53 protein-coding genes, 3 pseudogenes and 1 riboswitch (2 of these 57 only partly in view) are annotated in these 57,190 nt (G+C 51.1%); of the genes and pseudogenes, 31 read left to right on the top strand and 25 right to left on the bottom strand.

Annotated elements, in window-relative coordinates; all coding sequences use genetic code 11:
• Nucleotides 1-1,923: the 3' portion of a methyl-accepting chemotaxis protein gene (locus tag O4H47_RS04640; RefSeq protein ID WP_269392768.1), read on the top strand. Its footprint begins 591 nt before the window's first position; 1,923 of the gene's 2,514 nt are visible here — the last part of the coding sequence; the start codon falls outside the window, past its left edge; the stop codon is at nt 1,921-1,923.
• Between the two features lie 70 nt (nt 1,924-1,993).
• Here the strand turns inward: O4H47_RS04640 and O4H47_RS04635 are convergent, their stop codons facing one another.
• Nucleotides 1,994-2,983, bottom strand: a complete 990-nt coding sequence (locus O4H47_RS04635) for a DUF4424 family protein (RefSeq protein WP_269392767.1) — start codon at nt 2,981-2,983, stop codon at nt 1,994-1,996.
• A gap of 271 nt (nt 2,984-3,254) precedes the next feature.
• Here O4H47_RS04635 and O4H47_RS04630 point away from each other — a divergent pair, with 271 nt between their 5' ends.
• From O4H47_RS04630 to O4H47_RS04615, 4 genes are all read left to right on the top strand, one after another.
• Nucleotides 3,255-3,620, top strand: coding sequence for a YbaN family protein (locus O4H47_RS04630; RefSeq protein WP_269392766.1), 366 nt, complete (start codon nt 3,255-3,257; stop codon nt 3,618-3,620).
• Nucleotides 3,621-3,705: 85 nt separating this feature from the next.
• Entirely contained in the window at nt 3,706-5,877 is a 2,172-nt protein-coding gene (locus O4H47_RS04625; protein WP_269392765.1) for a malate synthase G, read from the top strand.
• A gap of 3 nt (nt 5,878-5,880) precedes the next feature.
• Nucleotides 5,881-6,678 carry an IclR family transcriptional regulator gene (locus O4H47_RS04620; protein ID WP_269392764.1) on the top strand — a complete coding sequence of 266 codons (798 nt, stop codon included), beginning with the start codon at nt 5,881-5,883 and terminating at the stop codon, nt 6,676-6,678.
• Nucleotides 6,679-6,845: 167 nt separating this feature from the next.
• Nucleotides 6,846-7,547, top strand: a complete 702-nt coding sequence (locus O4H47_RS04615; protein WP_269392763.1) for a L,D-transpeptidase — start codon at nt 6,846-6,848, stop codon at nt 7,545-7,547.
• An 8-nt stretch (nt 7,548-7,555) separates the two neighbouring features.
• Here O4H47_RS04615 and ppk2 read toward each other — a convergent pair whose 3' ends face one another.
• Nucleotides 7,556-8,416: a polyphosphate kinase 2 gene (ppk2, locus tag O4H47_RS04610; RefSeq protein WP_269392762.1), complete on the bottom strand. Its 861-nt coding sequence runs from the start codon at nt 8,414-8,416 to the stop codon at nt 7,556-7,558.
• A gap of 174 nt (nt 8,417-8,590) precedes the next feature.
• On the opposite strand from ppk2, the gene O4H47_RS04605 reads away from it, so the two are divergent.
• The 8 genes and pseudogenes from O4H47_RS04605 (at nt 8,591) to phoB (ending at nt 16,716) form a co-directional block, all read left to right on the top strand.
• Nucleotides 8,591-9,877 carry a sensor histidine kinase gene (locus tag O4H47_RS04605; RefSeq protein WP_269392761.1) on the top strand — a complete coding sequence of 429 codons (1,287 nt, stop codon included), beginning with the start codon at nt 8,591-8,593 and terminating at the stop codon, nt 9,875-9,877.
• Nucleotides 9,878-10,108: 231 nt separating this feature from the next.
• On the top strand, nt 10,109-11,110 hold the full coding sequence (locus tag O4H47_RS04600) for a PstS family phosphate ABC transporter substrate-binding protein (RefSeq protein ID WP_269392760.1): 1,002 nt from the start codon (nt 10,109-10,111) through the stop codon (nt 11,108-11,110).
• An 83-nt stretch (nt 11,111-11,193) separates the two neighbouring features.
• The gene (pstC, locus tag O4H47_RS04595; RefSeq protein WP_269392759.1) at nt 11,194-12,585 is read left to right on the top strand and encodes a phosphate ABC transporter permease subunit PstC; all 1,392 of its coding nucleotides are present in this window, start codon (nt 11,194-11,196) and stop codon (nt 12,583-12,585) included.
• A pseudogene (locus O4H47_RS04590) lies at nt 12,578-13,066 on the top strand (DUF3333 domain-containing protein); the annotation flags it as partial. The gene pstC and the pseudogene O4H47_RS04590, both read left to right, overlap by 8 nt.
• 534 nt (nt 13,067-13,600) lie before the next feature.
• Nucleotides 13,601-14,416: pseudogene (pstA, locus tag O4H47_RS04585) on the top strand (phosphate ABC transporter permease PstA); the annotation flags it as partial.
• A gap of 36 nt (nt 14,417-14,452) precedes the next feature.
• Nucleotides 14,453-15,259 (top strand): phosphate ABC transporter ATP-binding protein PstB, encoded by an 807-nt coding sequence (gene pstB, locus O4H47_RS04580; RefSeq protein ID WP_269392758.1) that lies wholly within the window; start codon nt 14,453-14,455, stop codon nt 15,257-15,259.
• 23 nt (nt 15,260-15,282) lie between these two features.
• Nucleotides 15,283-15,987, top strand: a complete 705-nt coding sequence (gene phoU / locus O4H47_RS04575) for a phosphate signaling complex protein PhoU (protein WP_269392757.1) — start codon at nt 15,283-15,285, stop codon at nt 15,985-15,987.
• Between the two features lie 27 nt (nt 15,988-16,014).
• On the top strand, nt 16,015-16,716 hold the full coding sequence (phoB, locus tag O4H47_RS04570; protein ID WP_269392756.1) for a phosphate regulon transcriptional regulator PhoB: 702 nt from the start codon (nt 16,015-16,017) through the stop codon (nt 16,714-16,716).
• A 74-nt stretch (nt 16,717-16,790) separates the two neighbouring features.
• Here phoB and O4H47_RS04565 read toward each other — a convergent pair whose 3' ends face one another.
• Both O4H47_RS04565 and O4H47_RS04560 read right to left on the bottom strand, forming a co-directional pair.
• Nucleotides 16,791-17,180: a VOC family protein gene (locus O4H47_RS04565; RefSeq protein ID WP_269392755.1), complete on the bottom strand. Its 390-nt coding sequence runs from the start codon at nt 17,178-17,180 to the stop codon at nt 16,791-16,793.
• A 167-nt stretch (nt 17,181-17,347) separates the two neighbouring features.
• A complete protein-coding gene (locus O4H47_RS04560; RefSeq protein ID WP_269392754.1) occupies nt 17,348-17,971 on the bottom strand; it encodes an FMN-dependent NADH-azoreductase in 624 nt (207 codons plus the stop codon).
• Nucleotides 17,972-18,097: 126 nt separating this feature from the next.
• On the opposite strand from O4H47_RS04560, the gene O4H47_RS04555 reads away from it, so the two are divergent.
• A complete protein-coding gene (locus O4H47_RS04555; protein ID WP_269392753.1) occupies nt 18,098-19,027 on the top strand; it encodes a LysR family transcriptional regulator in 930 nt (309 codons plus the stop codon).
• A 533-nt stretch (nt 19,028-19,560) separates the two neighbouring features.
• Here the strand turns inward: O4H47_RS04555 and O4H47_RS04550 are convergent.
• From O4H47_RS04550 to O4H47_RS04540, 3 genes are all read right to left on the bottom strand, one after another.
• Nucleotides 19,561-19,794, bottom strand: coding sequence for a hypothetical protein (locus tag O4H47_RS04550; protein WP_269392752.1), 234 nt, complete (start codon nt 19,792-19,794; stop codon nt 19,561-19,563).
• Nucleotides 19,795-19,796: 2 nt separating this feature from the next.
• The gene (locus O4H47_RS04545) at nt 19,797-20,252 is read right to left on the bottom strand and encodes a MarR family winged helix-turn-helix transcriptional regulator (protein WP_269392751.1); all 456 of its coding nucleotides are present in this window, start codon (nt 20,250-20,252) and stop codon (nt 19,797-19,799) included.
• A gap of 167 nt (nt 20,253-20,419) precedes the next feature.
• Complete coding sequence (locus O4H47_RS04540; RefSeq protein WP_269392750.1) at nt 20,420-20,983, bottom strand: GcrA family cell cycle regulator; 564 nt, start codon at nt 20,981-20,983, stop codon at nt 20,420-20,422.
• Between the two features lie 377 nt (nt 20,984-21,360).
• Here O4H47_RS04540 and O4H47_RS04535 point away from each other — a divergent pair, with 377 nt between their 5' ends.
• The 5 genes from O4H47_RS04535 to O4H47_RS04515 all read left to right on the top strand — a co-directional run bounded on the left by O4H47_RS04535 (nt 21,361) and on the right by O4H47_RS04515 (nt 29,304).
• A complete protein-coding gene (locus O4H47_RS04535) occupies nt 21,361-22,539 on the top strand; it encodes an aspartate aminotransferase family protein (RefSeq protein ID WP_269392749.1) in 1,179 nt (392 codons plus the stop codon).
• 51 nt (nt 22,540-22,590) lie between these two features.
• Nucleotides 22,591-23,520 (top strand): ornithine carbamoyltransferase, encoded by a 930-nt coding sequence (gene argF / locus O4H47_RS04530; protein ID WP_269392748.1) that lies wholly within the window; start codon nt 22,591-22,593, stop codon nt 23,518-23,520.
• Entirely contained in the window at nt 23,520-24,521 is a 1,002-nt protein-coding gene (locus O4H47_RS04525) for an Hsp33 family molecular chaperone (protein ID WP_269392747.1), read from the top strand. Before argF ends, O4H47_RS04525 begins: the two co-directional genes overlap by 1 nt.
• Nucleotides 24,522-24,632: 111 nt before the next feature.
• Nucleotides 24,633-26,147, top strand: coding sequence for an efflux RND transporter periplasmic adaptor subunit (locus O4H47_RS04520; protein WP_269392746.1), 1,515 nt, complete (start codon nt 24,633-24,635; stop codon nt 26,145-26,147).
• 1 nt (nt 26,148) lies between these two features.
• Nucleotides 26,149-29,304 (top strand): efflux RND transporter permease subunit, encoded by a 3,156-nt coding sequence (locus O4H47_RS04515; RefSeq protein WP_269392745.1) that lies wholly within the window; start codon nt 26,149-26,151, stop codon nt 29,302-29,304.
• Between the two features lie 56 nt (nt 29,305-29,360).
• Here O4H47_RS04515 and O4H47_RS04510 read toward each other — a convergent pair whose 3' ends face one another.
• Nucleotides 29,361-30,806 carry a TrkH family potassium uptake protein gene (locus O4H47_RS04510; RefSeq protein WP_269392744.1) on the bottom strand — a complete coding sequence of 482 codons (1,446 nt, stop codon included), beginning with the start codon at nt 30,804-30,806 and terminating at the stop codon, nt 29,361-29,363.
• Nucleotides 30,807-30,944: 138 nt separating this feature from the next.
• On the opposite strand from O4H47_RS04510, the gene O4H47_RS04505 reads away from it, so the two are divergent.
• A complete protein-coding gene (locus O4H47_RS04505) occupies nt 30,945-31,556 on the top strand; it encodes a CDP-alcohol phosphatidyltransferase family protein (RefSeq protein ID WP_269392743.1) in 612 nt (203 codons plus the stop codon).
• Here O4H47_RS04505 and metZ read toward each other — a convergent pair.
• Nucleotides 31,553-32,782 (bottom strand): O-succinylhomoserine sulfhydrylase, encoded by a 1,230-nt coding sequence (gene metZ / locus O4H47_RS04500; RefSeq protein ID WP_269392742.1) that lies wholly within the window; start codon nt 32,780-32,782, stop codon nt 31,553-31,555. The genes O4H47_RS04505 and metZ overlap by 4 nt on opposite strands.
• A gap of 34 nt (nt 32,783-32,816) precedes the next feature.
• Nucleotides 32,817-32,895, bottom strand: a riboswitch (SAM riboswitch).
• 79 nt (nt 32,896-32,974) lie between these two features.
• Here metZ and O4H47_RS04495 point away from each other — a divergent pair.
• On the top strand, nt 32,975-34,069 hold the full coding sequence (locus tag O4H47_RS04495) for a 2'-deoxycytidine 5'-triphosphate deaminase (RefSeq protein ID WP_269392741.1): 1,095 nt from the start codon (nt 32,975-32,977) through the stop codon (nt 34,067-34,069).
• A gap of 1 nt (nt 34,070) precedes the next feature.
• On the opposite strand, the gene O4H47_RS04490 is transcribed toward O4H47_RS04495, so the two are convergent.
• From O4H47_RS04490 to O4H47_RS04480, 3 genes are read right to left on the bottom strand one after another with little or no spacing between them, the layout of a single operon-like run.
• A complete protein-coding gene (locus O4H47_RS04490) occupies nt 34,071-34,547 on the bottom strand; it encodes a cupin domain-containing protein (protein ID WP_269392740.1) in 477 nt (158 codons plus the stop codon).
• Nucleotide 34,548: 1 nt separating this feature from the next.
• Nucleotides 34,549-34,866, bottom strand: coding sequence for a YbjQ family protein (locus O4H47_RS04485; RefSeq protein WP_269392739.1), 318 nt, complete (start codon nt 34,864-34,866; stop codon nt 34,549-34,551).
• 5 nt (nt 34,867-34,871) lie between these two features.
• Entirely contained in the window at nt 34,872-35,081 is a 210-nt protein-coding gene (locus O4H47_RS04480; protein WP_269392738.1) for a hypothetical protein, read from the bottom strand.
• A 112-nt stretch (nt 35,082-35,193) separates the two neighbouring features.
• Here O4H47_RS04480 and O4H47_RS04475 point away from each other — a divergent pair.
• A pseudogene (locus O4H47_RS04475) lies at nt 35,194-35,292 on the top strand (tRNA-binding protein); the annotation flags it as partial.
• Between the two features lie 1,173 nt (nt 35,293-36,465).
• On the opposite strand, the gene O4H47_RS04470 reads toward O4H47_RS04475, so the two are convergent.
• Both O4H47_RS04470 and O4H47_RS04465 read right to left on the bottom strand, forming a co-directional pair.
• Nucleotides 36,466-37,821, bottom strand: coding sequence for an MATE family efflux transporter (locus O4H47_RS04470; protein ID WP_269392737.1), 1,356 nt, complete (start codon nt 37,819-37,821; stop codon nt 36,466-36,468).
• Nucleotides 37,822-37,946: 125 nt separating this feature from the next.
• Nucleotides 37,947-38,252, bottom strand: a complete 306-nt coding sequence (locus O4H47_RS04465; protein WP_269392736.1) for a hypothetical protein — start codon at nt 38,250-38,252, stop codon at nt 37,947-37,949.
• Nucleotides 38,253-38,332: 80 nt separating this feature from the next.
• Here O4H47_RS04465 and O4H47_RS04460 point away from each other — a divergent pair, with 80 nt between their 5' ends.
• From O4H47_RS04460 to pdeM, 3 genes are read left to right on the top strand one after another with little or no spacing between them, the layout of a single operon-like run.
• Nucleotides 38,333-40,879 carry a ligase-associated DNA damage response DEXH box helicase gene (locus tag O4H47_RS04460; protein WP_269392735.1) on the top strand — a complete coding sequence of 849 codons (2,547 nt, stop codon included), beginning with the start codon at nt 38,333-38,335 and terminating at the stop codon, nt 40,877-40,879.
• A complete protein-coding gene (gene aac(6') / locus O4H47_RS04455; protein ID WP_269392734.1) occupies nt 40,879-41,328 on the top strand; it encodes an aminoglycoside 6'-N-acetyltransferase in 450 nt (149 codons plus the stop codon). Before O4H47_RS04460 ends, aac(6') begins: the two co-directional genes overlap by 1 nt.
• The gene (gene pdeM, locus O4H47_RS04450; protein WP_269392733.1) at nt 41,328-42,041 is read left to right on the top strand and encodes a ligase-associated DNA damage response endonuclease PdeM; all 714 of its coding nucleotides are present in this window, start codon (nt 41,328-41,330) and stop codon (nt 42,039-42,041) included. The genes aac(6') and pdeM overlap by 1 nt, the downstream gene beginning before the upstream one ends.
• Here the strand turns inward: pdeM and O4H47_RS04445 are convergent.
• The 5 genes from O4H47_RS04445 to O4H47_RS04425 form a co-directional block, all read right to left on the bottom strand.
• The gene (locus O4H47_RS04445) at nt 42,038-42,481 is read right to left on the bottom strand and encodes a GNAT family N-acetyltransferase (RefSeq protein WP_269392732.1); all 444 of its coding nucleotides are present in this window, start codon (nt 42,479-42,481) and stop codon (nt 42,038-42,040) included. The genes pdeM and O4H47_RS04445 overlap by 4 nt on opposite strands.
• Nucleotides 42,481-42,939, bottom strand: a complete 459-nt coding sequence (locus O4H47_RS04440; protein WP_269392731.1) for a DUF3429 domain-containing protein — start codon at nt 42,937-42,939, stop codon at nt 42,481-42,483. Before O4H47_RS04440 ends, O4H47_RS04445 begins: the two co-directional genes overlap by 1 nt.
• A 4-nt stretch (nt 42,940-42,943) precedes the next feature.
• Nucleotides 42,944-43,708, bottom strand: a complete 765-nt coding sequence (locus tag O4H47_RS04435) for a TIGR02186 family protein (protein WP_269392730.1) — start codon at nt 43,706-43,708, stop codon at nt 42,944-42,946.
• A complete protein-coding gene (locus O4H47_RS04430; RefSeq protein ID WP_269392729.1) occupies nt 43,705-44,634 on the bottom strand; it encodes a sulfite exporter TauE/SafE family protein in 930 nt (309 codons plus the stop codon). The genes O4H47_RS04435 and O4H47_RS04430 overlap by 4 nt, the downstream gene beginning before the upstream one ends.
• Before the next feature lie 126 nt (nt 44,635-44,760).
• Nucleotides 44,761-48,252: a peptidoglycan-binding protein gene (locus O4H47_RS04425; RefSeq protein WP_269392728.1), complete on the bottom strand. Its 3,492-nt coding sequence runs from the start codon at nt 48,250-48,252 to the stop codon at nt 44,761-44,763.
• Between the two features lie 231 nt (nt 48,253-48,483).
• On the opposite strand from O4H47_RS04425, the gene O4H47_RS04420 reads away from it, so the two are divergent.
• Both O4H47_RS04420 and O4H47_RS04415 read left to right on the top strand, forming a co-directional pair.
• Nucleotides 48,484-48,891 (top strand): MerR family transcriptional regulator, encoded by a 408-nt coding sequence (locus O4H47_RS04420; protein WP_269392727.1) that lies wholly within the window; start codon nt 48,484-48,486, stop codon nt 48,889-48,891.
• Nucleotides 48,892-48,983: 92 nt separating this feature from the next.
• Complete coding sequence (locus O4H47_RS04415; RefSeq protein ID WP_269392726.1) at nt 48,984-49,646, top strand: response regulator; 663 nt, start codon at nt 48,984-48,986, stop codon at nt 49,644-49,646.
• Here O4H47_RS04415 and O4H47_RS04410 read toward each other — a convergent pair.
• Complete coding sequence (locus O4H47_RS04410) at nt 49,643-50,329, bottom strand: ArsR/SmtB family transcription factor (RefSeq protein WP_269392725.1); 687 nt, start codon at nt 50,327-50,329, stop codon at nt 49,643-49,645. The genes O4H47_RS04415 and O4H47_RS04410 overlap by 4 nt on opposite strands.
• Before the next feature lie 73 nt (nt 50,330-50,402).
• On the opposite strand from O4H47_RS04410, the gene O4H47_RS04405 reads away from it, so the two are divergent.
• Both O4H47_RS04405 and O4H47_RS04400 read left to right on the top strand, forming a co-directional pair.
• Complete coding sequence (locus tag O4H47_RS04405; RefSeq protein WP_269392724.1) at nt 50,403-50,729, top strand: NIPSNAP family protein; 327 nt, start codon at nt 50,403-50,405, stop codon at nt 50,727-50,729.
• On the top strand, nt 50,726-51,070 hold the full coding sequence (locus tag O4H47_RS04400; protein ID WP_269392723.1) for an antibiotic biosynthesis monooxygenase family protein: 345 nt from the start codon (nt 50,726-50,728) through the stop codon (nt 51,068-51,070). Before O4H47_RS04405 ends, O4H47_RS04400 begins: the two co-directional genes overlap by 4 nt.
• A 1-nt stretch (nt 51,071) precedes the next feature.
• On the opposite strand, the gene O4H47_RS04395 is transcribed toward O4H47_RS04400, so the two are convergent.
• Nucleotides 51,072-52,661, bottom strand: a complete 1,590-nt coding sequence (locus O4H47_RS04395) for a PAS-domain containing protein (protein WP_269392722.1) — start codon at nt 52,659-52,661, stop codon at nt 51,072-51,074.
• 504 nt (nt 52,662-53,165) lie between these two features.
• Here O4H47_RS04395 and O4H47_RS04390 point away from each other — a divergent pair.
• The gene (locus O4H47_RS04390) at nt 53,166-53,804 is read left to right on the top strand and encodes a response regulator transcription factor (RefSeq protein ID WP_269392721.1); all 639 of its coding nucleotides are present in this window, start codon (nt 53,166-53,168) and stop codon (nt 53,802-53,804) included.
• A 167-nt stretch (nt 53,805-53,971) separates the two neighbouring features.
• Entirely contained in the window at nt 53,972-54,376 is a 405-nt protein-coding gene (locus tag O4H47_RS04385) for an ACT domain-containing protein (protein ID WP_269392720.1), read from the top strand.
• Here the strand turns inward: O4H47_RS04385 and hemA are convergent.
• The 4 genes from hemA to O4H47_RS04365 all read right to left on the bottom strand — a co-directional run.
• Nucleotides 54,373-55,653, bottom strand: a complete 1,281-nt coding sequence (gene hemA / locus O4H47_RS04380) for a 5-aminolevulinate synthase (protein ID WP_269392719.1) — start codon at nt 55,651-55,653, stop codon at nt 54,373-54,375. The genes O4H47_RS04385 and hemA overlap by 4 nt on opposite strands.
• A 251-nt stretch (nt 55,654-55,904) precedes the next feature.
• A complete protein-coding gene (locus O4H47_RS04375) occupies nt 55,905-56,114 on the bottom strand; it encodes a helix-turn-helix domain-containing protein (RefSeq protein ID WP_269392718.1) in 210 nt (69 codons plus the stop codon).
• Nucleotides 56,115-56,125: 11 nt separating this feature from the next.
• Entirely contained in the window at nt 56,126-56,662 is a 537-nt protein-coding gene (locus tag O4H47_RS04370) for a hypothetical protein (protein WP_269392717.1), read from the bottom strand.
• A 76-nt stretch (nt 56,663-56,738) separates the two neighbouring features.
• Nucleotides 56,739-57,190, bottom strand: partial view of a pyridoxal phosphate-dependent decarboxylase family protein gene (locus O4H47_RS04365; protein ID WP_269392716.1) — the 3' portion only. It continues 1,015 nt past the right edge of the window; only the last 452 of its 1,467 coding nucleotides appear in the window; its start codon lies beyond the right edge, outside the window — the gene reads right to left on this strand; it ends in the stop codon at nt 56,739-56,741.

Below are 57,190 nucleotides of genomic sequence, written 5' to 3'. Positions count from 1 at the left end.
GTCGCCTTTAGTGACTTTGCGCCCTATGCTGCATATAGCGACGAAGCGGCTAGCTTTATTGGCGCCAAGGTTGTTGATGCCAAAGGCAACATAGCAGGTGTGCTTGCGTTTGGTGTGCCAATTGACACGATCGCGAACTTTGTTGGGTTCAAAAAAGGGCTCGGCGAGACAGGTGAAACCTTGTTGGTCGGCGCAGACGGCATGTTGCGCGTCGATTCCAGCTTCACCGAAGAGCCAGATCAGTTCGTGACGAGTTTTGAGGCAGATGCGATTAAAACGGCAATTGAAGGTGAACCGGCTCAAGGGATCTCCAGTGTTTATCGCGATCAGAAAATGCACATTGAAGCTGTGCCTGTCCAATTTGCAGATGTGAAATGGGCAATGGTTGCAGTGGAAAGCTTTGCAGCGCTTCACAAACCAGTGGATGATATGCGCAACATGATGCTGATGGTTGGTGGCGGCACTATGCTGTTGGCTATGTTGGTTGGTCTGTTCTTCTCTCGCTCCATCACGGGCAATATCTCCAATCTAACCAACACCATGCGCGACTTGGCGGACGGTGATTTGGATGTTGAAGTGCGTGGCTCTGACCGTGGCGATGAGCTTGGTGAAATGGCACGTGCGGTAGAAATTTTCCGTGAAAATGGCATCAAAGTTCTTCAAATGACCGAAGAAGAAAAAGAAGCCACACAACGTCGGGGTGTCGAGCGCCGCAATATGATGGAAGAGCTGCAAAATGCCTTTGGCGCAGTTGTCGATGCAGCAGTGGACGGCGATTTCTCTCAACGTGTGCAAGCAGAATTTCCGGATGAAGAACTTAATCGCCTAGCAAGCGGCGTCAACAATTTGGTTGAAACTGTTGATCGTGGTGTTAGTGAAACTGGCCAAGTTTTGGCAGCTCTTGCAAACACGGATCTGACAAAGCGGATGGAAGGCAATTACAAAGGTGCCTTCAAAAAGCTACAAGACGATACAAACCGAGTTGGTGAGCAACTTACGGATGTGGTTGGCAAGTTGCGCACCACATCGCGTGGCCTAAAAACGGCAACAGGAGAAATCCTCTCAGGCGCAAACGATTTGTCTGAGCGCACAACGCGTCAGGCCGCGTCGATTGAAGAGACTTCAGCCTCGACCGAACAGCTTGCAGAAACAGTTCGCGACAATACAGAACGGGCGCAAAAAGCGCAGGTTTCAGCCAATGAAGCGCGCACGGTAGCCGAGCGTGGTGGCCAAGTGATGAGCGAAGCAAACGAAGCCATGCAACGTATCACAGCCTCTTCGGCTAAGATTTCAGACATCATTGGTATGATCGACGACATCGCATTCCAAACCAATTTGTTGGCACTTAACGCTTCTGTTGAAGCGGCACGCGCCGGCGAAGCGGGTAAAGGCTTTGCGGTTGTGGCGGTTGAAGTGCGACGGTTGGCACAATCTGCTGCAGAAGCATCTTCTGAAGTTAAAGTGTTGATCGAGCAATCAGGATCAGAAGTTGATAGTGGCACAAAATTGGTTGCCCAAGCTTCGCAAAACCTTGATGGCATTGTGGATTCGGTTCGCGGCGTTACCGCATTGATGGATGAGATCGCGCGTGAGAGCAAAGAACAATCGAGTTCAATCAATGACATTTCCATGTCGATTGCCGAAATGGACGAGATGACACAACGCAACGCGGCTCTGGTGGAAGAAACAAACGCCGCCATTGAACAGACTGAAATCCAGGCCAACGAACTCGATCGCATTGTTGATGTTTTTGTTACTGACAATGCAGCAAGACGTTCTGCACCGCCAGCGCAAAGCGCGCCGGTGGAGCAGCCCGCGCGCGGTATCAAAGCATTGCAAGACAAAGTGGCATCTGTGGCAAGGTCTTATATTTCAAATGGCAATGCCGCTGTGGATACTGATGCAGAGTGGAAAGAATTCTAGGCTCGCAATCTGTAACCTGTTTAGTAAAAAAGGCGGCCTTTAAGCCGCCTTTTTTGTTTATAGCCAAATGCTATTCCATCCATCCCTGTGTAACAGCCATTGAGATGTCTTGGTTCGGCACAAAATCTTTTGCTTCAAATTGAAAAAGGGTCGGCGCAATCTTTTTCAGATCGCCGTCCCAACATAAGGTGACGATGTTGCGTGGATCAGACTTGTCGATGGTCAGCCGAAAATGTGCGATAGGTCCAGCCCAATTGTTTCCGGTTTTTAAAATGTAGCCCACTTCACTAATCAGCGGCGTTTGAGTTTGCGCGGCAATTCTCTCAAGAGCTCCCCATTCGCCTTCGCTTGCGCAATATTCCTTCTGAAAGCTTTCTTTAAAACTCCAACCGTCATAGGTCACGTCACCCAAAAAGAACTGGCCACCAGCGATGGGCGTATATTTGTGATCCACCAAGACCTGTTTGCCCGGTTCAAACTGATGCTGCCAAACATAATAGATTTGTGTCGTCCACGCGCGCCGATCATATCCCTTTTCATCTTTGATCAATAAGCCTTCGGCGCGCATATCCTCAGTCAGAGTGATGATTTTTACGTCGTCGAAATTATTGTCAAATTCAAAACTCCAAAAATCGTCAAACGGGGCAAGCGGCAAGCCTTTTGTGCGGAAGAAATCCGTTACGTTGCGGCCATCGTTTGATTTGATCACAACGATTTCGCGCGGTTCTATCAGTTTGCCATCTACCTTTGTCTCAAAGTCGATGAATTTTGTTCGGTCGGAAAACTCGGGATAGGTGTCATAAACGTCCTCGGCCCTTATTGGCGGCAAGGGGAAGGCAACCGTTAGGTCTTGCGTGTCGTTTGTAATGTTCTCATAGACATAGTGCACCTTCACCAAGTCCTTGCTTATGTAAAGGTCTTCACTGTTCATGCGCACACTGTCAGTCTTTTCCAACACAATGCCGCCAGCGGAAATCTTGGCAGAGCTATCGTTTGCAACTGCAACAGGCGCTGCCGTGACGCAGAATAGAGCAGCCCAAAATGCGAAATATCGTCTCATTGCTTCCTCCATTGTTGCCGTACCGTGTCAGAAAAAGGGGAGGCGCGGAATGATGGAGGTCAAAAAGAGGGGCGTCCGGCCTATTGGCCGGACGCATTCTCAAGCCCACGAAAGGAAAGGGGGAGTGGGCCCGATCTCAGATGTCATTAAGGCAGGTGACATCGTGCTATTAACATGATTTTTATAATCATATTAAAATTGATTTGCAAGAGGCAATTGAAATTTGTGTGCAAATGCCCCATTTGTGCCCCCCGAACTGAAAGTTGGTGCGATGAAATCTTTGAAAAGAACCCTGTGGCTAGCTGTTGGATTGCTCAGTACGGTCCTGGGTTTTATCGGCGCCTTCTTGCCCCTTTTACCCACAACTCCATTTATGTTGCTGGCCGTGTTTTGCTTTGCACGCAGTTCTGAACGCCTGCATGATTGGTTGGTCAATCATCCCCAATTTGGTGGTCCCATTCGAGATTGGAACCAACGCGGCGTCATTGCGCCCCGGGTGAAATGGATCGCCGTTGGGTCAATGTTAGCCGTATTGGGCATTAGCTTTGCATTTGGTGTGCCAACACACGTCATCATCATCCAGGTGGTAACCCTTGGCGCGGTGGCGACATTCCTTTTGACCAGACCATCGCACTAATTCCATATTATGGAATGGCATTCCATTTTCTTGACAAGGCAAGATTTTTCGCTATTCTCCTGACCAAGCAAATAGGAGAATACCGATGGCCGAAACCTACACCCCGTTCTCAGATATAAGAGTTGCAAAGCCCCTTGTGGATTTGGTCGAAAACCAAATGCTAGATGGTTTGCCACTTACGTCAGAACAAGTTTGGGCCTCATTCTCAAAAATCTTAAACACCCTAGCACCGCGCAACAAAGCGCTATTGGCATTCCGCGAGGAACTGCAGAAAAAAATAGATGCGTGGCACAAAGAAAGTGCAGGCAAACCCATCGACCAGAACGAATATCAGGCTTTTCTGAAAGATATTGGCTATCTGGTGCCGGAGGGGGATGACTTTAAAATCAACACCCAAAATGTTGATTCAGAAATCGCTACGGTGGCTGGCCCCCAATTGGTGGTGCCGGTTATGAACGCGCGATTTGCGCTGAACGCGGCCAACGCACGCTGGGGCAGCCTTTACGACGCCTATTATGGCACAAATGCGATCGCTCAAGAAGGCGACCTCGCGCCGGGAAAATCTTACAATGCCAAACGCGGAGATGCGGTAATTGCCGCAGCCGCTGCCTTTTTGGACCAAGCCGCACCGCTTGCTGGGGCAAACCATGCCGACGTCGTGAAGTATGAAGTTGTAGACAATCAACTCGCCGCCAAAACAACATCCGATCAAACGGTGGGTCTAAAAGATCCGCACCAATTCATCGGCACACGTACCAACAATAATGCACTTGGCATTTTGCTGAAAAACAACGGCCTTCACCTTGAAATCATCATTGATCCCGCTGATCCAATCGGTAGCCAAAGCCGTGCTGGTGTAAAAGATGTGAACGTTGAATCCGCGCTGACCGCTATTCAAGATTGCGAAGATTCAGTCGCTGCTGTGGATGCAGAAGATAAAGCCGAGGTTTATGCAAACTGGCTTGGGCTGATGAAAGGCGATCTTACCGCCAAATTCAGCAAGGGCGGCAAAACCATGACCCGGGCGCTAAACCCCGACCTTATGTTTACCGCCACCGCTGGCGACAATATCACTTTGCCCGGTCGCAGCCTTTTGTTGGTGCGTAATGTTGGTCATCTGATGACAATTGATGCGGTTTTGGACAAAGATGGCAATGAAGTGCCTGAAGGTATGCTCGACGCTTTGATGACGGTTTTGTGTGCCATGCACGACCTCAAAAAGACACAGGGCCAACGCAATTCACGCAGCGGATCGATATATATCGTAAAGCCGAAAATGCACGGTCCTGAAGAAGTGCAATTGGCCAATGACCTATTCAATATGGTCGAAGACGAATTGGGGCTGGCCCGCAACACCGTCAAAATTGGCGTGATGGATGAAGAACGTCGCACAACGGTCAATCTGAAAGAATGTATTCGTGCCGTCAAAGACCGGATCGTTTTCATCAACACGGGGTTTTTAGACCGCACAGGCGATGAAATTCACACCTCCATGCAAGCCGGACCCGTTTTGCCAAAAGCAACCATCAAAGCGCAGCCATGGCTAAGCGCCTATGAAAATTGGAACGTGGATAATGGTCTAGAAACTGGTTTTTCCGGCAAAGCCCAAATCGGTAAAGGCATGTGGGCCATGCCAGATGAAATGGCAAAAATGATTGAGACCAAGATCGAACACCTTGAGGCCGGAGCAAATTGCGCATGGGTACCTTCACCTACGGCGGCGACCTTGCACGCCATGCATTATCATCAGTTCAATGTCTTTGATCGCCAAACCGAATTATCGGCACGTCCCAAGGCGGATTTGACCGACATTTTGACACCGCCGCTCTTGGCCGGCAAAAACCTGTCAACCGACGAGGTAACGGCAGAAGTCGAAAACAATGCCCAGGGCATTCTTGGCTACGTAGTGCGCTGGATCGATAGCGGAGTGGGTTGTTCAAAAGTGCCCGATATCCATGATGTTGGCCTTATGGAAGATCGCGCCACCTTGCGGATATCTTCACAACATATTGCCAATTGGCTTGAACATGGCTTGGTTTCTAAAGACCAAGTAATGGCTGCGATGAAAAAGATGGCCGCCATTGTCGACCAGCAAAACGCGGGCGATCCAGGCTATCGACCCATGGCAGATGACTTTGACGGCTCGATTGCCTTCGCTGCCGCTTGTGATTTGGTGTTTGAAGGTGTTAATCAGCCCAGCGGTTACACGGAGCCGATTTTGCATCAGCGTCGTAAACAAGCAAAAGCCGCCGCCTAAACAATGGCTGAGCCCACAAAAACCGACCAAGCCAAAGGCAGTGTGCAGTCTCTAAACCGCGCGCTGGGCTTGTTGCAGATTTTGGCTGAACATCCAGATGGCCTGTCGCTGGCGGAGATTGCACCGCTGGCGCAGCTTGCACCTTCAACCGCGCACCGTTTGCTATCGAGCCTCCAAGCGCTTGATTTCGTCAACTTTGAACAAGATAATAGCCGCTGGTTTGTAGGATTGGCGGCCTTCCGGGCAGGGGCTGGCTATTTGCGCCGCCGCGACCATATTGCGACCGCCCGCCAAATCATGCGCCAATTGGTTGAACAAACCGGTGAAACGTCAAACCTTGCTGTCCTAAAAAACAGCACGCTGACGTTTGTGGCACAAATTGAATGCAATGAAGCCATGCGTATGGCGGTGCCGTTGGGCGCGCGTGGGCCATTGCACGCCAGCGCAGTCGGCAAAGCCATTCTCGCCTATACCAACACCCAAGAACGCGAACTCGCCCTTAAGGCATTGACGTTTGAACCCCTCACGCAGAAAACCCATGCCACCAAAGCAGCGCTGGTCGCCGATTTAGAAATGGTTCGCTCCCGCGGTTATGCCATTGATGATGAAGAGCAATCCGTGGGCTTACGCTGCATCGGCGCGCCCATATTCGATGAATTTGGGGAACCCATTTTTGCGGTATCGATTTCTGGCCCAGCAGTGCGCGTCACCGGTGCTAGGGTTGAAGAGCTGGCAGCCTTTGTTGTTCAAGCGGCTAGTGTGATAACGGATCAAATCGGCGGTATTCAACCCAAAAGCTGACGGGGAGTGCCAAATAGGTTTCACGAAAAATTGTTGAACTGCACGCTTAAAAATGAGCACTGTTGCCAAAACGCTGTATGAAATGCGCCGATTTTGAGTTATGGGATGAACAACTTGATTAATCGACTTGGGAGCACCTGTTTCCGGTCCAAAAGATTTTGTGTGCTATGATTAAACCATTCAATCGCCGACAATTCTTAATGCTGGGTGCCAGCGCTGCCGCTGCCCCATTGCTTGCCGCATGTGGCACAGCTGGGACCGCGCAACTGCGCGCGGCCAGTTTCCGTGAACAAGCAAGAGCCGATTTGATGCGCTATGCCGCTATCGAAGACGGAGAGTTTACAATCCCCGCAATTCCGGGAAACCGCATTGACCGCCAGTTTTGGCGTCAGGTTGTAGACGACCCATTTGGCGAGCTGCCTGGCACATTGGTGGTGGATACACCAAATCGATTTTTGTACCTCACATTGCAGGACAAGCAGGCATTGCGTGTTGGCATTGGTGTGGGCAAACAAGGTTTCACATGGTCAGGCCGTGCCACCATTCAGATGAAGCGTCGTTGGCCAACCTGGACACCGCCACGCGAGATGATTGAGCGTGTACCCGAACTTGAAAAATGGGCAAAGGGTCAACCACCAGGGCTGGAAAATCCACTAGGCGCTCGTGCATTGTATATCTACCAAGGCGGCCGCGACACACTTTACCGTGTCCACGGCTCACCAGAATGGTGGACAATTGGCACCGCTGCCTCTTCAGGTTGTATCCGGTTGACCAACCACGATATCGTTGACTTGTTTGAACGGGTGCCAAATGGCTCTCCGATCTTGGTCATTCCAGATAACCGCTTTTCACTAGATACGCTCGCCTAGGCAAGCGCCTATTCGTCGGTGCGGTGATGTTTTAAAAATGTTGCCGCACTTTGTACGATATCGGGGTCGATATCGAACACCAGCTTATCGTTGCGACCCTTATATTCGATTGTTGAGAGCACCTTTTGAATAATCGCAATGCGCGCGCGCCGTTTGTCATTTGCGCGTATGATTGTCCATGGGGCGTGATTGCTGTCGGTTCGATCAAGCATACGGTCCCGCGCTTCGCTATATTCTCCCCACATTCCCAAAGCTTTGCGATCTATCGGGCTTAGTTTCCATTGCTTAAGCGGGTCATGCCGCCGCGCGTGGAAACGTTTCCATTGCATTTTTTGGCCAATGTTCAGCCAAAACTTGAAGAAATAAATGCCCTCATCAACAATCATGCGCTCAAACTGCGGTGTTTCGGTTAGAAACTTTTCGGTTTGTTCTGGCGTGCAAAAGCCCATAACCGGCTCAACAACAGCGCGATTGTACCATGATCTATCAAATAGGACTTGTTCGCCGCTGGTGGGCAAATGTTTGGCGTATCTTTGAAAATACCACTGGCCCTGTTCTCTTTCGGTGGGCTTAGACAAGGCGATGGTGCGGTTTTGCCGCGGGTTGAGATAGTTCAAATATCGACGGATTGAGCCGCCTTTTCCGGCCGCATCGCGCCCCTCAAACAGTGCCGCCACACGACCACCATGCGCGCTCAAGTGGCTTTGAAGCTTCACCAGCTCGATCTGCAACGCTAAGAGCGTTTCTTCATATTCTTTGGTCTTGAGCTTTTTCTTGTAAGGATAATTGCCGCTTTCAAACGCGCCAGCTTCAATTTCTGCTGAGAGTTGGGGATTATCCAGATCAAATGGGATAGAACTGTCGGCCATAAATTTAGCGCTTTCATTTCGGATTGCTAGATCAAGAAAGTGAATAGTGCTATAGCTTTGAAAACAAAGTCAAACACCTGTCGCATCAATTTCATACAGTTCCGTTATCGATTGTTGTTTCAGGTGCAATATATCTGTTCATTCACAATGTTATGGATTGCGGATTTAAAGGTCATGAGGTCAACGACTATCGAAAACCCTAGCGAAATTCAGCGGTGGCGAGATCGGTTTTATGCTGCGCGCTGGGTGCTGATCACCTGCGTATTGGTATTTGGAAGCCTCTATTTAACCGGCAAGCTTGCATTTGCCGATGCATTGCTGGCTTTTCTCCTGATTTTTCTCGCAGCGATTGTAGTGCCCCGCCGTGCACGCCTTATGCGCGCAGATTTGCCAAGCAAAGACAAATCAACTGTTTGGCCTGACACCTCCTTAAAGCGTTTTGCCCAAGCTTTGCCAGATCCATGCTTGATTGTGGATCGTCGGGCGATCCTTCGTTATCGAAATAGTGCTGCCACAAGCGAGTTTCCTGCCTCATCGGTGGGGGATCCGCTGGCCTTTTCTCTGCGCAACCCGATTTTGCTCAATACAATTGATCAGGCAATAAAGACCGATAGTCGGGTCACGGGGGAGTTCCACGAAACAGTGCCTTCCGCAAACTGGTATCAAGTGTCGGTGACGCCGTTAGAGCCGAAAAATGCAAAGGTTGGCCCCACCAAGCGTTCCGAATTGTTGGTTGTAACCATTGTCAGCCAAACCGCTCAACGTAAGCATGATCAAATGCGCGCAGATTTTGTCGCCAACGCCAGTCATGAATTGCGTACCCCGTTGACCTCATTGATTGGTTTTTTGGACACTTTGCGCGGCCCAGCAGCCAATGATGCCGCAGCGCGCGAAAAGTTCATGTCCATTATGCATGCTCAGGCAGAGCGCATGTCACGATTGATCGACGATCTATTATCGCTCTCTCGCATTGAGCTGCGCCAACATATGCGGCCAACAACTAAGGCTGATATGGGCGCGATCGCAAAAGAAGCAATTGAACATCTGCACCCTCAAGCCGGTGAAGAAAAAGTGGAAATCAACTTCATCAATGAACTTGATGACGCAACAATTACGGGTGACCGCAACGAGTTAATGCAAGTCATGACCAATCTGATCGAGAATGCGATCAAATATGGTGCGGCAGGCAAAAAAGTGGATGTTAAGCTGCGTAGCTGTTCGCAGCACACAAACCATAAAATCGTTGTCGATGTTATAGATTATGGGCAAGGCATACCCGCCGAACACGTGCCCCGTTTAACAGAGCGCTTTTATCGCGTGGACGCAGAATCTTCCCGCCGTAAAAAAGGGACGGGCCTTGGCTTGGCGATCGTCAAACATATCATCACCCGCCATCGTGGAGACCTGCATATCTTCTCAGAAGTCGGCAAAGGAACCAAGGTGAGTCTGCATCTTTCGTGACACAATCGAGATATATTGTGCATCCAATCTAACAAATAGCTAAAATTTGCCTTTTAAATCAACACGTTGAACTGTCATCTAATTGTCATTTAAGTGACATAAAACAATTGGGTCGCAGCCATATTGTGCGCCCAGTCCGGACAGCTAGTTAGGCAAACACGAAGCCTGATGAGCAACAAAGTACCGGCTAACAATTGACGTTTCGAATGTGAGCTTTGAAAGGCAGACATCATGAAATTCGCCCATTTTGCAAGCGCAGCAGCAATCCTTGTTGCTAGCTCATTGGCAGCTACCGGCGCACAAGCGCGCGACCAAATCTCAATCGTTGGTTCTTCAACCGTATTCCCATTCGCAACAGCGGTTGCTGAGCGTTTTGGTCAAACAACAGACTTCCCAACACCAGTTGTTGAATCAACCGGTTCAGGCGGTGGCTTGAAACTTTTCTGTGAAGGTGTTGGTGAAGGCACTCCAGATATAACAAACGCATCACGTCGCATCAAAAACAAAGAAATCGACAAATGTAACGACAATGGCGTAACGCCGGTTGAAGTTAAGGTTGGTTTTGATGGCATCGTGCTTTCAAATGCAAAATCTGGCCCTTCAATGACCATTTCCCGTGAACAGATCTTCATGGCTTTGGCCAAAAATGTTGTGGTTGATGGCGCAGTTGTTGCCAATCCTTACACGTCATGGTCAGAAATTGATCCTTCTCTACCAGCTGAGCCGATCGAAGTGCTTGGCCCACCACCAACATCAGGCACACGCGACGCGTTTGTTGAGCTGGTGATGGAAGAAGCTTGTCAAGAAGGCATCGAAGAAGACGCTTGTTCTGAAATTCGCGAAGACGGTGCATTCATCGATGCGGGCGAAAACGACAATCTGATCGTGCAAAAGCTTGAAGCAAACCCAGCTGCATTTGGCATCTTTGGTTTCTCATTCCTTGATCAGAACGCTGACAAAATCAAAGGCGCAAATGTTGATGGCGTTGAGCCGACATTTGACGCAATTGCAGATGGCGACTACCCAGTGTCACGCTCTTTGTACTTCTACATCAAAAAAGAGCACGTTGGTGTTGTTCCAGGCATCATGGAATATGCTGCAGAATTCACAAATGAAAACACATGGGGTGACGAAGGTTACCTGACAGAAAAAGGCCTGATCCCGCTTCCAGAAGCTGATCGTGCTAAATTTAAAGCAGACGTCGAAGGTCTCGTCGCTGCACAAAAGATGTAAATATCTTTGAAATTGACACCGCCCCACCTTCGTGCGGGGCGGTGTCTTAAGCTCTAACCGAGCAAGAGTTTTGGGGGCACGCTGTGCAAATTTGGCTCACCTTATTGGCCGTAATTGTCGCCGTTGGCGGATTGTACTACGCAGGTCGCAGCCGCGCATTTGCTGTAACAAATGGGGATGCAACAATTTTGCACTCCAACCCCGCCTTCCATGGCGGCATGGTTGTCATCAGCGGCATGTTGCCAGCGGTTTTCGTTTTACTTGGTTGGACAATCTTTTCGCGGTATTTTGCTGACGCTTCGGTTTCAGCGCTGCTCGGTGAAGAATTCAATGCTTTAAGCGAATTGGAACAAGGCGCGTTTTTGCGCTCGGCATTTGGTCTTTCGCAAAGCCAGCAAATCGGCGATGTCTCATCACTGCAAAACAAAGCAATTGAAGGCTACAGCGCCTTTTTTGCGTCGACCACGTTGATCCTGCAGCTTGTCTTGGCGGCTTTGATTGTTGGCGGCGGCTATTTGGCTTGGCGTCAAATTCGCACCGACTTGCGTGCGCGCCAATTCGTCGAAAGAGCGGTCTCATTTGCTTTGATCGCGGCCTCAGGCGTCGCTATCCTTACGACCCTAGGCATTGTGCTTTCGCTGATTTTCGAAAGTATCAATTTTTTCCAGAAAGTGCCGTTCTTTGAGTTTTTGTTCGGCACCCATTGGAGCCCGCAAAGCGCCTTCGAAGGTGTTGGTTCGGACACCGCACACCGTAATTCAGAGGTTTTTGGTGCCATCCCAATTTTTGCCGGTACCTTGCTCATCACCACAATTGCAATTTTGGTCGCGGCACCAGTTGGGCTGATGTCTGCAATTTATTTGTCGGACTATGCCACGCCAAACGTGCGCGCCATTGCAAAGCCAATGCTTGAAATTTTGGCGGGTATTCCAACCGTTGTTTACGGGTTTTTTGCCGCCCTTACCGTCGCTCCATTCCTGCGCAACTCAGGCGAGTCTATTGGGTTGTCAGTTTCTTCAGAAAGCGCTTTGGCCGCCGGTTTGGTCATGGGGATCATGATTATTCCGTTCGTTTCTTCCTTGTCCGACGACGTGATTAATTCTGTGCCTCAAAGCTTGCGTGATGGCTCTGCAGGTCTTGGCGCCACAAAATCTGAAACCATCCGTCGGGTGATTTTGCCCGCCGCGTTGCCCGGTATTGTGTCCGCGCTGATGTTGGCCATTTCGCGCGCCATTGGCGAAACCATGATTGTGGTTATGGCAGCAGGCCTTTCAGCCAATCTTACTGCAAATCCATTGGAAGCTGTGACCACAGTAACCGTGCAAATTGTAACGCTTTTGGTCGGTGACCAAGAATTTGATAGCGCAAAAACACTGGCGGCATTTGCATTGGGGTTGGTGTTGTTCTGCGTAACATTGATGCTAAATATTGTCGCCTTGCGCGTCATCCAGAAATATCGAGAGCAATATGACTGATTTGACAGGCGGCGATTTGCAGCAAATTTCATCTGTTCACACATCCGATGAAGCTCGCGAGCGGCTAGCAAAACGCTATCGCGCAGAGGGCAACTTCAAATGGATCGGTCGCGCGGCGATTGGTGTGTCGGTTGCTTTTTTGGTTCTGCTGCTTTCATCGGTGGTTAGCCAAGGGCTGCCAGCGTTTACATTCAATTTTGTCAGCTTGCCTTTTGAGGTCACGGCGGCAAAATTGGGCACTGACGGCAGCGACGAAGATGGGCTGAAGAAAGCCAATTACGATGGCATTATCCGCGATGCCATTCGCGCGCAGTTCCCCGATGTAACCTCGCGCGGCGGCAAACGCGCGCTTGGCAGCATTTTGTCTTCAGGGGCGCCTGTCTATCTGCGCCAGCAAATTTTGGATGATCCATCTGTTATAACCTCGGGCAAAGCGCTTGAGGTGCCGATCTCGGATTTTGCAGACCTTTATCTTAAGGGCCAGATCACATCTGGAGCAATTGTGGATGGTGCCGCAAACCTAAAGATTGAGCTGCTGGATGATGAATATCGTTTGATCGCTGATGAACCGGTTTTTGCGAAAGCCTTGGCCAAAGCAAAAGACCGTTTAGCCGTTCGAGTAGCAGCAATGCGCAATGAGCAGGCAGGTGTTTTGCGCTCGAAAGCGAAGCTCGAAGGCGAAATAACTGTTTTGGAAGAACGTATTCCAAGTGAAACCGACACGGTTGTCAAAGAGCGGCTGGAAGCCACTTTGGCGAAAACCCAAAACGACCTCGCATTGCTGCTTAAGCGTCTTACTACTTTGGAAGAAGACGCCACTGAGCTAGAAGAGCGGGTTGCCAACAAAGGTCTTGGCGAAACCCTAACCGGCGAAATGCCATCAAGCCTTTTGTATGTTGCAGGCGGGGTTTTAAAACTCACCTCAATCACGCCAAAGACGGCCATGGCAACACCATACTTTGCGTTGCAAGAAGAGATTTCGGAAGCGCCAACAGGTACCTGGAAATTGCGCACATTGCAGGTGGTAGAAGCCAACCGCAAGTTTTCTGACCAAGAGATCGTTTGGACCGACAAGCTTGTAGAACGCGGCTATGTGCGCTCGGGCCTTAACACGATCTTCTTCACCCGTGGTGCCAGCCGCGAGCCTGAGATGGCGGGTGTATTGGGGGCTGCTGTTGGGTCGGCACTGACGCTGATTGTTACTTTGGCTCTTTCGTTTCCATTGGGCGTGGCCGCCGCAATCTATTTGGAAGAATTCGCGCCAAGAAACCGTTGGACAACCATTATTGAGGTGAACATCAATAACCTTGCCGCCGTACCTTCGATTGTGTTTGGTTTGCTGGGTTTGGCTGTGTTCCTCAATTTCTTCCAACTCGACCGATCAGCGCCCTATGTTGGTGGTATGGTGTTGGCGTTGATGACCTTGCCAACAATCATTATCGCCTCACGTGCAGCCTTGCGGGCGGTGCCCCCATCTATTCGCGAAGCTGCGCTTGGTATTGGTGCATCGCGCTTGCAAACGGTAACGCACCACGTATTGCCCTTGGCCATGCCGGGCATTCTGACGGGTACGATCATTGGAATGGCGCAAGCTTTGGGCGAAACAGCGCCGCTCTTGATGATCGGCATGGTGGCCTTTGTGGTTGATGTGCCCGGTGGCTTTAGCGACCCATCAACCGTGTTGCCCGTTCAAATTTTCATGTGGGCAGATTTCCCTGAACCCGCTTTTCAGCAACGCACATCAGCCGCTATTATTGTGCTGCTTGCGTTCTTGATTGCGATGAATGCCATTGCAGTTGTGCTGCGTAAACGATTTGAGCGCCGCTGGTAGTCCCAGCTGTGCCACCAAATTCTGATAGGACCTCAAATGAGTGTAGCGACTGATATTCTGCACACCAACGTGCAAACTGGCAAAGAAACCATCAAAATGTCCGGCCAAAAGGTCTGTGTGCATTATGGTGAAAAACAGGCTTTGTTCGATGTAGATTTGGACATTGTGGCCAACCAAGTGATTTCGCTAATCGGCCCTTCGGGCTGCGGCAAATCCACATTTTTGCGCTGCCTAAATCGGATGAATGACACCATCGATATTTGCAATGTGTCCGGCGAGATCACGCTTGATGGCCAGGACATTTACGACAAAGCGATCGACGTGGTTGAATTGCGTGCCCGTGTCGGGATGGTGTTTCAAAAGCCAAACCCTTTCCCCAAGTCGATTTATGAAAACGTGGCTTACGGCCCACGCATTCACGGCATGACCCGGTCAAAAGACGAGTTGGATGAGCTGGTTACCTCTTCATTGCGTCGTGCGGGTTTGTGGCAAGAAGTTAAAGACCGTCTTGATCAACCCGGCACCAGCCTTTCAGGTGGACAGCAACAGCGATTGTGCATTGCGCGCGCCATTGCGACTAAGCCCGAAGTTTTGTTGATGGACGAGCCTTGTTCAGCGCTTGATCCGATCGCGACGGCGATCATTGAAGAATTGATTGACGAACTGCGCGAAAACTTCACAATTGTTATTGTGACGCACTCCATGCAGCAAGCAGCGCGCGTCAGTCAAAAAACAGCATTTTTCCACCTCGGTAAATTGATCGAGGAAGGTCCGACAGAGCAGATTTTTACAAATCCGCATCACAAGAAAACTCAAGATTATATTACCGGTCGGATCGGGTAATTTAGCGGCGAAAGGGCGATTTCATGGCCAACGCATCGAACGAACATATTGTATCCTCATATGAGGACGAACTAACAGCACTTACCCGCGCCATTTCTGAAATGGGTGGCATGGTGGAAGTAGCAATTACCAATGCCACACAGGCGCTAATCCGGGTCGATCATGACTTGGCCAAGCAAACGGCAAAAGCCGATAAAGCGGTTGATGATATGCAGCGCTATATCGATGAAAAAGCGGTATCAATGATCGCCCGTCGTCAGCCAATGGCCGGAGATTTGCGCCACATTGTTTCGGCCATTCACGTGGCCAACGATTTGGAACGTATCGGCGATATTGCTAAAAACTTGGCCCGCCGTGTGAAGCATATCGACAGCCAGCGTGTTTCCAAGCAGCTCTATAATGGCATCCGCCATATGTCAGATTTGGCGTTGGCGCAAATCAAGCGCTCGCTCGATAGCTTTACGCTGCGCGACGCAAACATCGCGCTAGACGTTTGCCGCCGCGATGATGAGGTGGATGCGCTTTACATTTCACTGTTCCGCGAATTCCTGACCTACATGATGGAAGACCCACGTAACATCACCGATTGCACCCATCTTTTGTTCTGTGCCAAAAACTTGGAACGGGCAGGGGACCACGCGACCAACATCGCTGAAGCGGCCTATTATCTAAAGACCGGTGAGAACCTTTATTACGATATTGAATCTGGCAAAGTTCAGCTGAACTAACCTTTCAATTAGACGGAATATACGCCAATGGCTCCCTTCATCCTGATCGTTGAAGACGAAGCAGACCTTGCAATTATGCTGCGTTATAATCTTGAAGCTGAGGGCTATCGCGTCGCCACAGTTGAAAGTGGTGACGAAGCCAGTTTGCAAATGCGCGAAGAAATGCCCGATTTGATCCTGCTGGATTGGATGCTGCCGGGTCTTTCAGGTATTGAACTGTGCCGCCGCTGGCGCACCAAAGATGAAACATCGCGGGTGCCCATCATCATGATGACAGCACGCGGCGAAGAGGAAGAGCGTATACGTGGTTTGGCGACCGGCGCTGACGATTATGTGGTTAAACCATTCTCAGTGCCCGAGCTTTTGGCCCGGGTAAAAGCCCATTTGCGCCGCGCCAACCCAAGTCTTTTGTCCAACGCCCTTAAATCTGGCGATATCGAATTGGATCGCCAGACCCACAGGGTGTCCCGTTCAGGCAAAGAAGTGCACTTGGGCCCAACCGAATATCGCTTGCTCGAATATCTTATGCAAAGCCCGGGGCGTGTTTATAGCCGCGAGCAATTGTTGGATGGTGTTTGGGGGCACGATGTTTATGTGGACGAACGAACCGTTGACGTGCACGTAGGTCGTTTACGCAAAGCCATCAACCGTGGCCGGGTCAAAGACCCCATCCGCACCGTGCGCGGCGCGGGCTATGCCTTTGACGAAAAATTTGCGGTGGCGAGTTAAACGGCTTCCAACATGTCCAAACGATACCGAGCAATTTCGTCCAAAGGCCACATCGGGCGAAACTTGGACGGTACCTATTTGACCATCTCAATCAGCTGAATAAGGTTGCCACATGTGTCGTCAAACGTTGCCATTTTGTATTCGCCAGCATCTGTAACAGGTTGGGTGAAGACGACGCCCAGACCATCAAGACGTTTGTGCTCAGCCACCAAGTCGTCAACTTGAAATGACGCCAAGGGTATGCCGTCCGCAATAAGTGCAGACCGATATGGCGCAACTGCATGGTGAACGCTTGGTTCGAGCAACAATTCAACTTCATCATCTGCGCCAGTTTGAGAAACTGTTAGCCAACGGTATTCACCTAAAGGGATGTCATGTTTGATTTTGAACCCAAGAATATCGCAGTAAAACCTTGCCGCCTTTTCCTGGTCGTCAACAAATACGCTCGTGATATAGATTTTCATTGCTCAGTCCCCCAATTGGCTCAACCCATTGTGCAGGACCGTGATTTCAAGTCAATCAACCACTTCGACGTCAGCACATGAAAATTCTTGGTTAGATGACATTGACTGATGGTAAATTGGGGAGGTGCCGCGCAACCTTTCGTTGACCAGGTTGCGCGGACTTTAGGTCATGCCGCCAGATGTTGCGCAGTAAGTGTCGCCACCAATGCATCGGCGGAACCATTTGCCTTTTCAATGGCGTCAGAGACCATGAAATGCTGCTCGGCGACAACAAACTCGACGTCACTGATGCCGATAAACCCCAGAATATGCCGCATATAGTCGCTGGCAAAATCAATGTCCGAGCCAAACGGCGTGCCGCCTGACGAGAAAGTGACGATAGCCTTTTTGCCCGTCATCAGACCTTGAGGCCCGTTTTCACCATAAGCAAAGGTTTTGCGAACTCTACAGACCAGATCAATCCAAGCTTTCAAACTTGCGGGTACCGCAAAATTATACAGTGAGACACCGATAACCAGCAGGTCAGCGGCCCCAATTTCATCAACCAGCACGTCCGAAAGTAAGAGCGCATCTTTTTGAGTGGCTGTCCGTTCTTCTTCTGGCGTGTTGTTCGCCATGACCCAGTTTTGATCAAGGTGCGGCAGGCTATCGTTTAGGTCGCGGGTCTCAACACTGGCGACCATTTGATTAGCGCTCAGGGTTTCAATTATGCGCGTCGTTAGCTGCGACGACTGCCCCTTATGGCCCATTGCGCTGCTGTCAATGCGAAGGATATTTAGTTTCTTAATCATACGTCGTTCCTTTTGTCATGTCCGGCCCGCAAAGGCTTCATGAAGTGAGAAACAAGGGATATCAGCTTTACATTGAAGCAATAATAGTAGAATTTCTGAATATATTATTGCGATTACGAGAAGAATATGAGCCATCTTGATGAAATGAATGCGCTGGTTGCCATTGCTGATGCAGAAAGCTTAACAGGCGCTGCGCGGTCGATGAATATCGCTTTGTCAGCAGTCAGTCGACGACTGAAGGATCTTGAACGGCGTCTTGGCACAACATTGGTCCTGCGCACCACGCGAAGCATCAGTTTCACGGCGGCTGGTGAGGATTATTTGATGCGCTCTCGTCAGATTATTGCAGATATTCGTGAAGCAGATTTGTCGGTTCTTGAGGGTTCTTCTGTCTTGTCCGGGCGCATTCGTTTGGCCGCACCTGTTACGTTCTCGACGTTGCACCTTGGCCGCATATTGTTTGATTTTATGGCCCTGCACCCCGAGCTGAATATTGAGCTGGATCTAAACGATAGGCAGGTTGATCTTGTTGGCGAGGGATATGATCTGGCCATTCGTATTGGCCAATTGGCAGACAGTAGTTTGAAGGCGAAACGCCTCACACCCATTCGGCACTTTCCCTGCGCCGCCCCATCGCTTTTAGACAAATATGGATGGCCAAATATACCCGAAGATATGGCAAAAATGCCCGCGCTTACCTATCGCTCAACCCGCAGCAAAACCGCATGGCCATTTGTCCGACCCGATGGCAGCAAAGGGGCGGTGAAAGCAAACGGGCGAATGGCGGTCAACAACGGTGAGATGGTGCTCATGGCGGCAGAAGTTGGGCTAGGGGTAATTTTGGAACCCACATTTATTGCTTATCGTTCTATTGCTGCTGGCGCGCTGGTGCCACTGTTTCAAGATCACACATGGTCAAATAATGCCGCTTACGCCGTCTATGCGCCAAATCGCACTTTGCCAAAAAGAGTAAGGGCTCTGATCGACTATATTGCTAAAACGTTGACAACAGAACCCAGCTGGGATCGCTCAATTGCGGCGATGAGCAAGACCTAGGCAAATCCCGCTTTTAAGAGACACGCAACCAGACAAGCCCAAACATGGGCCGGCATTTCACCGGCCCATGAACGTGTTATTTTGACTTTTTTCCCGCGTTGATGTTTAGCGGTTTGCCGGCATTAGAATTGGCTGTAGCTAAAACTCTTGGCTTCTCTTTTTTTGGCTTTTTGGCTTCTTTATTGCCGCGGCTCTTGTCGCCTTTAGACATTGAATTTCTCTTTTGGCAGTGCAACGGGCCTCTTTAGAGTATGAAAGATTTCTCGTTGCGGGTTACCCATTCAAACGCTGAATTGCGTTTGTTATGGCTGTGTTCGGCCAATGTTGGTTTTCCAACACTTGTCGTTAGTTTGGGTATGCTGTTGAGTTTTGGCTCAAGTCAAATCAGACTTGAGCGCGCCATTGCGCTCACTCACCAATATCCAATGAACTTTTTTTGGATTTTGTAAATACAAATGTTGCACAGGCGGCAAAAATCTTAAGCCAAACTCTGTTTTCTTGCCTTCGCACCGACGGGCGAGAACCTGAAGGCTCTATCTGGCGCTTCTCACTCTGGGGTGGTCTTTCCAAGCGGGCATTGTTGCCATGTGTTCAAGTGTCTCTTGCTCAGCTTGTTCCTTGGGCGAGCCCTTGTTCATCTGCCAGTGCACCATGCGAGCAAAGCGCGTGTCAAAATCCTGTAATTGGCCATTTTCATCCACGCAATGCGCGCAATATGTGCCCGTTTCAATCGGCATGCCGCAACTTTGGCATTTGTGTTCACTCATCTTTAGTCCTCCTCATTTGGTTTATTTGACAATTCGTTTCGAAATACGTTCAAAAGCTTGAGTAGTGTTTCTTGATCTTGCGGCTCAAGCCGGGCGCTCGCCAGTGCCAATTGATCGATATCTAAAACAGTTTGCGCCTCGCGCAGTGCTGTTTGACCAGTTTGCGTTAGCCAGATCATCGACCGACGGCCATCACTTGGGTCTTTTTGCTTTTCAACCAAACCCTTGGCTTCCATGTGGCTAACCATCTCGCTAAGCGTGGATGGCGCACGATCAAAATGAACTGTAAGTTCGGCCAATGTCATCGGCCCAGTAATGGCAAGATGATTTAAAAACCCGACGCTAGACGGCGACAATCTTTGTCGCTTGTCGCGCACGCGGCGCATGGCGAGCGCGTAGAAATCTCTGTAAAGCAATTCGAATGCTTGGGCGAAAGCTATATTTGGTTTTTCATCCATGCGCCGACGCTAATCAGCGCAAGTTCGTTCGTAAATCCCGAAGGAAGTTATTTTCTTAAAAGGAGAACGCAGCGGGAGATTGAGATTTTCCATAAGAAACGCGACAAAACAAAAAACCGCCCCAAAAGGACGGCTCTTTAAAATCTCAAACGCTTACGCTTGCAGGCTTAACTGCGCTTGCGGCGATCCAGCGTGTGGTAAGCGCGCTTGGAGTGAAACTCGCAATAGGGTTTGCCTTCATCAGAATTGCGACCACAAAAGTGGAAGTCGTCATTCAAAGGGTCGCCAATAGGCCATTTGCAGGTTGTTTCATTCAACTGCATTAGGCTCACGCGCTCTTCTTCGGGGATAAAGATCTCTGCTTCTTGCGCCGTGGCAAGCGCCACATTTGCATCAACTTCGGTGTTCATCTGCAAAGCGTTTGCGCCAGAAACGGGCGCATGAACCGCTGAGCGACGACGGGGCGCACTTGTTGTGCTGCCACTCACCGAACCGCCAGTTGAAGCGGGCCTTCTTGGTGCTGAAGGTGCCGCAGAGGTTGCTCTTGGCTTGCGCGCACGAGGTGCTGACGCAGCGGGCTTCGCCCGACCAGACAATTTCAAACGGTGCACTTTGCCGATAACCGCATTTCGGGTCACGCCTTCGCCCAACTCACCTGCAATTTGGCTAGCGCTAAGACCTTCCATCCATAGTTTTTTCAAAGTAGCTACGCGTTCATCAGTCCACGCCATGAAGATCCTCCGCAAATAGGGCCAAGATGCAAACCGATACCCTGCCAAAAAAGAGAATTTGGCAACAATACCATCCATCGTATATTTTGTAGGTCCGCCACACGACATGTCGTGCCCCTACTTTCGCCACTTTACCGGATCGGCTGAATCAAAGACAAGGGGCAGACAAACTTATCCTCTTAAAAAATTGATAATTTTTTGCCGATTGGTCACCAAGACGTGACCAATGGCTTGTCAGATTGACAAATCGCCCCAACAAAAGGCATAAACAACACCAATAAGGCGTGCATCGTGATCAACGGGCACGTCTTCTTGTTTCACAATATGTATAACTCGTGGCGCACCAAAAAGGGTGCACGGTCCAATAGGAAAGAAAAATGTCGGCTTTATATAGGAATTATGCCCGATCTGAAATCGCCTTTGAAAGGGGCGAGGGCGTCCGACTATTCTCAACAACTGGCGACGAGTATTTCGATTTTGCGGGCGGCATCGCCGTTAATGTAGTGGGGCACGCAGACCCGCACGTGGTCAATGCCATCAAAAATCAGGCCGAAAAGCTATGGCATGTGGGCAATGTTTTCACCATTCCAGAACAAGAAAAACTGGCGCAACGCCTCGTAGATATCAGCTTTGCCGATATGGTGTTTTTCACCAATTCAGGCGCTGAAGCTGTTGAATGCGCCATGAAAACGGCGCGTCGTTATTTTTATGACAAAGGCGAGCCGGACCGGTTTGAGATCATCACCATGGAAGGTGCATTTCACGGCCGGACATTGGGCACCATCGCCGCTGGGGGTAACCCTACCTACCTTGAAGGCTTTGGCCCTAAAGCGGGTGGCTTTGTGCAAGTGCCACGCGGCGATTTGGAAGCGCTCAAAAAGGCAATCACCCCAAATAGTGCTGCCATCTTGTTTGAGCCAATCCAAGGCGAAAGCGGTATCAATATTCTGGACGCAGATTTTTTGCGTGAAGTGCGTGCGCTTTGTGATGAGCACGGTCTTTTGCTGATTTTGGACGAAATCCAGTGCGGTTATGGCCGCACGGGCAAAATGTTTGCCTATGAATGGGCAGATATTGAGCCAGACATTATGGCTTTGGCCAAAGGCATCGGCGGTGGTTTTCCACTTGGCGCATGTTTGGCCACCGAAAAGGTGGGCAATGCAATGGTGCCGGGCACCCATGGCTCTACCTATGGCGGCAACCCACTGGCATGTACAGTCGGCAATGCTGTTTTGGATCGAGTGTCCGAAGAAGGCTTTCTGGATCATGTGCAAGAAATGGGCAAATATCTGGCCTGGAATTTGCAGCAACTGGCGCAAAAGTACCCAGATTTGATCGTCGAAATTCGCGCAAAGGGTCTCATGGTTGGCATCAAGGTTGCGCCGCCTGTTGGCGACGTTGTAGCTGCATTGCGTAACGCCAAGCTATTGAGTGTTGGGGCAGGCGACAATGTTGTGCGCATGTTGCCACCGCTCATCGTCACCAAAGACGAAATTGACGAGGCGGTCCGACGATTGGACGCTGGTCTTAAATCTTTGGCCAGCGTTTCCGCATAAGTACCCCAAAATTCAGTTTCAAGTTTCAGTTCATTGAAGAGGACGGTCGTTATGACAACGACAGCAGTAAGACATTTTCTAGATATCAAAGACTTCTCAAAAGAAGAACTTCGTAAAATCCTAGATCTCGCCACCGCGATTAAAACTAAGCTCAAAGCAGGCGAAGAAACCCCTTTGCTTAAGGGCAAAATCCTGGCGATGATTTTTGATCGCGAGAGCACCCGCACCCGCGTTTCTTTTGATGTGGGCATGCGCCAATTGGGTGGTCAGACCTTGATGCTGACCGGCCAAGAAATGCAATTGTCGCGCGACGAAACCATCGCCGACACCGCTCGCGTCATGTCGCGCTATGTGGATGCAATTATGATCCGCTTGCTCAACCATGATGATTTGTTAGAGCTTGCTAGTGCAGGTTCTATTCCCGTCATCAATGGTCTCACACGCATGTCGCATCCGTGCCAAATCATGGCGGACATTATGACGTATGAAGAGCACCGTGGCCCCGTTGACGGCATCAAAATCGCATGGCTTGGCGACAGCAACAATGTGCTCGCTTCTTGGGTGCATGCGGCGGATATTTTGGGCTGCACCTTGAATATTGCATGTCCCGAACAATATAGCCCTGATCAAGGCATGCAGGCAGACATCGCCAATGCAAATGGTCGCATCAAAGTATTGCGTGATCCAGCAGAAGCGATCAAAGACGTTGATTTGGTCATTACAGATACTTGGGTATCGATGGGCGATTTGGATGCAAATATTCGCCGCGAAAACCTTGCGGACTATCGGGTAACCGAAGAACTTATGGCAAAAGCAAAGCCAGATGCTTTGTTTATGCATTGTTTGCCCGCCCACCGTGGTGACGAAGTCACCTCAGGGGTAATGGATGGCCCTCAGTCAGTTGTTTTTGACGAAGCAGAAAACCGTCTGCATGCGCAAAAAGCAGTATTGGCTTGGGTATTTGGAATTGAGGAGCTCTAATGAGCGAAGAATTTATGAAGGCAGTCGGCCTTGATCGCCCAGAAAGTGGCGATGATACGGTGCTGCCATTTGCTGTTGAGGCATTGGACATTCGCGGGCGTTCTGTGCGTCTTGGCGAAGCGATCGATCAGATATTGCGCCGCCACAATTACCCAACACCCGTTGCGCGCGTGTTGGGTGAAGCGGTTGTTCTGGCTTCATTGATTGGCTCTTCTCTGAAGTTTGAAGGTCGCTTTATCCTGCAGACCCAAACCGATGGTCCGGTCAATCTGATCGTTGTGGACCTACAAACCCCAAATGGCATTCGCGGCTATGCGCGTTTTGACGAGCAAGCTTTGTCTGAAGCCGCCAAACAGGGCAAACTTGCCCCCGCCGAATTGTTGGGCAAGGGCACATTGGCCATGACCATCGATCAGGGTGAACATACGTCGCGCTACCAAGGCATTGTGGCCTTGGATGGTGCGGGCCTTGAAGCGGTGGCGCACAACTACTTCCAGCAATCAGAGCAAATTCCAACGCGGGTGCGTTTGGCCGTTGCGCAAATGCAAAACAAAGGCGACCTGCAACCTCAGTGGCGGGCTGGCGGCGTTTTGGTGCAACATTTGCCCGAACATGGTGGCCGCACTATGCCGGACTTGCCCGGCGATGGCGATCACGAAAATCCTCAAACATCTGACGATAGCTTTGAAGACGAAAACAGTTGGGTTGAAGCGCGTGCTTTGGTTGAAACCATTGACGATCTTGAACTGGTGGAGCCTGATCTATCTTCAGAACGCTTGTTGTTCCGCCTGTTCCACGAACAAGGCGTACGCGTTTTTGAGCCAATGGACATGGTGGAAAAATGCGGCTGTGATGCAGACAAAATCGAATTGATGTTGTCCCAATTCTCTAAAGACGACATTGTTTCCATGATTAAAGACGATGAGATCGAAGTCACCTGTGAGTTCTGCTCAACACAATATTTCTTTAATCCGAACATGTTCGGCATAAACGAAGACTGATCCAAGCAACCGGCTCGACCGTAACCTTTCCAAAGTTTCATTTGTTGTAATCACCATCGGCGATTACCATCTGCAAATATTGGAATTGGGAAATTGGACGGGCCGGTACACATGCTGCATAAAACAAGTGAAGACAAGGCAACAGACCAAGTTGCACCACCCCCAAAGCGCCGCCGTGTCTCAATCTTTGGCGTCCTATTTCGCATCATTCTCGCAATTGCAATTCTCGGCGGGGCGGGATTTTATGCCCAAATGATGATTGCGGACCGCCCTGAGCCGCCAAAACGAGAGCCACGCGAGCGCACATTCACCGTGCAATCACAGCCCGCTCAATATGCAAATTACCAACCCAATCTAACCTACTTTGGTGAAGTGCTCGCAGCGAGCAGCTTAGACATTCGATCCCCAGTTGCAGGCAAAGTCTTACAAGTTGAACCCGGCCTTGCTGTGGGCGGCGAAGTGGCCAAGGGTACATTGCTCGCCACGATCGATGATTTTACCTATCGCGGTGCGCTAACAGAAGCGGAGGCCAGTCTCGCCGAAGCAAAATTTGCCATCGCCGAAGCCAAAGAACGCTTGGCGCTTGAAGGGGCGAACTTGGATTTTGTGCGCAGCCAATACGATTTGTCGATTAGAGACTTAGAACGCGCTAAGTCGCTTTTTGCGGCGGGCTCAATTACCGAAAAAACATTGGATGACCGCGAGTTGCTTGTGTCCCAACGCCAGCAGGCCGTTATTCAACGCGAAAGCAACATCGTTGTTCAACAGGCCCAACTGGACCGACAAACGGCCTCGCTGGAACGTATTGAATGGCAAGTAGAGCGCGCGCAGCGCAATCTAGAAGACACAAAGATTTACGCGCCGTTCAACGGCATAATCACCGCAAAGAATGTTGATGAAGGCCGCGTTGTATCCAACAATGAAGTGCTGATTTCTCTCTATGAGGCGTCTGCCCTAGAAGTCGGTTTCACCATGTCAGATCAGCAATATGGCCAATTGGTAACCGATGGACTGATTGGCCGCACGATCTCTGTGGAGTGGGAAGTTGAACCCGAACCCATCCTGACCCAAGCCACAATTACCCGCGTTGGCGCTCAAGTAGATGCCACCAAAGGCGGCGTTGAAGTTTTTGCTCAAATTGAAGGTGATAACAACAGAACATTGCGGCCAGGCACATTCGTTAAAATCCTTGTGCCCGGCTTGTCTTATGATCGCGTCTTGCGCATCCCAGAGGCCGCAATTTATGACAATTCATATGTCTATGTCGCCATAGATGACCGTATGTCTCGGCGGGACGTTGAAATCGTGGCCCGCGATGGGGCGCATCTGCTGGTTGCCGGGCGCATTCGCCCCGATACGCCAATCATTACCACCCGCATTGCCCAAGCGGGGGAAGGGGTTGCCATTGTCAACGAGGGTGAACCCGCTCCAAGTCCGTTCACGCGGCCAAATGCTGGGCAGCGCCAACAAGGCGATAATGGACAGGGTCAGAACGCTGAAGGGCGCCCAGAAGGTGCGCAGCCCGGCCAAGGCCAGCGTCCACAAGGGCAAGGCAATCCAAATCGTCCCAACCGCCGCCAAGGAAATGGTGAAGCGGGTGGCATAACCACAGATTCGAGCAACTAAGATGCAAAACCCACGCGCCAAAAGCCTGCTTGAGATCTTCGTTCGCCACAAAAATGCCGCCAATCTTTTGATGGTATTGCTAATTTTGTTTGGCGTGTGGGGCATGTCCAAGCTTAACCGTCAATTTTTTCCCTCGCTTGAAGTTGGCGTAATCAATATCTCCATGACGTGGTCAGGTGCGAGTGCTGACGATATTCGCAAAAACCTGTTGCAAGTGGTGGAACCCACCGTCCGCTTTTTGGATGGGGTGAAATCCATGTCATCCACCGCCCGTGAGGGCCGTGGCTCGATTACTCTAGAGTATGAACGCAACACAGATATGCGCTCTGCCGAAGCGCAGGCCGAAGAAGCAGTTGCAGCGATCACAAACCTACCAGAAGATGCGGATAAGCCAGAAATTGACCGTCCAAAGTTCTTCGATCCCATTGCGGACATTGGTATTTCCGGCCCGTTTCCAGAATCGACCTTGCGCCAATATGCTCGCGATATCCGCGATGGCTTGCTGGACGCGGGCGTTGATCGTGTAACTTTCACCGGTTACCGCGCCCGCGAAATTCGTGTGCTCGTCGACGACGCAAAATTGCGCCAGTTAGGGCTCACCACCGCAGATCTGTCGCGCATTATTTCGTCAAACACAGCCGATAAACCTTCGGGTTCTCTGGACGGGGATCTAGAAGCGCAAATTCGTGCGATCGCCAAAGACGTCAATGCAACCGAATTGGCGAGCATGGAAATCCGCACCTCAGCAAATGGTGAAAAACTATTGCTTGGCGACGTGGCCCTAATTGAAGATGGGTACGACCAAGATCAATCGGTTGGCTATATGCGCGGTCAACAAGCCATTCAATTGTCCGTTTCTCGATCCGCCACTGCCGATACGATCGAGAGCTTTGAAAAGATGAACAATTACCTCGAAAAGATCAAAGAGGAATTGCCACAATCATTGCAAATCGAGGTGTTCAATGCCGCTGCCGAATTGGTCGAAGACCGGCTGAGCCTATTGGTCAACAACGGCCTATATGGTTTGATTTTGGTGCTTGGCATTCTCTTTATTTTTCTTGATTGGCGCATCGCATTCTGGGTGGCAGTTGGCATTCCCGTGTCCATTCTTGCAACGCTTGGAGTCATGTATTTCACCGGCCAAACGATCAATATGATCTCGATGTTTGCACTGTTGCTGACCCTGGGGATTATTGTGGATGATGCGATTGTGGTGGGCGAACATACCGCCACCCGCTACGCCATGGGCGATAGTCGCCAGGATGCCGCCATCGCTGGGGCTGGGCGCATGGCCGCGCCCGTCATCGCCGCGTCATTGACCACAATGGCCGCTTTTGGGCCAATCCTTTTGTTGGGCGACGTCATCGGACAAATATTGTCCGCACTGCCCATGGTGGTAATCGCTGTTTTGATTGCCTCACTCATTGAGTGTTTTTTGGTTCTGCCCGGTCACTTGTCTCACGCCTTGCCGCGTGAGCGTAAACCACCCGGTTGGTTCCGCGCCAATTTTGATGCCGGGTTTGAGCTTTTCAAAGACAAAATATTCGGTTTCCTTGCCGACCTTACTTATCGCTGGCGATATGCCACAGTAGCCGCCGCTTTTGCACTCGCCATCGTGGGTGGGGCGCTTATCCCTGCTGGCAAACTGGGTTTTGAGTTTTTTCCATCGGTAGAGGGTGAAACAGTTAATGTAACCGCGATTTTCCAACCCGGTGTGCCGCAAGAGGAAATGTACGGCCTCATCGACAAATTGAACGCTGCGGTTCAAACGGTAGAAGCGGATCTGACACCAGAAGGTGAAAAGCTGATTGTCACCACCTTTGCCTCTCTTGATATGGAGAACGGGCGTGCCAACCTTTCGATTTTCCTGACCCCAGCCGAAGTGCGCTCAATTCGCACCAATCAAATCGGCCGCGCTATTCGCGAAAATGTGCCCACCATTGCCGGGGTTGATCGATTGTCCGTGCGTGAACCGCGTGGTGGCCCTCCGGGCCGTGCGATCGACGTTCAGTTTTTTGGCGCGGAAACAACGGCGCTAAAAGCCGCCTCAGAGGAACTTCAAGCCATCTTAGAAGGCTTTGAAGGGGTGCAAGCCATCACAGACACGCTGAGTTACGGCAAGCCAGAATTGGTGCTTGAACTCACCCCGCGCGGTCGCGCCCTCGGATTCTCGCTGGACAGTCTGGGCTCGCAAATTCGCGATACATTTGAAGGCAATTTGGCCCGACGTGTCGCAGAAGAAGAGGAAGAAATATCCATCCGCGTTGAACAAGTATCCGATGCTGTTGGTTCTGCGGCGCTGCGTGACCTATGGGTTAAATCGGGTGCAGGCAATTTTGTGCCCCTTGCAGAAGTCGTTAGCTTTAGCGATCGCCAGGGCTTTAACCGCATCAACCGCGAAGAAGGCAAAACAACCGTCAGCGTTCGCGCGGATACCGACACTTCAATTGTTCAAGGCGCAGAGATTTTGGAACGTCTCGAGGCCGATCACATGGCAACAATCGCCGCCAAACATGGTGTGCAATATAGCTTTGGCGGTACCCAAGCCGAGCAAGGCGCAGCCTTTGGCGATTTGCAGCTGGGCGGGTTTATCGCCTTGGGCATAATGTATGTGATAATTTCTTGGATATTTGCATCTTATTTCGCCCCATTGGCTGTCATGCTCATCATCCCGTTCGGCATAGTTGGTGCGATCTGGGGCCACTATATTATGGGCTATAATCTCACCATTATTTCCATGATGGGCCTATTGGGATTGGCCGGTATTTTGGTGAACGACTCCATTGTTTTTGTTTCGCGCTTGCAGGAACGCGTGCAAGAAGGCGACAGTTTAGAAAAAGCCGCAACCGGTGCAGCGCGAGATCGATTGCGCGCCGTGCTATTGACCTCACTCACCACCATTGGCGGCCTTACCCCACTGTTGTTCGAAACCAGCCTGCAAGCCCAGTTCTTGATCCCAATGGCGATCACCATTGTGTTTGGCTTGGGTTTGGCCACAACCTTAGTCTTGTTCCTTGTGCCCGCCTTTATTGGCATAGGGGCAGATATTGGCGCTTTCTTTGGCTGGCTTTTCCTCCGCAAAGGCGCCCCAAGTTTCCGCGGTCTTCTGCGCGGCGATCATCACACGGTTCCACGTGGACCGGATTTAGAGGGGTAGGGCATTTTGGAAATCGCTAAAGCCGTTAAACCGTTGGCATCTGATCACTTACCAGTCTAATTCCGCCAGAAGCGGGGCAGGAACAAGACGATCACGGTAAAGATTTCAAGGCGTCCGATAATCATGCCCGCTGCAAGTAGCCATTTAGAGATGTCTGGCAATGGAGCGAAGTTTCCAGAAGGGCCTATAATTTCGCCCAATCCCGGCCCAACATTGGAGATGGCTGTTGCTGCGCCTGAAAAGGCGGTAAGCGCATCCAAACCGGTTAGGCTTAGCAGCAGGGCCAACACCATGAATGATGCAATATATAGAAACACAAAGCTCATCACTGAGGCGGACACATCGTCGGTTAAAATGGCGCCATTATAGCGCTTCACAAACACGCCCGAGGGATACAGAATTTCGCGAATATGTTGCTTCAAGTCTAAAAACAGCACTTGGAACCGGAAGACTTTGATGCCGCAGGATGTGGAACCAGCACATCCTCCAATGAAGGTCAAAATAAAGAACAGGGTTGCCGCTTCATGGCCCCAGCTGCCGTAATCGGCCGTAGCATATCCGGTCCCTGTCATCACAGAGGTCACCGAAAAAAGCGCATGGCGAAATGCTTCTTCGCCGCGCCCGATATCCTCAACATATTGAATGATCACCGCAGCAAACGCGAAAACACCAAGCGTTGCCAAAAACGCGCGCACCTGTGAATCGCCAAATAGGCTTTTGCGATCCCCTTGCAAAAACCGCACATAAAGCAAAAAAGGTAGCGCCCCCAATATCATGAAGGTGATCGCAATATAGTCGATCGCAACGCTCTCGTAGGAACTGATTGAACCATCTCTGGTCGACAAGCCACCTGTTGCAACCGTTGTCATTGAATGCACAAGCGCATCAAATAGCGGCATGCCCGCAGCCCAATAGCTAATGGCACATATTAAAGTCAAAAGCATATAGACCGTGGTCATGCTACCCGCGATTTGGGCGGCACGCGGTAATATTTTGTCAGACGCATCAAATGCTTCAACGCGAAACATCTGCATGCCACCAATTTGCAGCATGGGCAGCACAGCGATTGCCATCACAATAATCCCAAGGCCGCCGAACCACTGTAACAGACCGCGCCACAACAAAATGCCGGGCGGCATATTATCAAGGCCGGTTATAACGGTCGAACCGGTCGTGGTTAGGCCAGATAGGGCCTCAAAGAATGAGTCGGTATAGCTAAGCCCTTGATCCGCCATGAAAAAGGGGAGAGCCCCAAAAAAAGCAAGCACCACCCACACCAAGGCCGTCATCAAAAAGGCCTGCCGAATATTTAGGGTTTGATCTTTTCCAACTGTTGCCGCCCACGTGCCCGCGCCCAAAAGGGTTGTCATAAGCCCGGTGGTCACAAAAACGATCCAATCCGGATTGCCCACCAGTGCGTCGGCGATCGCGGGCAAGAACATCGTGCAACCCAATGTGGCTGTAAGCGCACCGATGATCATCAATACAGGGCGAAAATCCATAAATGTCGCGATGCGTCCCTAGTTACCTGCCGCTTTGAATGTAAAGCCCTAGCACACTCTTTGATAACAAGAAAATGACCAATTCTCCTTGCCGGGATGTGGTAACCTGCCCAAACTTAAATGCAAGGGGATATTATTGTGCTCGACGGCTATATGCGTAAACTTATCGATGGACCACTGGATTTGGTGGGCCGGCAATTGGCCAAAACGGGTGTAAGTGCCAACGCGGTCACGCTTGCAGGGTTGGTTTTGGGGCTTTTCGCTGCACTTTTTATCGCTATTGGCAACCTGCAGGCCGGTCTGTGGCTGCTGCTTATTTCCCGTGTGGCTGATGGGCTGGATGGGGCCGTCGCCCGCGCAACGCACAAAACTGACTTTGGCGGTTTTTGGGATATTGTTGCGGACTTCTTTTTCTACGGCGCAATTCCGGTGGCATTCGTGGTTTTGGACCCGGCAAACAATGCGATAGCAGGCGCGCTTTTGCTCATGTCGTTCTATTTCAATGGCGGCACCTTTTTGGGCTATGCCATTCTGGCAGAAAAACACAAACTCTCCACAGCACAGCGCGGTGCAAAATCGCTCTATTTTTCCACCGGGTTGCTTGAAGGCACAGAAACCATTGCGTTCTTTGTGGCGCTTTGCATCTGGCCGCAGCATTTCGCCATTATGGCATACCTGTTCGCTGCCGCCTGTTTTTACACGGCAACGTCACGTATTTGGTTGGCCTATCAAGAGTTTGCCAAGCGCTAGATTTGGTCCAAAGCAAAGGCAAAATCTTTGATCAGGTCTTGCCCATCTTCCAAACCAACTGACAAGCGCAACAATTTGCGGTTTATGCCCGCTTCCAATTGCTCTTCTTCAGAAAAACGCTGGTGGGTGGTGGTCGCCGGGTGAGTGATGATCGACTTCGCATCGCCCAAATTGTTCGAGATTTTCACAATGCCCAAACTGTCTGCCAGTTTAAAGGCATTCTCTTGATTGCTACCAGACCCGTCACCCGCATTGCTTTTCACCTCCATCGCCAACATGGTTGACCCACCACTCATTTGCTTCATTCCAAGCTCATATTGCGGGTGCGATTTGTGGTGCGGGTAAAACACTTTGTCGATCTTTGGGTGATCGGCTAAAAAGTCAGCCAATGCGCTCGCAGATTGGGTCATCCGCTCGACCCGTATTGCCAATGTTTCCAAGCCCTTAAGCATCACCCAAGCATTGAACGGGCTAATGGTTGGGCCGGTTTGGCGAATTATGGTGTGGATATCGGCTTCGATCAACTCTTTTGATCCAAGGATAATGCCACCCATGCAGCGGCCTTGCCCATCGATATGTTTGGTGGCCGAATAGGTCACCAAATCAGCGCCCAATGCCAATGGTTTTTGAAATATCGGCGTGGCAAAAACATTGTCCACAATCAACACAGCGCCGTTGGCATGAGCAATTTCAGCCACTGCGGCAATATCCACCAACTCAAGCGTTGGATTGGTGGGTGTTTCAATAAAGATCGCTTTGGTGTTTGGCTTCATCGCGCGCGCAAAATTTTCAGGGTCGCGACCATCCACCAAGGTAGATTCAACGCCCCAACGCGGTAAGTAATCCTCGACCACAAACCGACAACCGCCAAACAATGCGCGCGCTGCAACCACATGGTCACCCGCCCGCACTTGGCTCATAACCGCCGTTGTTACCGCTGCCATGCCCGTTGCCGTTGCCCGCGCCGCTTGTGCGCCTTCAATCAAGCACATCCGGTCTTGAAACATGTCATACGATGGGTTGGAGAACCGCGAATAAATATGCCCGTCATCATCACCCATAAACCGCGCTTCCGCCGCGGCTGATGATTCATAAACAAACCCTGAGTTTAAATACAAAGCTTCAGACGTTTCGCCGTGCGGCGAACGGTACGTTCCCCCGTGCACGGACTGGGTGGCTGCGCTTTGGTTTTTTGGGTCCGCTAACGGGTTTTTCGCGTTGGCCATTTTAAGCACTCCAAACAAAAATGCCGACCCAATTTGGCCGGCAATACGGTCGACTTTAGCAATTTGTTTAAGGTGGCTGCAATCAGACCGGCCAAATCACCACCAATTGCCGATGTAACGCCAATTGCACCTCGGCGTCAATATTGCTAGAGAATAGCCAACAAAAACACTCGGGCGGATTTCAATACACAAATGGCAGTTGTAACAGGCATCTTTTCTGCACGCATGATTGCGGATCTCAACGCATCAGGCTCCATCCTCACATCAAAACCATTTGACGATGATCAGGTACAGCCTGCAAGCCTTGATTTGCGGCTTGGCGATATTGCCTATCGTGTGCGCGCCAGCTTTCTGCCCGGGCCCGGCAAAGCCGTTAAAGATCGGATCAACGATCTAAAACTGCATCAAATTGACTTGTCTGTTGGCGCCGTGCTTGAGCGCGGTTGCGTATACATTGTACCGCTGATGGAAAGCCTCAACTTGCCAAAAGGCGTTTCCGCCACCACCAATCCAAAAAGCTCCACCGGTCGTTTGGACATTTTTACCCGCGTCATCACTGATCAGGGGCGCGCGTTCGATACAGTGCCAGCGGGCTATCAGGGCCAGCTATATTTAGAAGTCAGCCCACGCACGTTCCCAGTGCTGGTGCGCCAAGGCTCTCGCCTTAGCCAAATCCGCTTCCGCGAAGGCGACACCCGCCTTAATGTGGCCGAGCACCAAGCTCTTCACAAAGAACAAACGCTGGTGTTTGACGAAAACGCCCCCGTCGATAATGGCGTTGCCCTTTCGATTGATCTTAAAGGCGGTGATCGGGGTGGTCTGATAGGCTATCGCTCAAAACGCCACACAGCGGTGGTCGACGTGGATAAAAAGGCCGCGCTGGATATTCTTGATTTTTGGGAACCCATTTATGATCGTGGTGCAGCCGAACTGATCCTTGATCCAGATGAATTTTACATCCTTGTGTCACGCGAGGCCGTGCATGTGCCGCCCGACTATGCGGCGGAAATGGTGCCGTTTGATCATCTCATGGGCGAGTTCCGCGTGCATTACGCGGGTTTCTTTGACCCCGGATTTGGCCATGCCAACGCAGCAGGCGCAGGCAGCCGCGCTGTCTTGGAAGTGAGGTCACGCGAAGTGCCATTTTTGGTGGAACACGGCCAAACCATTGGTCGCCTGATTTATGAGCGCATGGCCGAACGCCCAACTAACCTTTATGGGGCAGACCTTAATTCAAACTACCAAGGCCAGCACCTTAAACTGTCCAAGCATTTCAAGGCGAATTGAGCTACGACCTTTTGCCCGGCTTAAAGTCAATGGGCGTGCCGTCGATGCGTGTAAACCAACGCTTGCTCTCGTCCCGATTGTAAACGATATTGTGATCGGGATAGGTCACGCAGTCGTGAGGTTTGTTGGCACCTACTATTAGATAAGTCGCATCTTGGTCGCTCTTATTCTTGAGGCAATGCGCGACAGGAGATCCTGCGCGCCAAGCAGCGCAATCTCCTGGTTTCAGAAGAGTTTCGTCGTCTTCGATCAATACCAACTCGCCCGATATCATCATCAAAAACTCATCTTCCGTTTCGTGCCAATGGCGGTGTGAAGATGCGGAACCGGGTGGTAATTTCTCCATCCGGACGCCAAGATTGCTCAGGCCAGCTAGTTCGCCCAGAACCCTTTCTTCATAGGGTCCGTCATTCTGTCCACTAATTGGGTGCGCTTTCCCCGCGCTTTTCTGCCAGTTTGGCATGTCGATTTTTGGCATGTTACTTCCTCAGCTTCACCGCCGTGCCATAAGCCAATATTTCAGCAGCACCTTGGGTGATCATGGATGTGGTGAAATTGACGCCGATAATTGCGTCTGCGTCCATACTGCGGGCATGGGCGATCATCCGATCATAAGCTTGCTCGCGCGCCTCTGCCATCAGTTTTGTATATTCACTTACTTCGCCGCCAACCAGGTTTCGCAGTCCAGCGATGATGTCAGTGCCTACATGTTTGGCCCTTATCGTATTGCCACGTACAAGGCCCAACGTTTGAATAATCTCGCCTTCGGCTACATCAATTCCTGTGGTTACAATCATTGCCGCTACTCCTTGATGTTCTTCTCGTAATAATTGTCTTCTTCATTGGTCGTGCGCTGGTAAATCACGCGGCCCAGCAGGGCCAACCCAACAATGGCCAAAATGAAGAAGGGCCATATCGGCACACCCGACGAGACAATTCCAAAAACCATCACGCCAAAATTTCCAATTGTTGCAATGATCACCAGAATAAGTGCGATCTGTTCAAGTTTCATGCCGCCCTCCAAAAGGTTTCCTTTATGAAGTTAGGGCGCAACCGGTTGAACCGCAAGGGGAATGAAACGATCGAATTGCAAACATGAGGCGACCACCAGACAACTAACGAACAAAACTGAAGTGCTCACGCTTAGTTTTGAAGATGAATACGGCGACATCGTTTTGGCCGCAGTTGATCAGCCGGTGCCTAACGGTAAGCGTTTGACTTAAAGCGCTTGTCCTTGTTGATAAATTGACACCTAATTGACTCCCTCAACCACGCAGTGTGCCCGTGAAACCATGAATGTGGTACGCGGCAGCTCATCCTTCGACAGGCTCAGGATGAAGAGGTGGGCGTGGGGTGAGGCGGCGTGGGCGAACGGTGAAAGAGCACTCATTTCGATCAGCGCTACAGGCACGGCGCTCGCGCTAGTATTATCCGTCATCCCTGCGCAGGCAGGGAACCAGGCCGGAGTAAACCACGAACGCATTTGTTGGCGGTTGTTCTCGCCTGGATCCCGGACTAAATCCGGGATGACGTGCGGGGTGAGGTGAGGCGTTTGGGGGTAGTTTTTGACAAAATCTATCCCCGCACCCAAAAGCTCATGCCACAATGATCGGACCTTTTCTTGAAACCGTCGCAGGGCATTGACGAATGTTGGGCGGTGAGGGTTGTGATTGCGCTGCCCTTGTTTCCCTCCCCCTTGTGGGGAGGGATTAATGGTGGGGGGCTCTTTAAAGAGGTCCCGCATCAAGTGCGGGACGGTGCGAGAGGAACAATTGATTTCCACCCGTACCGCCCCGGACAACCAAGTGGCGCTTGCGCCGCGCGGGTTGATCCGGGGTCTATCTGACCTCCGCAACGCGTTGGTGTTTTGCACCAATCGGCGGGGGTGCCGGGGAAGCAGACGAAGTCTGCGACGGCGGCGCGTAAAAAGAGCCGGGGGTGCCGGGGAAGCAGACGAAGTCTGCGACGGCGGCGCGTAACTCTTAGAGAAAAGGGGATGGCCGGGCAACAAGACGTTTGTTGTTCGCGTTGAATTGAAATGTCCAGCCTGACACCGAAGGCAGCTTGTAAGACGTTTGGTGGGTATTGTTTTCCACCTGTGTTGCAAAACACTCATCAAATGATCAAGGCGATCAAAACAGTTTTGATGGAATGCAGAGCAAGGGGATAGAAGGGTTTAGCACCTCGGGGTATTTCAGTTTTAAGGCAAAAGCCATTTCACGCGAGGCGTTTAACGTCTCATTTTTACTACCAAATAACACGAGACCTTAAATGCCTCGCGTGTCTGCAAGCGTTGCCAGAAAAAGCGGGAACCAGTTTTTCGGTTCGGCATCGTAAGCACAAGAAGTTGCACTTCTTCTTTCAACTTGGCCGACAGTTGCGGTGCAAGTGCTTTCCTATGCGCCCGCATCAACCCGCGCGAACAAGTCGGGCATGCGGATCTTCAATAGGGCCAAAAACACCAAGCTTCGTCCAATGAAGAAACTATGCAGCGCCCACCAAAGACCTGCGATGCCCAAAATAGGGGTCAGCACTGCCCAAACCAGTGCAAAAATAATGGTCGAAACAATCATGCCATTGCGCATGTCTGATCCCATGGTTGCACCAGCAAAAACCCCATCAAGCACAAAGGCCAATACCCCAAATACGGGGGCAATCGCGGCGATTAATAAGTAGTCGCGAGCGGTCTGGCGCACCACTTCTGATGTGGTCATAAAGTCAATAATGGTCGGTCCAGTGATCAGGAAAATGACAGATAGGCCGCCTGAAAGAATGAACCCCCACAGCGAAGAAAGCTTGATCGCATCCACAAATGCAGGCCGCCAGCGCGCGCCAATCGCCTTGCCGCAAAGTTGTTCGGACGCTGCGGCCAACCCGTCCAAAAAGAAGGCGGCGACCATGAGGAAGTGCAACAAAATGCCGTTGGCGGCCAGAATGTCATCACCGGCGCGCGCCCCTTGTGAGGCAAAAAATGAAAATACTGCGCTAAGCAAAACGGAGCGGATCAAGATATCCCCGCTCAGGCCCAAAAGCCGTTTGATCTGCACCACATTGAGCAGGTCAGCTTCGCCCAACTTGCGCAACAGGCGCGAGTGCCCACCAAGTTGCACAACGGCCCAGAGCAAACCAACGATCAGCATGATAATCTGCGCTGCAACGGTGCCCCATGCCACCCCGGCAATGCCCATGTCCAGCCCAAATGTGAACCAAATTGAAAGCCCGATGTTTGATAAATTGAGGATCAATTGCAGGATCAACGCAACAAAGCTCTGCCCCCGCCCAAGGAACCAACCCACAAGGGCAAAGTTCATCAGGACGAATGGCGCGGCCAATACCCGGATATAGAAATAGCTCTTGAACGCTTCAACTACTTCAGGGCTGGCCCCATAAGCAACGCTGGCAAATTCAGCAATCGGCACCATCAATGCCAAAACAATAAGCCCAGCGATAAAACCAACCGTCACCGCCCGCACCAAATGCGCAGCTTGTGATGCATCATCGCGCGCACCAAAGGCTTGCGCGGTTAGACCGGTGGTCGACAAACGGAGGAAATAGAAAATGGCGGCGATGAAATCAAACACCAGCCCACCGATCAGCAACCCACCGAGCAAATCAACTTCGCCCAAACGCCCAACAATAGTGGTGTCTGCAATGCCCACCAAGGGTTCGGTTACAAACGCCACCGCGGTCGGCAGCGCTATTAGCCAAACATCCTTGTGGCCCACGTTAAAGGGATAGCTCTTGGCGCTCATTGTCATTCACCCAATAGAAAAGGCAACAGCCGCGGAACACGTGTTGCCAAAAGATTCTCAAGGGATGAAGTTTACCCCCAACTTGCAATTAGGCAAGCAGGGGGTGATGAATTTAATTGATGGACCTATGAAAGCCAGCGCCGCCAAAGCCGAATGAAAATGTAAAGCGGGAAAACAATCGCCGCACCAAAGCCAAACCAAACGCCCAAGTCGCCCATAAAGCTGCCAAGGTCTGCAAAGGTTCGACCAACGTAGCTGCCCAATGTCCCAAATATGGTGCCCGGCGTTATGTCCATCATCCGCATCACAAATCCAACGATCAGCGAAAGGATCACCAATTTGAAAAAGACCTTGCGTGGGCTACCGCCAAAAATGTCACGTTTCGTGGCGCGTAATTCTTGGTCGTCTTCATGTCTATCTGAATTGCTCATAATTGTTCCCCAAATAATTCTATTAGCTGAATTCACGAAAACACTGGTGATCAGCATATTGTGCGTTAAATATAGGTGCAATGCGCAAATCAACAAGCACTCGCCAAACAATTCCTCCAAATGATGCTGACCTATTCGCACACGCATGGGGTCTGCCAGATGTGGTGCGCGACTGGTTTGTGGCCAAAAATTGGGCGCCACGGCAACATCAATTGGACATGCTGGAGGCAGATCGATCCGGCAAATCGGCCCTGCTGATCGCGCCAACAGGCGCTGGTAAAACACTGGCTGGCTTCTTGCCTTCAATCGCCGATCTGGCCGTTGACCAGTTTGACGGCATGCACACGCTCTATATTTCGCCGCTCAAAGCACTGGCGGTTGATGTGGCCCGCAACTTGATGGACCCAATTGCGGATATGGGATTGGACATTCGTGTGGAAACCCGCACGGGCGACACGCCGTCCTCTAGGCGACAACGCCAGCGGTTCGACCCACCAAATATTCTAATGACCACGCCCGAACAATTGGCGCTGATGCTATCGCACAAAGAAGCGCCAAAACTGTTTGGGTCTCTCAAGCGGGTGGTGCTTGATGAATTGCACGCGCTTGCCCTCTCGAAACGCGGCGATCTCTTGGCGCTGGGGTTGGCGCGGTTGGGCACGCTGTGCCCTGATCTAAGAATCTCAGCCCTTTCGGCCACAGTCGCCAAACCAGAAATGCTGCGCGAATGGATCGGCACACCAAAGCCAGAACGCGAAGTGGCGTTTGTGACCAACACGGGTGGGGCAGACCCAGAAGTTGAAATTCTCGCCAGCGACGATCGTGTGCCTTGGGCTGGGCACTCCGCCCAATATGCAGTGCCTGAACTGCTTGAGATCATCAAACAGAACGGCACCACATTGCTGTTCGTCAACACCCGATCACAAGCCGAATTGCTGTTCCAATCCTTGTGGGAACTCAACGAAGATGGGCTAGCCATCGCTTTGCACCATGGCTCACTCGACGTAGAGCAGCGCCGCAAAGTTGAAGCGGCGATGGTGGCGGGAAAGTTGCAAGCAGTTGTTTGTACCTCAACCCTTGATCTGGGCATTGATTGGGGTGACGTTGATTTGGTGGTGCAAATCGGTGCGCCAAAAGGTTCGTCGCGATTGTTGCAACGCATTGGCCGCTCTAACCACAGATTGGATGAACCCTCACGCGCCCTACTGGTGCCCGCAAACCGCTTTGAGGTGCTGGAGTGCGAAGCGGCAAAAGAAGCGGTGAAAGAACGCGCACAGGACAGCGAAGACCCTCAGCCCGGGGGCTTAGATGTGCTTGCTCAACATATATTGGGCATGGCCTGTTCTGCACCCTTCAACGCGGTGCAATTATACGACGAAATCATCTGTGCTTGGCCCTATCGCGACCTTGAGTGGGAGCAATTTGAACGGGTCGTTGATTTCGTTGCAACCGGGGGGTATGCCCTTTGCGCTTATGAGCGGTTCGCGCGATTGCGCAAAACGGAAGACGACACCTGGCGCATTGCTCACCCAAAGATCGCGCAGCAATACCGCATGAATGTGGGCACCATTGTTGAAGAGCCAATGCTCAAAGTGCGGTTAGTGCGGTCGCGCGGCCAAAAACGTGGCGCAACCACCGGGCCAATTGGCCGGGGCGGTCGGGTGCTGGGGGAGATTGAGGAATATTTCATCTCCCAACTCTCACCTGGCGATACATTCATCTTCGGTGGAGAAATCGTTGCCTTTGAGGCGATTAAAGATACGGAAGCTTATGTGTCCCGCGCGGTGGCGAAAAACCCCAAAATTCCCTCCTACATGGGGGGCAAATTTCCCCTATCGACCTACCTTGCCGAACGGGTGCGCAAAACGCTGGCCACGCCCAAACTCTGGCAAGCAATGCCGGACCAAGTCAGCGATTGGTTGCGGTTGCAACGCGACGTTTCCACCCTTCCGGGTGAAGAAAGCTTGCTTGTGGAAACCTTCCCCAAAGCGGACAAATATTTCATGGTCTGCTACCCGTTCGAGGGGCGGTTGGCCCACCAAACATTGGGCATGTTGCTGACTAAACGCCTCGAGCGTGACCGGGCAAAACCGTTGGGGTTCGTCGCCTCAGAATATGCATTAGCCATATGGTGCGCAACGGATATTGGCGCGCAATTCAAACGGGGCCGCTTGTCGCTTGATGAATTGTTCGACGAAGACATGTTGGGGGACGATCTGGAAACATGGCTGGATGAATCAAGCCTAATGCAACGCACGTTCCGCAATTGCGCGATCATCTCTGGACTGATTGAGAGGCGCTATCCGGGGCAAGAGAAATCGGGCCGCCAAATCACCATGTCGTCGGATCTGATCTACAATGTGCTCTATGAGCATGAGCCCGATCATATCCTGATGCAGGCCACCCGTCGCGATGCATCGCGTGGATTGTTGGATATTGAACGACTTGGCACCTGTTTAAAACGCATTCGCCGTCATATAATCCATAAGGATTTAGAGCGAATCTCTCCGCTTGCGGTGCCGGTTATGCTGGAAATTGGTAAGGAGCCGATCTTTGGCGAAGGGCGCGAAAGCGTGTTGGCAGAAGCAGCAGAAGATTTGCTCCGTGAGGCGTCTGGAAAGAAATAATGCAATTTGAAGTCCGCAAAATGAAGCCAGAAGAATGGCACGATTGGGCGAAACTGCGCCAGATCCTATGGCGCGGCTTCACCGATGAAGACGCGGAAAAGGAAGCAAAACGCTTCTTAAACGGCACAGACCCAAACCTGCAAATCGTGTTCCTTGCTTTCGTTGAGGGCAAGGCCATCGGCTTTGCCGAAATCGCCCGTCGCTCTTATGCGGACGGATGCTATGATGGTCCTGTGGCCTATTTGGAAGGCTGGTTCGTCAAACAAGAATACCGCAAGGCCGGCATCGCTAGCGCCCTTATAGACGCCGCCGCCGATTGGGCCCGTGCGCAGGGTTACCCGCATATGGCATCGGATTCAGAGCTTAAAAATGTCGATGGTCAAAAAGCACATGAAGCGTGCGGCTTCGCAGAAATCGGCCGCGTCGTGCAATTCCGAAAGAACTTATAGTGACCGGAGCGGTGCGGAAAAAATCATCGGTTTCATACGCTGGGTTCGACCTAAAATTCGCTGGTGCACAATTTGTTGGCTTGCTATCGGGTGCGCTTTATTGGCCTGAACATGAAACACTGCTGGTGGCAGATTTGCATTTGGAAAAAATGTCATCTTTCGCCAAGTCACGCCAATTCTTGCCACCCTACGACACGGGGGCCACGATCAAGTTGCTGGCCGATGATATTGCGGCAACAGGTGCGCGCCGGGTGATTTCACTGGGCGATAGCTTCCACCGCGATGAAGGCACAACAACACTGTCGGTGCAGGATGCGGATGCCTTGGCGCAGCTGACCCAAACAACTGAATGGATTTGGATTGCGGGCAATCATGATCCCGCAGCGCATGAATTGGGGGGCAATTGCTGTGAAAGTGTTGCGCTTGATGGCATAGTGCTTTCACATGAACCAGACGCCAAAGTGACCAATCAAATCGCCGGGCATTTGCACCCTGCCGCACATGTGCGCATGAATGGTCGCTCGATCAGGCGAGCCTGTTTTGTCTCGGATGAAACCCGGCTGATTATGCCCGCATTTGGCGTTTCTACGGGCAGCCTGAATATCCTGAACTCAGCCTTTGACGGTGTTCTGGACCGCAACAATTTGATGATCGCTGTGATTGGGCGAGAACAGATCTACCCAATCGCCAAGCGGCATTTGATTGGGCGCTAATATCTGATCTGGAAGCCGGTCTTATTCTGCTTAAACCCTGCCGCTTCATAGAATGCGCGCACTTCTGCCCGCTTGCTGCCGGTCATGAGCATGAGCTTGTAGCAACCGAAGCGCTTTGCCCTTTCGCTGGCTTCCGCCAAAACCTGACGGCCAAAGCCCAAGCGCCGATGATCACGATGAGTGACTACATTTTCAATCAGCCCAAACGGGCGACAGCCACGCGTCAGATTAGGCAAAATGTAAACTGTGCAAACCGCAACAATTGGCCCGTCGAGTTCGCCCACAATTACGTGTTGCATCGGATCGTCAATGGCCAGCGCCAGGGCGTTGCGAAAAGCGGGTTCTGAGACTTCAGGGTCCTTGGGGTGCATGTGCGCATAGATATCTTGCAGCGCAAGGCTGTCTCTAATGGTGATATCTCTAATCGTACATTTCAGCATTAGCCTACAAACAGTCTAGCAACAAAGGTGAGCAATAGGGTTAGGCACACAAGCCAAGTCAGAACAGCGCGCAAGCGGGCGTAAGCTTGCGGCACGCGCCCACTCATGCCCGCAGCAACATCCCATGCCCCATGAATGGCAAAGCCAATGGTGAGGATAATCAGCCCCAAATTGATCGGCAGCAACAAGGTGATAAAGCTGGCAATCGAGCCAAAGGTGCCAACGATATATGTCAAATCGGTGCCTGCACCGCCTTGCAAGCGGATGCCCCAGCGTACACCGCCCAAAAACGAAAGGATCAGCGCGCCATAGCCCACCAGTGCGCGTTCAAAAACTACCGGATCAAATGGGGAAAGAGCAGGAAAAAGCGTTAGAAGCAGGCCAAGCAAAAACGGAATCCAGCCCGCAAGACCGGCAAAGGCAACGGTTCTGGACCAAAACAAAGGAAGGCTATTCATTCCGTTACCTCCTAAAAGCGACTCCGCTCAACCACCCTGTAAATATCGCAAGTAAAACGCACACAAGTCCATAAAGAAATGAATAGTCTTTGGCGCTGGAGGACAAAAACCGCTCGAACCCAACCGTGCGCACAGAAAATCTTTGCGCTTTCTTGGCCATGAGTTGCCCGTCTTGAAACAAATGGGTGATCGCAATGTAGTTGCCGTTAGGCACATGTGCTGGTAATTGGATGCGCGCCGAATAAAATGTGTCCGAGTGGAAGGTCACGCCGTGCTCGATTTTCTTGTAGAGGTCTTGCTCCTTCATCAGCCGGATCAGCTCTTGGCTGAATTCTCCGGCTTTGGCAATATTACCAACGGGCTGCAAAAACGGTGCGCTATCAAACGCTAGTCCATTAACCGCCAGTGCTTGCTGATCTGCAACTTGCTCCAATGGCAGGTTTGAAATGATATGAAAGAACGAGGGGAAGCTCTTAAAAGCAACTTCTTCTCCGTTCAACCACACCCCAAACTGATTTGTTTTGCGGCGCGCAACCCGGGTAGACGAGGGACCACGCACAGCAATCACAATATGGTAATTGTTGGTAATTGCGCTTGGGCTTTGGTCAAACGCCTTCTCGATATTGCCAAAAAAGGTAATTTCTTCACCAGAAAATGTTGATGTGATCGAGATGTGTGGATCAGAACTTGACGCAACAAGTCGTTGTGCAGAGGCGTCAACAATCCCGACAAAAAAGATGACCAGCAAAGAGGCAACGCGAACCATCATGTGACGCCTCCGGGCAAGATGGTCATCGAAAATGGATCTGCAGGGGTAAGCAATAGCGACAAAGCAAAGCGGATCGCCACGGCCAGAACAATAATCGCCAAAAGAGCCCGCAACTGTTCACCGCGCAAATGCTGCCCGGCCGATGCGCCAAACTGGGCGCCAATTACAGAACCTACCATTAGTGAGAAGGCCAGCAATATATCAACGGTCTGACTGTTCACTGCGTGCAGAATGGTGGTGGCCGCCATAATGGCAAGCACCTGCAACAAAGATGTGCCAATCACAACAGAGCCGGGCACCCGCAAAATGTAAATCAGCGCGGGCACCAGAATAAAACCACCACCAATGCCCAGCAATGATCCCAAAAACCCAATGCTTCCGCCAATCAGCACAACAGGCAAAATGCTCACATAAAGGTTGGAGCGTTTAAAGCGCACACGAAAGGGTAAACCATGCACCCAGCTATGTTGGCCAGGTAATTTGTGCGGAATAGTCTTGCCCGCTTTATGTTTGATCATCGAGCCTACAGCTTCAAACAGCATCAAGCTGCCGATAGAGCCCAAAAAGATCAAATAGCCCAACGAAATCACAAGGTCGAGCTGACCCGCCGCCCGCAACACGCCAAAGGTCCAGACGCCACCAAAAGCCCCGAAAATGCCCGATATGATCAGGAACGAGGCCAGTTTGACGTCTATCCCGCCGCGTCGCCAATATGAGAGTGCGCCAGATGTTGAAGCGGCAACAACTTGGCCCGTAACAGAAGCAACGGCCACCGGTGCCGGAATGCCAGAAAAAATCAACATTGGCGTCAGCAAAAAGCCGCCACCAACGCCAAATAGACCTGAAAGAAAACCAACCGCGCCGCCAAGCCCAATCAACATGAAAATGTTGAGTGAGATTTCAGCGATAGGCAAATAGAGTTGCACGGCGGTGCATCCTGCTTCTAAAGGGCTCGGTTACTATCCGGTTTAGGCGCGCACCAATACCCTGTCAATCGCCGATACACGGCGTTTCGCCTTGAAACAGACTATTTACACAGCACCTGCATGTGTTTAGACGGGTTGACCATTCAACACAGTCAACAAACGTGGATTAATAGTGCCGCTTTGGCTCATGCCAAGGGTGCGCTCAAATTGTGAAATCGCGTCGCGGGTTTTGGGTCCCATCACGCCGTCTGGTGTGCCCAATTGGAAACCAAGTTTGGATAGAGCAATCTGAACACCAAGCACCACTTCGCGTTGGTTGATTTCAACACCAGGATTGAAGTTCTTATCCCACGTACCAATTGGAGCGAAGTTGCTGATGAGATCAATCTGCTTTGGGCGCCATTCAGCCAACTCACGCTTGATTTCACTCATTTGCGCCGCGTCCAAAGAACGAGCAACATCGTCGCGCGCCTTCTGCGCATCTTTGTCGCCATTGGCTGCAGCAATTGAAAACCATTTGAACGACGTTGTGAAATCTTGGCTCACGCCCAATCCACGCGCATAAAGCATGCCCAGATTAAACTGACTGTCCAACACGCCGCGCATTGCTGCTTCTTCAAACCAGCGTGCGGCTATGCTGAAATCTCTTTCGCCATCTGGCCCGCTGGCGTGCAGGGCCGCAAGGTTGTGCATACCCATCCGGTTGCCAGCTTCAGCTGAACGCAAGTACCAAAGTTTGGCTTGGTCCAAGTCTTTGTTCACACCCAAGCCATGTTCAAAGGCGGTGCCAAGTCGATATTGTGCTGCAGCAAACCCGGTGGCAGCAGAGCGTTCAAACCATTTGACCGCCTCTTGGGAATCCTTGGGTACAGCTTTGCCTTCGGCAAAAATCATCCCAACTTCATACTGCGCGCGCGGATCGCCATTTGCAGCGGCTTCACGCAGGGCGGTAGGCCCAAGTTCTGTTGGTGGCAGTTCAACTTCCACTGGAGAATTTGGAATACTTGCGGTGACAATTTCATTGTCGACCAGCTGCGGCGTTGGCGCAACCAACCCAACACTCTGATCAGTAATGGCCATTGAACTGGTCAAAGACACAGTTTCAGCAGGCATTGCTTGCGCGTTTGAAAGGGCAGTTTCAACCTCGGTCAGGCTGATTTGGCGCGGTGCCTCACTCACGTCTGCTTCTTGCACACTGCTTGGAATGGTTGAGCTATCTGTGGTTTGCCCTTTGTCCAAAACCAAATTTGCCGTCATGGCAATAATGGCCACCACCGAAGCGGCCAGCAAAATCGGCTGCCGGTTGCGGGTTAAGAAGCTTTCCCCTTCGTGGGTGTCCTCTTGATCAGCGTCATCACTCTTGGATGCCAATTCGGCTTCGTCCAGAGCGCTTTTGGGTTTGGGCGTATCGGCAAGCGATTGCGGACGCGCAGGCTCTGGGCCAACAGACAAAGTGCGCACATCTTCGCGTGTCTGCGAACGCTCTAGTTTGGTCTCAGCTTCAACGATCGGCGAAGGTTCTTGCGCAACCTGTTGTTCGGGCTGCTGGTCCGCACCCTCATTCTCGGCGTTGCCTTGTTTGATGGATTTGATGCGGTCAAGTGCGCGCCCCAATAACCCGCCGTTCCCAGACACAGCGGCACTTGGTTCTGTGCGCTCAACAGTTGCACGTCGTGCCGCTGCAATAAAGCTTTCGCGGGACTGTTTAGTTGTTGAGCTGCTTTCGCGCTGTTCTGTCGTTGAAACTGCAGGCGAAGGCGCGGGCGAAGACGTAGTCGAAGTCATGGGCGCAGAGCGCTGCGGCCGTTGTTCGGCGGGCTTTTCGTTAAAACCAAACGAAGATTTAGGCGTCGGCGGGGTTTCCGCATCCTGCGTTTTTGGCGCAGTTACCGCTGATGAAACAGTAGGCTCGCTCTGCTTAAGAGCAGCCAATGGCGTTGCAACATTGCTGCGAACGGGTGGGGATTTGATTGTGATCCCAGATTCGGTTTTGCGTTGCGGCTGTTGTACCGATGGCTCTTGCGGAGCGGCAGAAGCTGACGCTGTGGACACTGGTGCGGGAGCCGCTGAGGGCGTTTGTGCAGGGCGCGGCGCTGATGAAAGCGCTTCAAGCCGTTGCAGACTATGTGTGAGTTTGTTTTCAATCGCGCGCAGACCGTCATATTGATCGTCGTTTGGCGTCTTCGCGATGCTTGGCAGCCGAGAAATGGCTTCACCAATGCGTTTTTCCATCGCATGAAGGGAATCCAGTGAAACGGTTGAGCCGTTGTTGGCTTGTGAGCCAGCATCACGAATTTCAACCAACGCGTCGGACAAACGTGTTTCCATCGCCTTGAGCAAAGCAACAGTTTGTGGTGAGCCTGATTGACCAGCCTCGCCAACTTGCGCATTGGATATGCCCTCAATTGCGTGGGTGATGCGGTCTTCCATCTCTTCGATGCGCGCGGTGACATTTTGGTAGTCAGCAGCAGCGCCGGGCACTTGTCCACTGGTCGCAAAATCATCCAAACGCGTCTCAAGAGCGGTAAAGCGGGGTTCAAGCGCACTCACCAATTGGCCGCGCAATCCCTGCATCTCGCGCTTCACATCTTGTGTGAGTGCATTGGGTTGGCCATTGTCCATGGCCGACAAGCGTTGAGATAGATTCTCAATCTGGGCCAAAATATTGTGGCTTTGGTCGTTCTGGCTGCGTTTTTGCATATCGCCGACAGCCCTTGCGATACTGCCAATGCCTTTGGCTATCGTTTCGATGCTACTGTTTGGGCGTTCAATGCTTTGTTCTAGCGTATCAAATTTTTCGTAGATCGAGCGGATGCTCTCTTCAATCCGTTGCTGCCGTTCAGCACCATGATCGTTTTCTTCATGGGTTTTGATTTGCTCGATATGCCCAATTTGGCGCACTTGCAGTTCTGCCAACCGTTCAAGCGCATATTGCAGGCCGTCCAACTGGTCGCTAATGGCATTCGCTTGCGGAGATTTATGATCGTCGATCTCCGCGCTCAATTGCGCGATTTGGCTTTCTACACGCGCAAAACTGTCTCTGCCTGGCACCGCGCCAGCCAAATCCCGAATGCTGCGATGTAGCCCTTCAATCTGTCCTGTAAGCCGTTCAAAACTCTGGTTTTGTGCCGCGCTTTGAGCTTGTGCGTATTCTTGCGCGCGTCCAAAATCTTGTTGCTGGGTTTGATAGCTTGAATTGGCGTTGTCGTGATGCTCTTTAACTGAGCGCGGTGGGGTGTCATTGTCCAATCGACCCGTGGAGGCGCGAATTTGGGCAATCGCTGCCTCTAAATCATTGCCAGCGTGCTTCTTTTTCTTCTTCTTGGATTTTTTCTTTGGTCGTTCTTGCTTCGCCCCAAGGCGATCTACGGCCGTGCGCACATTCATTAGGGCCTCTTGGCGCCGCATTTCCAAATCGCTGGCGCCACTCATTGGTCGACCGACTTGTGAATGCAATTGTGGCTCATGGACATCATCACCTTCAAACTCTGAAATTTGGTCTTGCACTTGCCCCAGCAAATCCTCAAGTTCACTCTTAAGCGCGTCCCAAGGCTGTGGGGCGGAACCATACCGACTTGCTGATGGCGCTTGGGCCAGATGAGAGCGACTTTTTGGCATTTTCTATCCATAAAAGGGGTGGCAAAAAACGAACCACCCGAATATCTTGTTCTCGAACAGTCCTACCATTCAGCGAACATGGTAAAGAAGCTGTTAACTCTTGGTGCAAATTGACTAAAATCAGCCCCGATTCGCGGTGCAATTATCGGAATATGCGGTTGATGCGCCTACACATTCTGCCAATGCAGGGTAATATCACCTGAAAACGCGACAATTCAGCGAGAATGAAATATGCCAACAAATGCAGCCGGCGGACATGTTTACACGATTGGTGATTTGGCAGATTTTTTCGGCATAACCCATCGCGCTCTGCGCTTTTATGAAGACAAAGGCATGCTTAAGCCGCGCAGAATTGGGCAAAAACGGCTTTACTCCAACAAGGACCGCACAAAGCTACGCCTGATATTAAACGGCAAACAAATCGGCATGACCATTCGTGAAATCCAAGATTTCCTAGAAAGCTACGAATTGCGCGATGGAAATGATGGTCAAATGCGCAAAGCACTTGCCAAAATTCGCTCACAACGCCTGCTGCTCAAGCAGCGTCGGGAAAGTATTGAAATCAGCCTGCAAGAACTCGAACGCGTGGAGAAAATCATTGCGGGCATGGTTGAAGCAGGTGCAACGCTGGACGAGTAGCGCGAAATGCAAAACCGAAACTGCTTTGCGCGACTTGTTATCATCCAAATGTTGCGCTACACCAGAAATATAAGGGCAGCACAGGAAGCTAAATGTCTGTAAATCGCATCATTATTGCCGACGATCATCCTTTGTTTCGTGCGGCATTGCGGCAAACCATTGAAGCTGAAAATGGTGCAGGATGCACAATTGACGAAGCTGGTGATTTAGAAACCCTCACATCCTTGCTAGAGCAAAACCGCGATTGCGATTTGGTCTTGCTTGATTTGGCGATGCCCGGCGTTCGTGGATTTTCAGGCTTGTTGCTTGTTCGCGCGCAATTCCCAGAAGTGCCTGTGATGATTTGTTCGGCAAGCGATGATGGCGCCACAGTGCGCCGTTCGATCGACCTTGGCGCATCGGGCTTTTTGCCCAAATCGGTGGGGCCGGATACAATCCATTCGTCCATCAAAACGGTACTTGAAGGCGGCATTTGGGTGCCTGATGGGTTTACCTTTGATGATGAAAGCAGCGAGATTGCTGAATATACCAAACGTTTGGCCACACTGACCCCACAACAAGTGCGGGTGCTGATGATGCTTTCTGATGGGTTGATGAATAAGCAAATCGCTTATGAACTGTCGGTTTCTGAAGCGACGGTTAAAGCCCATGTTTCTGCCATTTTGCAAAAGCTTAACGTAGATAGCCGCACCCAAGCGGTGATTGCGGCGTCTAAGTTGGAGCAGGGGCAAATCGATGCGGTTGCGCGCAACTAGTTTTGTTTTGCGAGTAGGGCAGTAAACTGCCTCTCACCTTCTCTTGAAAATTGAATGATCCGCGAATTGACTTCGCGTTTGGCCCAATTACGTTCAAGCATCTGGTCCAATATCGCTTTGCCCAAAGTCCCGGCCAAATGGTTGCGCCGTTCGCTCCAGTCAAGGCATTGGCGACAAAGTGGGCGGCGATTTGATTGAATTTCTTCAAGCGAAATGCCAAATTCTTCTACAAAACTCTCACCAGAGCGCGTTAGCGAAAGCTCGTCGCCGGTCTCTTGCAAATGACCTTGCTGGATAAGCGCATCATAAAGCGCAATGCCTTTGTCGCCCGCCAAGTGATCATAGCAGATCCGCGCATGGCGAAGGGCTGGATCGCGCGGGCCAGTGCGGGTGCGCAAATGCCCCTTCATGGCAGCCAAATGCATCAGGTTTTCCAAAACCCCAGCCACTTCATCGTCTGTTAGCGCATAATAGCGATGCCGGCCCTGCTTGCGCATCCGAATGAGCCCGCCGTCGGCCAATTTAGCCAAATGGCCGCTTGTTGTTTGCAGCGTCACGCCAGCTTCTTGCGCTAATTCAGTCGCGGTCAAAGCCTTGCCGCTCATCAAGGCTGACAGAATATTGGCGCGTGCCGGATCGCCAATCAATTGGCCGATGCGAGATATGTCTGGTCCGTCTTTCATAGTTCGACCATAGCCGAAGCATAGATGGTGATCAATATGGCAAAGCTGTTTCCAACCAACAGGAGAAATCGATATGATCACATGTTTCATCCAATACCAGATCGACCCCACCAAGAAAGCGCTGTTTGAACAATATGCGCGCAATTGGGGCGAGGCAATTCCGCGTTGTGGTGCGGACTTAATCGGCTATTTCGCGCCGCACGAAGGCTCGTCAACTTTGGCCTATGGCGTTTATTCGATTGAGAGTTTGGCCGCATATGAGCAATATCGCGCTCGGCTTTCTGCCGACCCTTTGGGGCAAGAAAACTACCAGTTCGCGCAAAAAGAAAAGTTTCTCCTCAAGGAAGAGCGCACATTCCTCACGCTCGCTTCCGCACCGCATGGGGCAGCAAAGCCATGATTGCGGTGATCTTTGAAGTCACGCCTCACCCAGAACACAAATCGGCCTACCTAGACATTGCCGCACAACTCAAATCGGAATTGGAGCAGGTGGATGGGTTCATCTCCGTTGAACGCTTTCAAAGCCTGACGAATGAAAACAAAGTGCTTTCTCTGTCGTTCTTTGAAAACGAAGAGGCGGTCAAAGCCTGGCGCAATCTGCCCAGCCACCGTGCCGCGCAAAAAGCAGGACGCAACAAACTATTTGCCAACTACCGTTTGCGCATTGCTTGTGTGATCAGGGACTATGGCAAAAATGTACGCGAAGAGGCTCCTAATGATAGCCGCGAGGTTTTGCGCTGAATTACGTCAATCGCCCAATTAGCGCACGCAATGCGGCTGGCTTTACAGGCTTTGGCAAAACCGTAATATTTCTTGCTGCAGCTAAGTCACGTACTTGGGGGGTGCGGTCCGCGGTAATCAATACGGCGGGCAAGTGCCCACCCACATTTTGCCGCAGCCACTCAATCGCGTCCAACCCTGATGTTTGATCCAGATGATAGTCCATCAACACCAATTCAGGAATCCACCCCTCAAGAGTTGAAGATTGCGAAATCGCCTTAAGCGATTTCGCAATGCGCACATCGCATCCCCAACCCGAAAGAAGCGACTGCATGGCGTCCAATATATCGTCTTCATTGTCGACACATAGGATTTGTTTGCCCAAGAATTGGCTTGCATTAACAGCCACGTGCGCCGGTTCGGGTTCAGCAATCGGCGCTTCGCCTTTTTGCGCTTCGGGGACATATATGGAAAACCGAGAGCCCTTGCCAACTTGGCTCTCAACTTCAAGCTGCAGGTTTAACGTTGAACAGATCCGCTGCACAATCGACAATCCAAGTCCCAATCCTGAAGCAATGCGGGCGCCCGGTTCAAGGCGTGAGAATTCACCAAAGATAAGCGATTGCTGGCCTTTGTCGATGCCAATGCCATTGTCTATAATGTCAAGCCGTACCTTGCCACCACGTTTTCGGCAGCCAACGAGCACCGACCCGCCTTCTGGCGTATATTTGATAGCGTTGGAGACCAAGTTTTGCACTACTCGCGCCACCAAACGTCGGTCTGTGCGCACCACACTATCTGCACCCACAAGTCGCAATTTGATGTTTTTCTCAGCGGCAGCAGGTTCGAATTCCACACGCACTTTGCGCAATAATTCGCGGATGGAAAACACAGAGTTTGCAGGCTTCAGCGCGCCGCTGTCGATGCGCGAAATATCCAGCAATGCAGACATAATATCTTCCACAGCGCCCAAAGAGGCATCGATGTTTTGGGCCAGCCGAGCAAGGTCAGTGCCATGCGCACGTTCGATCATTGTGGATGTATAAAGCCGCGCAGCATTAAGGGGTTGCAATAAATCGTGGCTTGCGGCCGCGAGAAAACGGGTTTTGCCCAAATTGGCCGCATCGGCCTTGGCGCGCGCGCGCTCCAATTCTGAATTCAATAGGGTCAACGCTTGAGTGCGGTCTTGCACGCGTGCTTCAAGGTTTTGGTTCACTCTGGCAAGCTCGTGTTCGGCTTCGATGCGGCTGGAAATATCGGCGTAACTGATCACCAAACCGCCATCAGGCAAATGGTCTGTGCGCACCTCCAGATGTTGACCCTGATGTCCTGGACGTTCGGTTAGCCCAACGTGTTTGTCTTGGATTTGCGCCATGCGCACTTGGGCAAGCTCTTTAAGATCGCCTTTGCCAAAATCGCCGCGTGCCGTCAAAAAATCAATGATGTGTGAGAGCTTTGTGCCCGCTTCAACCAATTGTTCGGGCAAGCCAAGTAGGTCTTTAAATAGCTGGTTTGAAAGCACCAATGCATGGGACGCATCAAACATGGCAATGCCCTGACCCAAATGGTCCACAACAATGCGAAACGCGGGGCCGTCGTCATTTGAACTCAAAAACGTTCTCCTTTTCGCAATTGAGCAAAAGTCGCAAAGCGCAGTTTATCCTTCGCTAGCATTTTCAATAAGGCAAGCGCAATCAACCGATACGAATCAGAGGTGGATTTTTGACCTTGCCCGGACGAGTTACAAGAATATTGTCCTTTTGTTGCACGAGCAATTTGACACGAAACGTGCAAAATCATCAAATTTTTCACATAATTAGAGCAATTTCGCGAAATATACAATTTTTAGTTGTGTTTTCTAAAGGAATATATACCTATAGTAGGCATGATTGCCTATGTAAGTGGTTTTACGAATAGTAGTAGGTGTTGATACGGGCGCATTTGGCCCAATTACCAGAACTGCACATAGGGATCATACTACCTAGGTGCTTTCCGCATCGTATTTTAGCGGAAAGGGAGATTTTTTGAGCAATAATTGTGAGCAACGCCATGCCAAAGGTTACAGCACTCCAGCAAGATTTTTTCATAGTCCGTCAAACAAGATTTGGGGGCACAAATGACTGCTGATATTTACTATCACAACGCATTCAACAAAGACCGACTTATACACGTTATCGACGCAGATCACGGCACCTGCGAGGCGCTCGGAGTCTTGTTTCGCCTTGAAGGGTTTCAAACAGATACGTCCCAATCCATCACCCATTTTTTGGCAAAGCTCGATCGTAAATTGCCCGATGTCATCGTAATCAATATGCAAGTTGATGGCGAAGATACTTTGCCCACCGTACTTCGTTTTAAATCCATGCGCACCGGTTCGCCGGTGTTTATGCTATCCGATAGCCAGAATGTTGGCGGCGCCGTTGAGGCGATGAAGGCAGGGGCCGCAGACGTTATCTCAAAACCGATCGACACGGAAAAACTGGTGCGCGCAGTGCGTGACGCATTGCGGCGCGATGTGCATATTGGTGCAGTGCAAACCGGCTATCATCGACCAGTTGAGGTGCGGGGCTTTAATCAACTCACCCCAAGAGAGCGCGAAGTGCTGCAATTGATCACAAACGGTCAATCCAACAAAGAAGCTGGCCGCGAATTGGGCATTAGCCCGCGCACTGTGGAAGTGCACCGCTCTCGGGTAATGGAAAAATTGGGGGCCCGCAACACTGCGGATTTGGTTCGTATCGTTTTAACCAGCTAGCCAACCCCTCCCTTGGCGAACACAGATACGTACCTTTTGGGTGGCCATTGGTCACCCAATTTTGCGCTTGAAAACACCATAATATCGTTGCAACGTAAGCATTGTCAGGACGACCTGATCGCTTGCAACATGTTCCGGGACGACCCGCAAAACGAAGGGAACTCCTGATGACCAGCTCAATTGCCAAAACAGACATCACAGATTTGCTCAAACACATGGACCCACAACTTGACGCGCAGCGCTACGCGTTCGCAACCGTTGGTCCTTATGTCGCGGCGGGTCTAGACGTTGTGCCCACTATGTCATTTATTGAGAATGAAGGTGTGACGCTCATCTTATGTGAAGAAGATGCAATCAAAGCCAACATTGCGCATGAGTTTATCTGTCAAAAGATCACGCTGCAGGTGCACTCAGCGCTCGAAGCTGTGGGCTTTATGGCGGCAATATCGAACAAGCTTTTGGATGTGGGAGTGCCATGCAACGTGGTTGCAGGATTTTACCACGATCACTTGTTTATCCCGGTCGATAAAGTTGAAACGGCAATGGCAGCGCTCAAAGAACTGGCAGGTTAACCGCCAGTTGTTGGCAACACCAAATCACCCGAGTTCAATGCCTGTGCGGTGAGTTGAGACGTGTCGATGTTCATCGGCAAATCCAAAGCTTTCCAAACGCTCACCAATGCATCGCGCAATTCAAACAACATTTCATCTGTGTGCAATGGTGTTGGGGTAATGCGCAACCGCTCCGTGTCTTTTGGCACTGTGGGGTAATTGATCGGCTGAATGTAAATGTTGTGTTTGTCCATCAACATGTCGCTCGCCGCCTTGCAGCGGCGCGCGTCGCCAACAATCACAGGTACAATGTGTGTTTCTGTTGGCATCACTGGCAAACCAGCTTCGGCCAGGATTTCTTTCGCCCGTTGGGCTTGGCGCTGTTGGCCTTGGCGTTCTGTGCTGGAAACCTTCAAATGTTCAATCGATGCATGTGCCGCCGCGCAAAGCGCTGGGGGTAGGGCGGTCGTGAAGATGAATTCAGACGCGTAAGAGCGCACAGCATCAACAATTGGCTGACTGGCGGTAATGTACCCGCCCATTACGCCATAGGCTTTGGCCATAGTGCCTTCAATAACGTCGATACGTTGCATCAACCCGTCGCGCTCGCAAATCCCTGCGCCGCGTGCCCCATACATGCCCACCGCATGTACTTCGTCGATATAGGTGAGCGCGTTAAACTCTTGCGCTAAATCTGCAATTTGCTCAATTGGGGCAACGTCGCCATCCATCGAATAAACGGATTCAAACACGATCATTTTGGGGCGGTCTTTGCCCGCCGCTTCCAAGATCTCTCGCAAATGTTTCATGTCATTGTGGCGGAAAATCTTCCTTTCCATGCCAGACTGTTTAACGCCCGCAATCATCGAGGCGTGATTAAGCTGATCAGAAATCACCAAGCAATTCGGAATCAACCGCGCGATTGTGGAAATCGACGCTTCGTTGGACACAAAGCCAGAGGTAAACACAAGCGCTGCTTCTTTGCGGTGCAAATCAGCAAGCGAACGCTCTAACTGAACCAAAGGTCGATTGGTTCCCGCAATATTGCGTGTGCCGCCAGCGCCAGTACCTAACTTGCCAGCAGTTTCCTGCATGGCAGAAATCACTTTTTGATGTTGGCCCATGCCCAAATAGTCGTTTGAACACCAGATGGTGATTTCGCGTTCGTTGTCAGCAGTGTCGCGAAAGATCGCTTTGGGGAAATGCCCCGCGATACGCTCCAAATCAGCAAATACTCGATAGCGCTTTTCACGGCGCAAAGTATCGATGGCGTCCTCAAACAGTCCGCGATAATCCATCGATTGATACCCCTATCTCACATGGTCAGAGCAGATATTGTTGCTCTTTGTAACCAATCTATATCGATCCGCCGATCTGGCAACATGACGCAGGTCAATTGCTACGACTAAGATACGCTCGTCAAATTACATAGCAAAATTCAAATGTATGCAACCCCATCAAGTTACATTTAATTGAATGGCAACAAACTTCAACCAGTAATGGGCAGTTTGTTGATCACAATTAAGAATGCACAAGACAATTGTCTTTGTTATTCTTCTGGGTCAAACTCCAATAAGTCGCCGGGCTGGCAGTCTAAAACGGCGCATATCTTAGCCAAAGTCTCAAAGCGCATACCTTTAACTTTGCCGGTTTTGATCATGGATAGATTTTGCTCGGTCAGCTCAACAGCCTTTGCAAGCTCCTTGAGGCGCATTTTCCGGCGCGCCAGCATAACATCCAAATTGACAATGATTTTCATGACCTGCCCACCTAGATGAAGCTCCTATTTTCTTCGTACGCTGCTTGCCCAACGGTGAAAATGTGTGCAGCAATCAGGATCACCAGTCCGGTGAATAATGCGGAAACCAACTCAGCCGTCATCCCGAATTGCACAGAAAATGAGCTGTCGCCGTTTTGTAGATCAATTAAAGCGAAGGCTAAGGCGCCAAAAAAGATCTCGTACAACGCAATAGCTAAGTTTGCTATAGCGAAACGCCGAAATCCCCTGACGCTCTCAAAGGAAAGCCAACGTTGATGTTCGGCTTCAATGAGGGTTTGGCGGATGGAAAGCAGACCGGCAACAAGCAACGCAAAGTACCCTGCTGAGAAAACAAATAGGATGACCCGCACGAGCGGTGTGATTTGATCACCAGACAAACTGATTTCATTTGCCCCGTGTATTTCAAGGTGAATACTGCTTAAAAACAAGACAAGAGACAAAACAGCCAACGGCAGAACGATGGCTGCAAAAAGCACCAGTTTGGCCAAAATACCAGCAATCCTGCTGATCATATTGGGTGAAAGCATGAAAATTCCTCAAACAAAAAACAAAGGCTTGCTTTAATTATACGTTGCTAAACGAGAAAACAAGCCTTGCATTGCGTCAGCCCATGGCCTGTTCCGCAAGCAATTCATCACCCAATCGCAAGACTTCGTCCACCAACCCATCGTCTTGTCCCGGCACACTGCGAGCGCCGACAAAACAAGGCCGCAATGCCAACACGTCGCCAACTTTTGTGGTACTAGGAATATATACATTGCCCCTTACCAAACGACGGTGAATGCGCTGGTTGAACGTGTTCAAATCCTCAATGCCCGGCGCCACATAGCGGAAACAGCAAATCGAAAGGCTGGGTTCCAAAACCAATTCAAGCCGCTTGTCCGCACGCACACGTTCTGCCACCCGTTGCGCCATATCATTGTGCCGTTTAATGCGTTGACGCATCCCATCAACTCCGATTTCTTTGAGCATAGCCCAAACGGCAACGCCACGCGGCGGCGCGCTTAGCTCGACGCCAAAATCAAAGTAGGGAATGCCAAAATCATCCATTGAGT

The sequence above is a fragment of the Maritalea porphyrae genome, assembly GCF_027213965.1.
Taxonomy (GTDB): Bacteria; Pseudomonadota; Alphaproteobacteria; order Rhizobiales; family Devosiaceae; genus Maritalea; species Maritalea porphyrae_A.
This window is presented reverse-complemented; position numbering and strand designations above follow the sequence as displayed.

Excerpts from the sequence above, each read along its gene's own strand:
- O4H47_RS04485 (WP_269392739.1), bottom strand. The coding sequence starts at position 34,866 with ATGATTGTAACCACAGGAATTGATGTAGCCGAAGGCGAGATTATTCAA.
- O4H47_RS04560 (WP_269392754.1), bottom strand. The coding sequence starts at position 17,971 with ATGATTAAGAAACTAAATATCCTTCGCATTGACAGCAGCGCAATGGGC.
- O4H47_RS04620 (WP_269392764.1), top strand. The coding sequence starts at position 5,881 with ATGGCTGAGCCCACAAAAACCGACCAAGCCAAAGGCAGTGTGCAGTCT.
- O4H47_RS04375 (WP_269392718.1), bottom strand. The coding sequence starts at position 56,114 with ATGAAAATCATTGTCAATTTGGATGTTATGCTGGCGCGCCGGAAAATG.
- O4H47_RS04470 (WP_269392737.1), bottom strand. The coding sequence starts at position 37,821 with ATGAGCGCCAAGAGCTATCCCTTTAACGTGGGCCACAAGGATGTTTGG.
- O4H47_RS04545 (WP_269392751.1), bottom strand. The coding sequence starts at position 20,252 with ATGGATGAAAAACCAAATATAGCTTTCGCCCAAGCATTCGAATTGCTT.
- O4H47_RS04420 (WP_269392727.1), top strand. The coding sequence starts at position 48,484 with ATGCCAACAAATGCAGCCGGCGGACATGTTTACACGATTGGTGATTTG.
- O4H47_RS04390 (WP_269392721.1), top strand. The coding sequence starts at position 53,166 with ATGACTGCTGATATTTACTATCACAACGCATTCAACAAAGACCGACTT.
- ppk2 (WP_269392762.1), bottom strand. The coding sequence starts at position 8,416 with ATGGCCGACAGTTCTATCCCATTTGATCTGGATAATCCCCAACTCTCA.
- pstB (WP_269392758.1), top strand. The coding sequence starts at position 14,453 with ATGAGTGTAGCGACTGATATTCTGCACACCAACGTGCAAACTGGCAAA.
- O4H47_RS04550 (WP_269392752.1), bottom strand. The coding sequence starts at position 19,794 with ATGAGTGAACACAAATGCCAAAGTTGCGGCATGCCGATTGAAACGGGC.
- O4H47_RS04555 (WP_269392753.1), top strand. The coding sequence starts at position 18,098 with ATGAGCCATCTTGATGAAATGAATGCGCTGGTTGCCATTGCTGATGCA.
- O4H47_RS04535 (WP_269392749.1), top strand. The coding sequence starts at position 21,361 with ATGTCGGCTTTATATAGGAATTATGCCCGATCTGAAATCGCCTTTGAA.
- O4H47_RS04520 (WP_269392746.1), top strand. The coding sequence starts at position 24,633 with ATGCTGCATAAAACAAGTGAAGACAAGGCAACAGACCAAGTTGCACCA.
- hemA (WP_269392719.1), bottom strand. The coding sequence starts at position 55,653 with ATGGATTATCGCGGACTGTTTGAGGACGCCATCGATACTTTGCGCCGT.
- O4H47_RS04600 (WP_269392760.1), top strand. The coding sequence starts at position 10,109 with ATGAAATTCGCCCATTTTGCAAGCGCAGCAGCAATCCTTGTTGCTAGC.
- O4H47_RS04630 (WP_269392766.1), top strand. The coding sequence starts at position 3,255 with ATGAAATCTTTGAAAAGAACCCTGTGGCTAGCTGTTGGATTGCTCAGT.
- O4H47_RS04510 (WP_269392744.1), bottom strand. The coding sequence starts at position 30,806 with ATGGATTTTCGCCCTGTATTGATGATCATCGGTGCGCTTACAGCCACA.
- O4H47_RS04435 (WP_269392730.1), bottom strand. The coding sequence starts at position 43,708 with ATGATGGTTCGCGTTGCCTCTTTGCTGGTCATCTTTTTTGTCGGGATT.
- O4H47_RS04445 (WP_269392732.1), bottom strand. The coding sequence starts at position 42,481 with ATGCTGAAATGTACGATTAGAGATATCACCATTAGAGACAGCCTTGCG.
- O4H47_RS04565 (WP_269392755.1), bottom strand. The coding sequence starts at position 17,180 with ATGAAAATCTATATCACGAGCGTATTTGTTGACGACCAGGAAAAGGCG.
- O4H47_RS04615 (WP_269392763.1), top strand. The coding sequence starts at position 6,846 with ATGATTAAACCATTCAATCGCCGACAATTCTTAATGCTGGGTGCCAGC.
- O4H47_RS04625 (WP_269392765.1), top strand. The coding sequence starts at position 3,706 with ATGGCCGAAACCTACACCCCGTTCTCAGATATAAGAGTTGCAAAGCCC.
- phoB (WP_269392756.1), top strand. The coding sequence starts at position 16,015 with ATGGCTCCCTTCATCCTGATCGTTGAAGACGAAGCAGACCTTGCAATT.
- O4H47_RS04410 (WP_269392725.1), bottom strand. The coding sequence starts at position 50,329 with ATGAAAGACGGACCAGACATATCTCGCATCGGCCAATTGATTGGCGAT.
- O4H47_RS04425 (WP_269392728.1), bottom strand. The coding sequence starts at position 48,252 with ATGCCAAAAAGTCGCTCTCATCTGGCCCAAGCGCCATCAGCAAGTCGG.
- O4H47_RS04385 (WP_269392720.1), top strand. The coding sequence starts at position 53,972 with ATGACCAGCTCAATTGCCAAAACAGACATCACAGATTTGCTCAAACAC.
- O4H47_RS04400 (WP_269392723.1), top strand. The coding sequence starts at position 50,726 with ATGATTGCGGTGATCTTTGAAGTCACGCCTCACCCAGAACACAAATCG.
- O4H47_RS04370 (WP_269392717.1), bottom strand. The coding sequence starts at position 56,662 with ATGCTTTCACCCAATATGATCAGCAGGATTGCTGGTATTTTGGCCAAA.
- O4H47_RS04515 (WP_269392745.1), top strand. The coding sequence starts at position 26,149 with ATGCAAAACCCACGCGCCAAAAGCCTGCTTGAGATCTTCGTTCGCCAC.
- O4H47_RS04460 (WP_269392735.1), top strand. The coding sequence starts at position 38,333 with ATGCGCAAATCAACAAGCACTCGCCAAACAATTCCTCCAAATGATGCT.
- metZ (WP_269392742.1), bottom strand. The coding sequence starts at position 32,782 with ATGGCCAACGCGAAAAACCCGTTAGCGGACCCAAAAAACCAAAGCGCA.
- O4H47_RS04635 (WP_269392767.1), bottom strand. The coding sequence starts at position 2,983 with ATGAGACGATATTTCGCATTTTGGGCTGCTCTATTCTGCGTCACGGCA.
- O4H47_RS04540 (WP_269392750.1), bottom strand. The coding sequence starts at position 20,983 with ATGGCGTGGACTGATGAACGCGTAGCTACTTTGAAAAAACTATGGATG.
- argF (WP_269392748.1), top strand. The coding sequence starts at position 22,591 with ATGACAACGACAGCAGTAAGACATTTTCTAGATATCAAAGACTTCTCA.
- O4H47_RS04495 (WP_269392741.1), top strand. The coding sequence starts at position 32,975 with ATGGCAGTTGTAACAGGCATCTTTTCTGCACGCATGATTGCGGATCTC.
- O4H47_RS04525 (WP_269392747.1), top strand. The coding sequence starts at position 23,520 with ATGAGCGAAGAATTTATGAAGGCAGTCGGCCTTGATCGCCCAGAAAGT.
- phoU (WP_269392757.1), top strand. The coding sequence starts at position 15,283 with ATGGCCAACGCATCGAACGAACATATTGTATCCTCATATGAGGACGAA.
- O4H47_RS04480 (WP_269392738.1), bottom strand. The coding sequence starts at position 35,081 with ATGAAACTTGAACAGATCGCACTTATTCTGGTGATCATTGCAACAATT.
- O4H47_RS04405 (WP_269392724.1), top strand. The coding sequence starts at position 50,403 with ATGATCACATGTTTCATCCAATACCAGATCGACCCCACCAAGAAAGCG.
- O4H47_RS04605 (WP_269392761.1), top strand. The coding sequence starts at position 8,591 with ATGAGGTCAACGACTATCGAAAACCCTAGCGAAATTCAGCGGTGGCGA.
- O4H47_RS04465 (WP_269392736.1), bottom strand. The coding sequence starts at position 38,252 with ATGAGCAATTCAGATAGACATGAAGACGACCAAGAATTACGCGCCACG.
- O4H47_RS04440 (WP_269392731.1), bottom strand. The coding sequence starts at position 42,939 with ATGAATAGCCTTCCTTTGTTTTGGTCCAGAACCGTTGCCTTTGCCGGT.
- O4H47_RS04490 (WP_269392740.1), bottom strand. The coding sequence starts at position 34,547 with ATGCCAAAAATCGACATGCCAAACTGGCAGAAAAGCGCGGGGAAAGCG.
- O4H47_RS04415 (WP_269392726.1), top strand. The coding sequence starts at position 48,984 with ATGTCTGTAAATCGCATCATTATTGCCGACGATCATCCTTTGTTTCGT.